At 70.9% G+C, this 57,671-nt stretch carries 44 protein-coding genes, 3 rRNA genes and 3 pseudogenes (2 of these 50 running past the window's edge); 32 read left to right on the top strand and 18 right to left on the bottom strand.

The window, feature by feature from the left end; genetic code table 11:
• Positions 1–835 carry the 3' portion of an NAD-dependent epimerase/dehydratase family protein gene (locus Prum_RS07630; RefSeq protein ID WP_173075151.1) on the top strand. Its footprint begins 191 nt before the window's first position, so 835 of the gene's 1,026 nt are visible here — the last part of the coding sequence; the start codon falls outside the window, past its left edge; it ends in the stop codon at positions 833–835.
• A 9-nt stretch (positions 836–844) separates the two neighbouring features.
• Complete coding sequence (locus Prum_RS07625) at positions 845–3,835, top strand: hypothetical protein (protein ID WP_173075149.1); 2,991 nt, start codon at positions 845–847, stop codon at positions 3,833–3,835.
• Positions 3,836–4,267: 432 nt separating this feature from the next.
• On the opposite strand, the gene Prum_RS07620 is transcribed toward Prum_RS07625, so the two are convergent.
• From Prum_RS07620 to Prum_RS54450, 3 genes are read right to left on the bottom strand one after another with little or no spacing between them, the layout of a single operon-like run.
• Positions 4,268–4,726, bottom strand: coding sequence for an SRPBCC domain-containing protein (locus tag Prum_RS07620; protein WP_173075147.1), 459 nt, complete (start codon positions 4,724–4,726; stop codon positions 4,268–4,270).
• The gene (locus tag Prum_RS54455) at positions 4,723–4,908 is read right to left on the bottom strand and encodes an ArsR/SmtB family transcription factor (RefSeq protein ID WP_308785344.1); all 186 of its coding nucleotides are present in this window, start codon (positions 4,906–4,908) and stop codon (positions 4,723–4,725) included. The genes Prum_RS07620 and Prum_RS54455 overlap by 4 nt, the downstream gene beginning before the upstream one ends.
• Positions 4,905–5,042, bottom strand: coding sequence for a helix-turn-helix domain-containing protein (locus Prum_RS54450; RefSeq protein ID WP_308785343.1), 138 nt, complete (start codon positions 5,040–5,042; stop codon positions 4,905–4,907). Before Prum_RS54450 ends, Prum_RS54455 begins: the two co-directional genes overlap by 4 nt.
• Before the next feature lie 106 nt (positions 5,043–5,148).
• On the opposite strand from Prum_RS54450, the gene argC reads away from it, so the two are divergent.
• The 9 genes and pseudogenes from argC (at position 5,149) to Prum_RS07570 (ending at position 14,080) form a co-directional block, all read left to right on the top strand.
• The gene (gene argC / locus Prum_RS07610; RefSeq protein ID WP_173075145.1) at positions 5,149–6,150 is read left to right on the top strand and encodes an N-acetyl-gamma-glutamyl-phosphate reductase; all 1,002 of its coding nucleotides are present in this window, start codon (positions 5,149–5,151) and stop codon (positions 6,148–6,150) included.
• Positions 6,151–6,238: 88 nt separating this feature from the next.
• A pseudogene (argJ, locus tag Prum_RS07605) lies at positions 6,239–7,389 on the top strand (bifunctional glutamate N-acetyltransferase/amino-acid acetyltransferase ArgJ).
• A gap of 8 nt (positions 7,390–7,397) precedes the next feature.
• The gene (gene argB / locus Prum_RS07600) at positions 7,398–8,267 is read left to right on the top strand and encodes an acetylglutamate kinase (RefSeq protein WP_371871199.1); all 870 of its coding nucleotides are present in this window, start codon (positions 7,398–7,400) and stop codon (positions 8,265–8,267) included.
• Entirely contained in the window at positions 8,261–9,427 is a 1,167-nt protein-coding gene (locus tag Prum_RS07595) for an acetylornithine transaminase (protein WP_173083504.1), read from the top strand. The genes argB and Prum_RS07595 overlap by 7 nt, the downstream gene beginning before the upstream one ends.
• On the top strand, positions 9,424–10,347 hold the full coding sequence (argF, locus tag Prum_RS07590) for an ornithine carbamoyltransferase (protein WP_173075141.1): 924 nt from the start codon (positions 9,424–9,426) through the stop codon (positions 10,345–10,347). The genes Prum_RS07595 and argF overlap by 4 nt, the downstream gene beginning before the upstream one ends.
• Complete coding sequence (locus Prum_RS07585) at positions 10,344–10,856, top strand: arginine repressor (RefSeq protein WP_173075139.1); 513 nt, start codon at positions 10,344–10,346, stop codon at positions 10,854–10,856. Before argF ends, Prum_RS07585 begins: the two co-directional genes overlap by 4 nt.
• Complete coding sequence (locus Prum_RS07580; protein WP_173075137.1) at positions 10,849–12,048, top strand: argininosuccinate synthase; 1,200 nt, start codon at positions 10,849–10,851, stop codon at positions 12,046–12,048. Before Prum_RS07585 ends, Prum_RS07580 begins: the two co-directional genes overlap by 8 nt.
• A gap of 2 nt (positions 12,049–12,050) precedes the next feature.
• Positions 12,051–13,481 carry an argininosuccinate lyase gene (gene argH / locus Prum_RS07575; protein ID WP_173075135.1) on the top strand — a complete coding sequence of 477 codons (1,431 nt, stop codon included), beginning with the start codon at positions 12,051–12,053 and terminating at the stop codon, positions 13,479–13,481.
• Positions 13,451–14,080 carry a DNA-3-methyladenine glycosylase gene (locus Prum_RS07570; protein ID WP_173083502.1) on the top strand — a complete coding sequence of 210 codons (630 nt, stop codon included), beginning with the start codon at positions 13,451–13,453 and terminating at the stop codon, positions 14,078–14,080. The genes argH and Prum_RS07570 overlap by 31 nt, the downstream gene beginning before the upstream one ends.
• On the opposite strand, the gene Prum_RS07565 is transcribed toward Prum_RS07570, so the two are convergent.
• From Prum_RS07565 to Prum_RS07555, 3 genes are all read right to left on the bottom strand, one after another.
• The gene (locus Prum_RS07565; RefSeq protein WP_173075133.1) at positions 14,040–14,621 is read right to left on the bottom strand and encodes a TetR/AcrR family transcriptional regulator; all 582 of its coding nucleotides are present in this window, start codon (positions 14,619–14,621) and stop codon (positions 14,040–14,042) included. The two genes, Prum_RS07570 and Prum_RS07565, sit on opposite strands and share 41 nt — an antisense overlap.
• Positions 14,618–14,941 carry a DMT family transporter gene (locus Prum_RS07560; protein ID WP_173075131.1) on the bottom strand — a complete coding sequence of 108 codons (324 nt, stop codon included), beginning with the start codon at positions 14,939–14,941 and terminating at the stop codon, positions 14,618–14,620. Before Prum_RS07560 ends, Prum_RS07565 begins: the two co-directional genes overlap by 4 nt.
• 89 nt (positions 14,942–15,030) lie before the next feature.
• Complete coding sequence (locus tag Prum_RS07555; protein ID WP_246277726.1) at positions 15,031–15,669, bottom strand: cupin domain-containing protein; 639 nt, start codon at positions 15,667–15,669, stop codon at positions 15,031–15,033.
• A gap of 119 nt (positions 15,670–15,788) precedes the next feature.
• Here Prum_RS07555 and Prum_RS07550 point away from each other — a divergent pair, with 119 nt between their 5' ends.
• Positions 15,789–17,600 carry a carbohydrate-binding module family 20 domain-containing protein gene (locus tag Prum_RS07550; RefSeq protein ID WP_173075129.1) on the top strand — a complete coding sequence of 604 codons (1,812 nt, stop codon included), beginning with the start codon at positions 15,789–15,791 and terminating at the stop codon, positions 17,598–17,600.
• A 69-nt stretch (positions 17,601–17,669) separates the two neighbouring features.
• Here the strand turns inward: Prum_RS07550 and Prum_RS07545 are convergent, their stop codons facing one another.
• From Prum_RS07545 to Prum_RS07520, 6 genes are read right to left on the bottom strand one after another with little or no spacing between them, the layout of a single operon-like run.
• Complete coding sequence (locus tag Prum_RS07545) at positions 17,670–18,431, bottom strand: class I SAM-dependent methyltransferase (RefSeq protein ID WP_246277725.1); 762 nt, start codon at positions 18,429–18,431, stop codon at positions 17,670–17,672.
• Positions 18,403–19,272, bottom strand: a complete 870-nt coding sequence (locus tag Prum_RS07540) for a 2-hydroxy-acid oxidase (RefSeq protein WP_173075126.1) — start codon at positions 19,270–19,272, stop codon at positions 18,403–18,405. The genes Prum_RS07545 and Prum_RS07540 overlap by 29 nt, the downstream gene beginning before the upstream one ends.
• 5 nt (positions 19,273–19,277) lie before the next feature.
• Entirely contained in the window at positions 19,278–19,568 is a 291-nt protein-coding gene (locus Prum_RS07535; RefSeq protein WP_246277724.1) for a phosphopantetheine-binding protein, read from the bottom strand.
• 2 nt (positions 19,569–19,570) lie between these two features.
• The gene (locus tag Prum_RS07530; protein ID WP_173075124.1) at positions 19,571–20,500 is read right to left on the bottom strand and encodes a 3-oxoacyl-[acyl-carrier-protein] synthase III C-terminal domain-containing protein; all 930 of its coding nucleotides are present in this window, start codon (positions 20,498–20,500) and stop codon (positions 19,571–19,573) included.
• Entirely contained in the window at positions 20,497–21,846 is a 1,350-nt protein-coding gene (locus Prum_RS07525) for a condensation domain-containing protein (RefSeq protein ID WP_173075122.1), read from the bottom strand. Before Prum_RS07525 ends, Prum_RS07530 begins: the two co-directional genes overlap by 4 nt.
• On the bottom strand, positions 21,843–23,216 hold the full coding sequence (locus Prum_RS07520; protein WP_173075120.1) for a condensation domain-containing protein: 1,374 nt from the start codon (positions 23,214–23,216) through the stop codon (positions 21,843–21,845). The genes Prum_RS07525 and Prum_RS07520 overlap by 4 nt, the downstream gene beginning before the upstream one ends.
• Positions 23,217–23,332: 116 nt before the next feature.
• Between Prum_RS07520 and Prum_RS07515 the strand changes: the two genes are divergently transcribed.
• From Prum_RS07515 to Prum_RS07465, 11 genes and pseudogenes are all read left to right on the top strand, one after another.
• Complete coding sequence (locus Prum_RS07515; RefSeq protein ID WP_173075118.1) at positions 23,333–24,088, top strand: ABC transporter permease; 756 nt, start codon at positions 23,333–23,335, stop codon at positions 24,086–24,088.
• A gap of 9 nt (positions 24,089–24,097) precedes the next feature.
• Complete coding sequence (locus Prum_RS07510; protein ID WP_173075116.1) at positions 24,098–25,741, top strand: class I adenylate-forming enzyme family protein; 1,644 nt, start codon at positions 24,098–24,100, stop codon at positions 25,739–25,741.
• Positions 25,742–25,926: 185 nt separating this feature from the next.
• On the top strand, positions 25,927–26,892 hold the full coding sequence (locus Prum_RS07505) for an AfsR/SARP family transcriptional regulator (protein ID WP_281368862.1): 966 nt from the start codon (positions 25,927–25,929) through the stop codon (positions 26,890–26,892).
• Positions 26,893–27,142: 250 nt separating this feature from the next.
• Complete coding sequence (locus tag Prum_RS07500; RefSeq protein ID WP_173075114.1) at positions 27,143–28,555, top strand: class I adenylate-forming enzyme family protein; 1,413 nt, start codon at positions 27,143–27,145, stop codon at positions 28,553–28,555.
• Between the two features lie 16 nt (positions 28,556–28,571).
• Entirely contained in the window at positions 28,572–28,838 is a 267-nt protein-coding gene (locus Prum_RS07495; protein ID WP_173075112.1) for an acyl carrier protein, read from the top strand.
• Positions 28,835–30,094, top strand: a complete 1,260-nt coding sequence (locus Prum_RS07490) for a beta-ketoacyl-[acyl-carrier-protein] synthase family protein (RefSeq protein WP_173075110.1) — start codon at positions 28,835–28,837, stop codon at positions 30,092–30,094. The genes Prum_RS07495 and Prum_RS07490 overlap by 4 nt, the downstream gene beginning before the upstream one ends.
• Entirely contained in the window at positions 30,085–31,155 is a 1,071-nt protein-coding gene (gene hppD, locus Prum_RS07485; protein WP_173075108.1) for a 4-hydroxyphenylpyruvate dioxygenase, read from the top strand. The genes Prum_RS07490 and hppD overlap by 10 nt, the downstream gene beginning before the upstream one ends.
• A gap of 11 nt (positions 31,156–31,166) precedes the next feature.
• Positions 31,167–32,060 (top strand): phytanoyl-CoA dioxygenase family protein, encoded by an 894-nt coding sequence (locus Prum_RS07480; RefSeq protein ID WP_173075106.1) that lies wholly within the window; start codon positions 31,167–31,169, stop codon positions 32,058–32,060.
• An 18-nt stretch (positions 32,061–32,078) separates the two neighbouring features.
• Positions 32,079–32,867, top strand: a complete 789-nt coding sequence (locus tag Prum_RS07475; RefSeq protein WP_173075104.1) for a DUF3050 domain-containing protein — start codon at positions 32,079–32,081, stop codon at positions 32,865–32,867.
• A 12-nt stretch (positions 32,868–32,879) separates the two neighbouring features.
• A complete protein-coding gene (locus Prum_RS07470) occupies positions 32,880–33,848 on the top strand; it encodes a thiamine pyrophosphate-dependent dehydrogenase E1 component subunit alpha (RefSeq protein WP_173075102.1) in 969 nt (322 codons plus the stop codon).
• A pseudogene (locus tag Prum_RS07465) lies at positions 33,841–34,814 on the top strand (alpha-ketoacid dehydrogenase subunit beta). Before Prum_RS07470 ends, Prum_RS07465 begins: the two are co-directional and overlap by 8 nt.
• A 50-nt stretch (positions 34,815–34,864) precedes the next feature.
• On the opposite strand, the gene Prum_RS07460 reads toward Prum_RS07465, so the two are convergent.
• Positions 34,865–36,013, bottom strand: coding sequence for a glycosyltransferase (locus tag Prum_RS07460; RefSeq protein WP_173075098.1), 1,149 nt, complete (start codon positions 36,011–36,013; stop codon positions 34,865–34,867).
• Positions 36,010–36,249, bottom strand: a complete 240-nt coding sequence (locus Prum_RS07455; protein WP_173075095.1) for a phosphopantetheine-binding protein — start codon at positions 36,247–36,249, stop codon at positions 36,010–36,012. Before Prum_RS07455 ends, Prum_RS07460 begins: the two co-directional genes overlap by 4 nt.
• A 115-nt stretch (positions 36,250–36,364) precedes the next feature.
• Between Prum_RS07455 and Prum_RS07450 the strand changes: the two genes are divergently transcribed.
• A complete protein-coding gene (locus Prum_RS07450; RefSeq protein WP_173075093.1) occupies positions 36,365–37,318 on the top strand; it encodes an ATP-binding cassette domain-containing protein in 954 nt (317 codons plus the stop codon).
• Between the two features lie 5 nt (positions 37,319–37,323).
• Here the strand turns inward: Prum_RS07450 and Prum_RS07445 are convergent, their stop codons facing one another.
• Together Prum_RS07445 and Prum_RS51130 are read right to left on the bottom strand one after the other, a co-directional pair.
• Positions 37,324–37,767: a 4'-phosphopantetheinyl transferase family protein gene (locus Prum_RS07445; RefSeq protein ID WP_246277722.1), complete on the bottom strand. Its 444-nt coding sequence runs from the start codon at positions 37,765–37,767 to the stop codon at positions 37,324–37,326.
• Positions 37,764–37,982, bottom strand: a complete 219-nt coding sequence (locus Prum_RS51130; protein ID WP_246277721.1) for a hypothetical protein — start codon at positions 37,980–37,982, stop codon at positions 37,764–37,766. Before Prum_RS51130 ends, Prum_RS07445 begins: the two co-directional genes overlap by 4 nt.
• Before the next feature lie 73 nt (positions 37,983–38,055).
• Between Prum_RS51130 and Prum_RS07440 the strand changes: the two are divergent.
• Both Prum_RS07440 and Prum_RS07435 read left to right on the top strand, forming a co-directional pair.
• Positions 38,056–39,128 (top strand): annotated as a pseudogene (locus tag Prum_RS07440) (alpha-hydroxy acid oxidase).
• A 51-nt stretch (positions 39,129–39,179) separates the two neighbouring features.
• A complete protein-coding gene (locus Prum_RS07435; protein ID WP_173075091.1) occupies positions 39,180–44,363 on the top strand; it encodes a tetratricopeptide repeat protein in 5,184 nt (1,727 codons plus the stop codon).
• Here the strand turns inward: Prum_RS07435 and Prum_RS07430 are convergent.
• Both Prum_RS07430 and Prum_RS07425 read right to left on the bottom strand, forming a co-directional pair.
• Positions 44,360–45,517 carry a right-handed parallel beta-helix repeat-containing protein gene (locus Prum_RS07430; protein WP_246277719.1) on the bottom strand — a complete coding sequence of 386 codons (1,158 nt, stop codon included), beginning with the start codon at positions 45,515–45,517 and terminating at the stop codon, positions 44,360–44,362. The genes Prum_RS07435 and Prum_RS07430 overlap by 4 nt on opposite strands.
• A gap of 98 nt (positions 45,518–45,615) precedes the next feature.
• Positions 45,616–46,851 (bottom strand): aminotransferase-like domain-containing protein, encoded by a 1,236-nt coding sequence (locus Prum_RS07425; RefSeq protein WP_173083493.1) that lies wholly within the window; start codon positions 46,849–46,851, stop codon positions 45,616–45,618.
• Between the two features lie 152 nt (positions 46,852–47,003).
• Between Prum_RS07425 and lipP1 the strand changes: the two genes are divergently transcribed.
• From lipP1 to Prum_RS07395, 6 genes are all read left to right on the top strand, one after another.
• Complete coding sequence (gene lipP1 / locus Prum_RS07420) at positions 47,004–47,948, top strand: LipP1 family hormone-sensitive lipase (protein ID WP_173075089.1); 945 nt, start codon at positions 47,004–47,006, stop codon at positions 47,946–47,948.
• Positions 47,945–49,204 carry a tyrosine--tRNA ligase gene (tyrS, locus tag Prum_RS07415; RefSeq protein ID WP_246277718.1) on the top strand — a complete coding sequence of 420 codons (1,260 nt, stop codon included), beginning with the start codon at positions 47,945–47,947 and terminating at the stop codon, positions 49,202–49,204. The genes lipP1 and tyrS overlap by 4 nt, the downstream gene beginning before the upstream one ends.
• Positions 49,205–49,716: 512 nt before the next feature.
• Positions 49,717–51,234, top strand: a 16S ribosomal RNA gene (locus Prum_RS07410).
• A 391-nt stretch (positions 51,235–51,625) separates the two neighbouring features.
• A 23S ribosomal RNA gene (locus Prum_RS07405) occupies positions 51,626–54,743 on the top strand.
• 71 nt (positions 54,744–54,814) lie between these two features.
• Positions 54,815–54,931, top strand: a 5S ribosomal RNA gene (gene rrf, locus Prum_RS07400).
• Together the 16S, 23S and 5S rRNA genes form the textbook arrangement of a ribosomal RNA operon.
• 2,066 nt (positions 54,932–56,997) lie before the next feature.
• Positions 56,998–57,671, top strand: the 5' portion of a protein-coding gene (locus Prum_RS07395) for a tetratricopeptide repeat protein (RefSeq protein WP_246278536.1). The gene runs 79 nt beyond the window's last position; only the first 674 of its 753 coding nucleotides appear in the window; it begins with the start codon at positions 56,998–57,000; its stop codon lies off the right edge, out of view.

Genomic DNA, 57,671 nt, shown 5'->3' with positions numbered 1-57,671 from the left:
CAAGCTGCTGGCCGACTGCGACCACTTCATCGCCGGCGCCGCGATGATCGGTGGCATCTCCTACTTCCACGCCTACGCGTACGACCTGCTGGCCACCAACGAGCGCATCATGGCCGCCTCCTGCGACGCGGCGATCGCCGCGCACCGCGACGGCCGGCTGAGCAAGGTCACCTACATGTCGTCGTCGATGGTGTTCGAGTCGACCGAGCACTGGCCGTCCGCCGAGGGCGACGAGCGCAAGATCCCGCCGCCGCTGTCGTCGTACGGGTTCCAGAAGCTGGCCGTGGAGTACTACGCGCGCGCCGCCTGGGAGCAGTACCAGTTGCCGTACACGATCGTGCGGCCGTTCAACTGCGTCGGCGTCGGCGAGGGCCGCGCGCTCGGCGAGGCCGAGGTGCTGTCCGGCAACGTCAAACTGGCCATGTCGCACGTCGTGCCGGACCTCGTGCAGAAGATCGTCAAGGGGCAGGACCCGCTGCACATCCTCGGCGAGGGCAACCAGGTGCGGCACTACACGTACGGCGGCGACTTGGCCCGCGGCATCGTCGTGGCGATGGAGCACCCCGAGGCGACCAACGACGACTTCAACCTCTCCACCGCCGAGTCCACCTCGGTGCTGGAGCTGGCCGAGGTGATCTGGCACAAGATCAAGGGCCCGGACGTGCCGTTCCGCTACGTCTCGGACGACCCGTTCGAGTACGACGTGCAAAAGCGCGTCCCGGACGTCACCAAGGCCCGCGAGGTGCTCGGCTTCGAGGCCACGACGAGCCTTTCCACCATGCTGGACGAGGTCATCCCGTGGGTCACCCAGGCCGTGCGCGACGGCCGGTTGTGATCTGAACCGATGACGACGACCGTCGAGCAGCCCGCCCTGCCCGCAGAGAGCGAGCCGCCCGGCGGTCAACGTGAACCCACGCTTAAGCGGCGGTTACCAGACGTGGTGACCGCCGCCGTGGTGCTGGCCGTCGCCGCGTTCGCGTTCATCGGGATCGGCTCGCCGCTGTGGGGCGGATCGTCCATGGTGGAGAGTGGGCTGCTGGCCAACATCAGCCCGTACCGCGACGAGCAGCTGCTCGGCGTACGGCAGCAGACCGTCGGGCTCGGCGACACCGTCGACGCCGCCATCCCCAACGAGGCGCTCTTCGGCGAGGGCGTCCGGGACGGCGACTACCCACTGTGGAACCCGTACATCATGGGCGGGGTGCCGCTGGCCTCGACGCCCAACTACGGGTTGGCCTCGCCGGTGGCGCTGCCGTTCTGGTTCCTGCCGGCCTGGCTGGCACCGGCGTACGTGAAGCTGCTGGAGATCGTCGTCGCGGTCGGCGGCTGCTACCTCTTCCTGCGCCGCATCCGGCTCGGCCGGGCCGCGTCCCTGCTCGGCGGCCTGGTGTTCACCACGAGCGCGTTCGTGATCCTGTGGACGAACTGGCCGCAGACCCGGGTGGCCGTCTTCATCCCGGTGCTCTTCTGGGCGATCGAGCGGCTGGTCGCACACGTGCGCCCACGCGAGGTCGCGCTGGTCGCCCTCGTGGTGGCGGCGATGCTGTTCGGCGGCTTCCCCGCGGTGACCGGATACGCGCTGCTGACCGGCGCGTTCTACCTCACCGTGCGGGCGCTGGCCGAGCATCCCGGGCGCTGGAAACCGGTCGCCGGGCGGATGCTCGCCGGTGGCGCGGGCGTGGTGGCCGGCGCCGGCCTGGTCGCCGTGCAACTGCTGCCCTGGGCCGCGTACATGTCCACCGTGCTGGTACGCGGCCGGGCGCAGACCCCCGACCAGCACGTGCCGCCCGAGATGCTGCTCACCACCATCGCTCCGTACGCGTTCGGCACCGCCAACCCGGCCAGCCCGCCGCTGTGGTTCCACATCCGGATCCTCATCGAGGAGATGTCGTACGTCGGCGCCGCCGCGTTGGTCCTCGCCATCGCCGCCGTGGCGCTGGCCCGGGCCGGCCGCCGGCTGCTGCCGCGCGCCACCTGGGCGTTCATGGTGGCCGCCACGCTCGCCTGGGGCGTCGTCGTCTTCCTCGGCGGCCCGCCGCTGGCGCTGCTGCAGAAGCTGCCGTTCCTGTTCTCCGACAACTCCGTCGAGCGGGCCCGCAGCGTGCTCGGCTTCCTCGTCGCGGTGCTCGCCGCGGCCGGCTTCGAGCTGCTGGTCCGCCACCGCCGGGAAACGACCTCGCGCGCCCGCATTGGGTATGGGGCCGCCGTGTGGGCGCTGGTCGGCGTGGCCGGCGTCGTGGTGTACCTGCAGGGCCGGCGCTGGGCGCAGAAGCCGTACGGCACGCGGGAGGGCCCGCAGTACCTGGGCCAGCTCAACCAGGAAGTCGCGGTGGGGCTGGCGTTCGTGGCGCTGTCCCTGGTCTGCGCGGCCTGGCTGTGGTTCGGCAACCCGGGCGCCGACAAGCGCTGGCGGATCGCCCGGATCGGCGCGGCCACGCTCATCCCCGCGCTGATCGCGGTGCAGGCCCTCATGTGGGTACGCCCGTACTACCCGCGCACCAAGCCGGACAACTTCTACCCGGTCAGCGGCGTCGACGCGTACCTGGCCTCGCACCTGGGCCATTCCCGGTTCTTCGGCATGTCCCGCACCGTCTTCGGCGGCGTGCAGGCCATCCACGGGCTGCGTTCGTTGGGTGGGCACGCGTTCGTGGAGAAGCAGTTCGCGGAGCTCGTCGAGACCCTGCCGGGCCAGCAGCTCCCGCTTCCGCCGAAGCCGGCCAGCATCCTGGCGCCCGACGCGCCCACCCGCGGCGTACCGGACAGCCCCGTCCTGGACCGGGTCAGCGTGAGCCACTACCTGACCCCGCCGGAACGCGCCCCGTTCGGCACGCCACACGTGGACGCCGGCGACGGCACGACGCTGTCGCTCCAGCCGGACCAGACGGTGACGGTCCCGGTGCCGGTGAGCGGCCCGATCCGCGGCGTCGGCGTCACCCCCGTGGGCACCGTCGAGCAGACCCTGCGTACCCGGATCTCGGTCGTGCTCCGCGACCCGAGCGGCCGGGAAGTGGCCTCGGCCGAGCGCCTGGACCGCGGCATCGAGGCCGGCACGCCGTTCTACGTCCCGCTCGCCGCCGAGGACGTGCCCGCCGGCACCGCGCTGACCGCGGAGATCACCGTCCGCGAGGGCTCGCTGGCGGTGGCCGGCCGCGGCTCCGCGCCCGCCGTGTCCGCCGTGGCCAGCGCCGACGACGGCGTCAAACTGGTGTACGACGACTCCACAGTGACCATCTGGCAGCGCACGCACGCCCTGCAACGGGTCCGCTGGGCGGCGCGCGCGGTGGTGGAGCCCGACCCGCAGAAGCGGCTGGAGCTGCTGTCCAGCGGCCGGCTCGCCGACGACGAGGTCGTGCTGAACGCCGCGGGGGCACCCGCGGAGGGCGCCCCGGCCACGGTCACCTGGCTCAACGACGGCATGGACGAGGTCTCCGTCTCGGTGCAGGCCCAGGGCGCCGGATACGTGGTCATCGCCGACGCGATCCAACCGACGTGGACGGTCACCGTGGACGGCGAGCGGGCCGCCCTGGTCCCCGCGGACCACGGGCTCGCCGCGGTAGCCGTCCCCGCGGGCAACCATGTGATCCGCTTCGCCTACACCCTGCCGTACCACAACGCGGGTGCCTGGATCAGCGGCGCGACCGTACTTCTCCTGCTCACCGCGATAGGCGCCGAACGCCTCCGCCGCCGCCCGACCACCACATCCCCCTCCCCACCCCCCGCTCCGCTCCTCCCGCCCTTCCGGCCCCTCTCCCCGCGGCCCCGTCGGCCGCTCTCCCCGTCGATCAAGGGCAAACGGTCGTGGATTGATCTCCGATCCGCGACCGTTCGCCCTTGATCGACGCGAAGGTCCTTGATCGGCGCGGGGCTCCCCTGTACACGCCACGACTGGGGCGGCGGGCCGGAGCGGCGCAGCGCCGCGCGCACTCAGAGTGCGGGGCGAGCGCTGGCGCCCGGCCCGTCAGTGGGGCGCCCCAAGGCCGGGTGGTTAAGGGTCCCTGGGCGCTGTCAAGCGGCGGCGGCTGGCCCTGTGCCCCGCCAAGTCGAGCGATCGACGCCGGCCTGCGGTGATCATGAGGTTAGCGATGGGGAGAGCGCTTACCTGGACGCCAACTTCATGATCACCGCAGCGATCGGGCTACCGTCCGTTCGATGTGTGGCGAATGGTTCCCCCTGGGCTGACATGGCCCGGGTGATCATGAAGTTGTCCTCGCGACGCGCCGCAGCCCAGGGGACAACTTCATGATCACCCACACTGGGAGGGTGCGACCTACTCGTGGAGGGATTTGCCGGTTTCTAGGAGGGTCTTGAGGTCGCTGAGGACCTCGGCCCAGCCGCCGCCGGCGCCTTCGATCTGGCCGGCGGTCTGTGCGGCCGTCTGTGGTGCGCCCTCGGTCTCGTGCGTGACGGTCAGCATCGAGACGCCGTCCGGGCCTTCCTTGATCTCGTAGGTCAGCTGGGTCGGGGGCTCGTCGAGCCAGGTGGGGTGCCACGTCTGGACCAGCTTGTACGGCGGGTCCACCTCGATGATCTCGCCCTCCACGGGGTACTCCGGCATGCCCATCGCCTGGTACTCCTCGTTGGCGCGGGCCCGGTAGGCCCCGCCCGGGCGCAGGTCGTACTCGGCGAGGCCGCGGTAGCCGTACCGGTCGGTCCACTCCGGCTTGGTGATCGCGTCCCAGATCGCCTGGGCTGTGGCCTTGATGTAGATCCGATACACCTGCGTCATGACTCTCCCTCCAGTTCGTGCTTGAGATCCAGGAGTGCCGCCGTGCGGTGCTCCGTGTACTTGTCGATCCACCGGTCGTGGATCTGCCGGATGGGCACCGGGTTGAGAAAGTGCAGCTTCTCCCGGCCGCTACGGCGGGTGACGACGAGGCCCGCGTCTTCGAGCACCCGCAGGTGCTTCATGACCCGAAGCGCGTCATCGAAAGCTCCGACTCCAGCTCGGTCAGCGTCCGGCCGTCCCTCGCGAAGAGCAGGTCCAGCAGGAACCGCCGGCTCGGATCGGCGAGCGCCTTGAAGACCAGGTCGTCATCGGTCACCACGAAAAGTTATGTGACTAAACAGTCACATGTCAAGCGTTCTGCATGACCTTGCAGCGGTCCGCATGGCTTGCTAGCCTCGTTGCATAGACATGCGGAGGTAAACATGGGCATCCGGGTCGCGGTGGCCGGAGCGAGCGGGTACGCGGGCGGGGAACTGCTGCGCCTGATCGCCGGGCACCCCGAGCTAGACCTGGTGGCCGCGACGGCACACAGCCAGGCCGGGTCGCCGCTTTCCGTCGTACACCCGCATCTGACCGGGCTGGACCTGGTGCTCGGGGCGACCGGACCGGAGGCCCTGGCCGACGCGGACCTGGTGTTCCTGGCGCTGCCGCATGGGCAGTCGGCCGCGCTCGCGGCGGCGCTGGCCGGCACGGTCAAGGTCGTCGACCTCGGCGCCGATCACCGGCTCCAGGATGCTGGAGCGTGGATCCAGTATTACGGTGGCGGGCACGCGGGGGCGTGGACGTACGGGCTGCCCGAGTTGCCCGGCCAGAAGGCGGCCATCGCGATCTCCACGCGGGTGGCCGCGACGGGCTGCTACGCGGTCGCGACGACGCTGGCGCTGGCGCCGCTGATCACGGCCGGCGCGGTGTCGCCGGACGACGTGGTGGTGGTCGCGGCCTCCGGCACGTCCGGGGCGGGCCGGGCGGCCAAGGCGCACCTGCTGGGCAGCGAGGTGATGGGCGACCTGTCGCCGTACAAGGTGGGCCGGCACCAGCACGTCCCCGAGATCAAGCAGGCGACCGGGGCGCGGAGCCTGTCGTTCACGCCGGTGCTGGCACCGATGCCACGCGGGATCCTCGCCACCGTCACCGCGCTCCCCACGGGCACCGCCGACCCCCGGCAGGTCCTCCAGGAGGCGTACGCGGATGCGCCGTTCGTGCACGTGCTGCCCGAGGGGGCCTGGCCGCACACCGCGGCGACGTACGGGTCGAACGCCTGCCACCTGCAGGCCACAGTGGACATCGACTCGGGCCGGGTGATTGTCACGAGCGCCATCGACAACCTGGGCAAGGGCGCCGCCGGCCAGGCCGTGCAGTGCGCCAATCTCATGCTCGGCCTACCGGAGACAGCGGGCCTGCCGATGTACGGGGTGGCACCGTGATCGGTGCGAGGAGTGAGCTTCAGTGGCGGCTGCCGGCATACGCGGCGCCCGCGCCTGCGAGCCCCGCAGTCCCGATCGGAGGCCAGCAATGAGTGTCACCGCACCGAAGGGGTTCCGGGCGAGCGGCGTCGCGGCCGGGTTGAAGAGCGGCGGGTCGGACGTCGCGCTGGTGGTCAACGACGGGCCGGACGCCACCGCGGCCGGCGTGTTCACGAGCAACCGGGTCAAGGCGGCGCCGGTGCTGTGGAGCCAGCAGGTGCTGCGGGCCGGGGTGGTGCGCGCGGTCGTGCTCAACTCCGGCGGCGCCAACGCCTGCACGGGCCCGGGCGGCTTCCAGGACACCCACGCCACCGCGGAGTACGTCGCCGCGATGCTCGGTGGCATGGGCGCCGCGGACGTGGCGGTCTGCTCCACCGGGCTGATCGGCGAGCGGCTGCCGATGGACAAGCTGCTGCCCGGCGTCGCGGCCGCGGCACGCGCCCTCAACAAGAAGGGCGGCCCGGCCGCGGCCGAGGCCATCATGACCACCGACACCCGGCCGAAGACGACGGCCATTCAACACCAGGGCTGGAGCGTCGGCGGGATGGCCAAGGGCGCCGGCATGCTGGCGCCCGGCATGGCCACGATGCTGTGCGTGCTCACCACCGACGCGGTCGCCGGCCCGGACGCGCTCGACGCGGCGCTGCGGGCGGCGACCCGGGTCTCGTTCGACCGGGTCGACTCGGACGGCTGTATGTCCACCAACGACACCGTGCTGCTGCTGGCCAGCGGCGCGTCGGGCATCGAACCGACCGACGACGAGCTGGCCGAAGCCGTCACCAGAGCCTGCCAGGATCTGGCCCAGCAGCTGCTGTCCGACGCGGAGGGCGCCACCAAGGAGGTCGCCATCGAGGTGACCGGCGCGGCCAGCGAGGACGACGCGGTCGAGGTGGGCCGGTCGGTGGCCCGCAACAATCTGGTCAAGACGGCCCTGTTCGGCAACGATCCCAACTGGGGCCGCATCCTCGCCGCGGTGGGCACGACGGGGCCGCGTTCGAGCCGGACGCGATCGACGTCGCGGTCAACGGGGTGTGGGTGTGCAAGGGTGGTGCCGCGGCCGAGGACCGGTCCAGTGTGGACCTGTCCGGGCGGGGCGTGAAGATCCGGATCGACCTGCACGCCGGCGACGCGGAGGCGACCATTTGGACCAACGACCTGTCCCACGCGTACGTGCACGAGAACTCGGCGTACTCCACATGACGGCTGCGGTGATCACAGCACAGGAAAAGGCGGCCACCCTCATCGAGGCGTTGCCGTGGCTGGCCCGTTTCCACGGCTCGACCGTCGTCGTCAAGTACGGCGGCAACGCGATGATCGATCCCGAGCTGCAGAAGGCGTTCGCCGCCGACATGGTGTTCCTGCGGTACGCCGGGCTCAAGCCGGTCGTCGTGCACGGCGGCGGGCCGCAGATCTCCGCGATGCTGGGGCGGCTGGGCATCGACAGCGAGTTCCGCGGCGGCCTGCGGGTCACCACGCCCGAGGCGATGGACGTCGTCCGGATGGTGCTCGTCGGCCAGGTCGGGCGCGAGCTGGTCGGCCTCATCAACGGGTACGGTCCGTTCGCGGTGGGCCTGTCGGGCGAGGACGCGCGGCTGTTCACCGCCGTACGGCGGCACGCCTATGTGGACGGTGAGGCGGTCGACGTGGGCCTCGTCGGCGACGTGGAAAAGGTCGACGTCTCCGCGGTGGCCGACCTCATCGGCGCCGGCCGCATCCCGGTCATCTCCACGGTGGCGCCGGACGCGGACGGCGTACTGCACAACCTGAACGCCGACACCGCCGCGGCGGCGCTGGCCATCGCGCTGCAGGCCCGCAAGCTCGTCGTGCTCACCGACGTGCCGGGCCTCTACACCGACTGGCCGGACACGAGCAGCCTGGTCTCGCAGATCGGCACGGACGCGCTGGCCGAGCTGCTGCCGAAGCTGGAGTCGGGCATGGTGCCCAAGATGGAGGCGTGCCTGCGGGCGGTCCAGGGCGGCGTGCCGGCGGCACATGTCGTCGACGGCCGGGTCGCGCACTCCACCCTGCTGGAAGTCTTCACCTCGGAAGGGTTCGGAACGATGGTGACTGGATCATGAGCCTCGTTGACCGGTGGACGCAGTCCATGATGGACAACTACGGCACGCCGCCGCTCGGGCTGGTCCGCGGCGAGGGCGCGGTGGTGTACGACGAGTCCGGCAGGTCCTATGTGGATCTACTCGGCGGGATCGCGGTCAACGTGCTCGGCCACGCCCACCCGGCGGTCGTGGCCGCGGTGTCCAAGCAGGTCGCCGCGCTCGGCCACGTGTCCAACCTGTACGTCGCCGAGCCGCCGGTGGCGCTCGCCGAGCTGCTGCTGGCCCTGGCCGGCCGGCAGGGACGCGTGTTCTTCGCCAACTCCGGCTCGGAAGTCAACGAGGCGGCGTTCAAGCTGTCCCGGCTGACCGGGCGCACGCACGCCGTCTCCACCCAGGGCGGCTTCCACGGCCGGACGATGGGCAGCCTCGCGCTCACCGGCCAGCCCAGCAAGGCCGACCCGTTCCGCCCGCTGCCCGGCGAGGTGACCCACGTGCCGTACGGCGATGTGGCCGCCCTCGACGCGGCCGTCACCACCGAGACGGCCATGGTGATCCTGGAGCCCATCCAGGGCGAGAACGGCGTGGTCGTGCCGCCCGCCGGCTACCTGGCCGCGGCCCGGGAGATCACCACGGCCAAGGGCGCCCTGCTGGTGCTGGACGAGGTGCAGACCGGCGTCGGCCGCACCGGGCACTGGTTCGCGCACCAGGCCGACGGCGTCGAGCCGGACATCGTCACGCTGGCCAAGGGCCTGGGCGGCGGGCTGCCGATCGGGGCGTGCCTGGCGTTCGGCGGCGCGGCCGACCTGTTCGGGCCGGGCAGCCACGGCAGCACGTTCGGCGGCAACCCGATCAGCTGCGCGGCCGCGCTCGCGGTCATCTCGACGATCGCCAACGAGGGCCTGCTGGACCACGTGAAGCGGATCGGGGAGCGCATCAAGACCGGCGTCGAGGCGCTCGGCCACCCCCTCGTCCGCGAGGTGCGCGGCGCCGGCCTGCTGCTGGGCGTGGTGCTCAGCGCGCCCGCCTCGGGGGCGGTGGCCGGCGTGCTGCGCGACGCCGGCTTCCTGACCAACCCGGTGCAGCCGGACGTGCTGCGGCTCGCCCCGCCGCTGATCCTGTCCGCCGACCAGGTCGACGCGTTCCTGGCGGCCCTGCCGTCCGCATTGGACGCCGCGTCATGACACGAAACTTCTTGCGGGACGACGACCTCACGCCGGCCGAGCAGTCCACTGTGCTCGATCTGGCCGCCGCGATGAAGGCCGAACGGTACGCGTACACGCCGCTGGCCGGGCCGAGGTCGGTGGCGGTGATCTTCGACAAGGTGAGCCTGCGTACCCGGCTGTCCTTCGACGTGGGCATCGCCGAGCTGGGCGGCAACCCGATCGTCGTGGACGCGCAGGGCACCCACTTCGGCCGCGGCGAGACCCTCGCCGACGCCGCCAAGGTGCTGTCCCGCTACGTTTCCGCGATCGTCATGCGCACCTACGGCGACGACCGGCTGGCCGAGGTGGCCGCCGGCGCCACCGTTCCGGTGGTCAACGCGCTCACCGACGGCTTCCACCCCTGCCAGCTCCTCGCCGACCTGCTCACCGTGCGGGAGCGGTGCGGCGGCACCGCGGGCCGGACCCTCGCGTACGTCGGCGACGCGGCCAACAACATGGCCCACTCGTACCTGATCGCCGGGGTTACCGCGGGCATGCACGTGCGGGTCGCCGGCCCGTCCGGATACGACCCGTCGCCGACCGTCGTGGCCCGCGCCGACGAGATCGCCGCGTGGACCGGCGGCTCCACCCAGGTGCTGCGGGACGCCTTCGAGGCGGTGGACGGGGCGGACGTGCTCGCCACGGACACGTGGACGTCGATGGGTCAGGAGCAGGACGGTCGCGACCGGCGTACCCCCTTCTGGCCGTACCAGATCAACAAGGACCTGCTCGCGGCGGCCGCACCCGGCGCGGTCGTGCTGCACTGCCTGCCCGCGCACCGCGGCGAGGAGATCACCGACGACGTCATGGACGGCGCGCAGAGCGCCGTCTGGGACCAGGCCGAGAACCGCCTACACGCACAGAAGGCGCTGTTGACATGGCTGTTGGACCAACAATGACCGGACCAGGGACACGCACCGCGCGGCACGCGCGGATCGTCGACCTGATCCGCGAGCGCGGCGTGCGCTCCCAGACCGAGCTGGCCGAGCTGCTCGGCGAGGACGGCGTGCAGGTCACCCAGGCCACGCTGTCGCGCGACCTGGAGGAGTTGGGCGCCTACAAGGTACGCGGTGCCGACGGCGGCCCGGCCGTCTACGTGATCCCGGAGGACGGGCTGCCCCGCCCCCGGCCGGCCGAGCACGCGCCCGCGCGCCTGGTCCGGCTGCTGCGCGAGCTGCTGACCGGCACCGACTCCAGCGGCAACCTGGCCGTGCTGCGCACCCCGCCGGGCGCGGCACAGTTCCTGGCCAGCGCCCTCGACCGCGCCGGCCTGCCCGAGATCGTCGGCACCATCGCGGGCGACGACACCATCTTCGTCGTGGCCCGCGAGCCGCTGACCGGGGCGGACCTGGCCGAGAAGCTGGGCGCCTGGGCCGGGCGCGACGAGAACGGCGGCTCCCGTGACTGAGCGCGTCGTGCTGGCGTTCTCCGGCGGCCTGGACACGTCGGTCGCCATCCCGTACCTGGCGGACAGGATGGGCGCCGAGGTGATCGCGGTCGCGGTCGACCTCGGGCAGGGCGGCGAGGACATGAACGCCATCCGCCGGCGCGCCCTGGACTGCGGCGCGGTCGAGGCCGAGGTCATCGACGCGAAGGACGAGTTCGCGGCCGGCTACTGCCTGCCGGCGGTCCGGGCCAACGCGCTCTACATGGACCGCTACCCGCTGCTGTCCGCGCTGAGCCGGCCGCTGATCGTCAAGCACCTGGTCGCGGCGGCCCAGCGGCACGGCGGCACGGTCGTCGCGCATGGCTGCACCGGCAAGGGCAACGACCAGGTCCGCTTCGAGGTGGGCATCGGCGCGCTCGCCCCGCACCTGAAGGTCGTGGCGCCGGCCCGGGACTTCGCGTGGACCCGGGACAAGGCCATCGCCCTGGCCGAGGAGAAGGGCCTGCCGATCGACGTCAGCCACAAGTCGCCGTACTCGATCGACCAGAACCTGTGGGGCCGGGCCGTCGAGACCGGTTTCCTGGAGGACATCTGGAACGCGCCGGTCGAGGACCTCTACACCTACACCGCCAACCCGGCGGAGCCGCGCGACCCGGACGAGATCGTGCTCACCTTCGACGCCGGGGTGCCGGTCGCGATCGACGGCGAGACGCTCACCCCGTACCAGGTGATAGCGGAACTGAACCGGCGGGCCGGAGCCCAGGGAGTCGGACGGCTGGACATGGTCGAGGACCGGCTCGTGGGCATCAAGAGCCGCGAGGTGTACGAGGCGCCGGGCGCGATCGCGCTGATCACCGCCCACCAGGAGCTGGAGGCCGTGACCGTCGAGCGCGACGTGGCCCGCTTCAAGAAGAGCGTCGACCAGCGCTGGGCCGAACTGGTGTACGACGGCCTGTGGTTCTCGCCGCTGAAGGACGCGCTGGACGCGTTCGTCGCCCAGACCCAACGGCACGTGACCGGCGACGTGCGGATGACGCTGCACGGCGGCCGCGCGGTGGTCACCGGCCGGCGCTCCGAGGCCAGCCTGTACGACTTCAACCTGGCCACGTACGACACGGGTGACACGTTCGACCAGTCGCAGGCGGTGGGGTTCGTGCGGCTGTGGGGGCTGCCGAGCCGGATCGCGGCCGCCCGGGACGGACGGTTGGGGTAAGAATGTCAGTCGTGTCTTCTCGTACCAGCCTGTGGGGCGGCCGGTTCGCCGGCGGCCCGGCCGAGGCCCTCGCCCGCCTGTCCGTGAGCGTCCAGTTCGACTGGCGCCTGGCCCCGTACGACCTGGCCGGCTCCCGCGCGCACGCCCGGGTGCTGGCCGGCGCCGGGCTGCTCGACGCCGGCGAGCTCGGCCAGATCCTCGCCGCGCTCGACGACCTGGAGGCCGCCTGCGCCTCCGGGGCGTTCCGGCCGACGGTCGAGGACGAGGACGTGCACACCGCGCTGGAGCGTGGCCTGCTCGAACGCCTCGGCACCCTCGGCGGCAAGCTGCGCGCCGGCCGGTCCCGCAACGACCAGGTCGCCACCGACCTGCGGCTCTACCTGCGCGACCACGCCCGCGGGGTGGCCGCCAGCCTGGTGCAGCTCGCGGATGCGCTGGTCGAGCAGGCCGAGCGGCACGTCGACACGCCGGCCCCCGGGATGACGCACCTGCAGCACGCGCAGCCGGTCACGTTCGGGCACTGGCTGCTCGCGCACGTGCAGCCGCTGCTGCGCGACCTGGAACGCCTGCGCGACTGGGACGCCCGCGCCGCGATCAGCCCGCTCGGTGCCGGCGCGCTCGCCGGCTCGTCGCTGCCGCTGGACCCGGTGCGGGTGGCCAAGGAGCTCGGCTTCGACGCGCCGGCCGCCAACTCGATGGACGCCGTCGCCGACCGGGACTTCGTCGCCGAGTTCCTCTTCATCACCGCGCTGGTCGGGGTGCACCTGTCCCGCCTCGGCGAGGAGGTGGTGCTGTGGACATCGCAGGAGTTCGGCTGGGCGGAGCTGGACGACGGGTTCGCCACCGGCTCGTCGATCATGCCGCAGAAGAAGAACGCGGACATCGCCGAGCTGGCCCGCGGCAAGGCCGGCCGGCTCATCGGCGGCCTGGTCACGGTGCTGACCATGCTCAAGGGCCTGCCGCTGACGTACGACCGGGACATGCAGGAGGACAAGGAGCCGGTCTTCGACGCCGTCGACACCCTGGAGCTGGTGCTGCCGGCTCTCGCCGGCATGATCTCCACCATGACGGTACGCGTCGACCGCCTGGTCGCCGCCGCACCGGTGGGCTACACGCTGGCCACCGAGGTCGCCGACTGGCTGGTCCGCAAGGGCGTGCCGTTCCGCGAGGCGCACGAGGTGACCGGCCGGCTGGTCGCGCTCTGCGTGGCCCGCGAGTGCGCGCTCGACGAGGTCAGCGACGAGGACTTGGCGCTGGTCAGCTCCTATTTGGATCCCACGGTGCGCGACGTGCTGTCGGTGCGGTCGGCGCTGGCCGCCCGGATCACCCCCGGCTCGACCGGCCCGGGTCCGGTCGCCGACCAGCTCGCCGCCGTGGTGGACAAGCTGGACGGGTGGCGGGAATGGGTCACGGCGCGGGTGGTGCCTCGCTGACCGACCTCGCTTCGCTGTTGGCCGGGCCGGTGCTGCCGGCGGCGCGCGGCCTGCTGGGGTGCGAGCTGTCCGCCGGCGGCGTCACGGTCCGCCTGACGGAGGTCGAGGCATACGCGGGTACGGCCGGCGACCCCGCCTCGCACGCACACCGCGGCCGTACGCCCCGCAACGCCATCATGTTCGGGCCGCCGGGTTACCTGTACGTGTACTTCACGTACGGGATGCACTGGTGCGCCAACGTGGTGACGGGCCCGCCCGGCGAGGCTGCCGCCGTGCTGCTGCGCGCGGGTGCGGTCCTGTCCGGCACCGCGGTGGCGTCCTCGCGGCGTCGGTCTGCCGCTTCCGCTCGGGACCTCGCCCGGGGTCCGGCCCGGTTGTGCCAGGCGCTGGGCATCGACGGGACGGCGTACGGGGCGTACCTGCTCGGCGACGGGCCGGTGCGGCTTGCGCCGCCGTCCGCGCCGGTGCCCGAGTCGGCGATCGCCGCGGGCCCCCGGGTCGGCGTGAACGGCGCCCACGACCGGCCGTGGCGTTTCTGGATCGAGGGTGACCCGACGGTCAGCCCGTACCGCCGCCACACCCCGCGCCGCCCCGGGTGAGCCGGCGGATCGCCTCGGCCAGCGCCTTTTCGTCCAGGTCGCCGCCGGTGACGAGCGCCTGCAGCATCGCACCGTCCAGCAGCGCGCAGACGTCACGGGCCGCCGCCGCGCCGACGTGTGGCTCCAGCACGTCGCGCAGCCCGCGCAGCCACTCCCGTGCCAGCGGCCGCAGCACCGGGTCGCGTGCCGCCGCGACGTACAACTCGTACTCGATCTGGGCGCGCCGCCGGTCGGCGAGGTAGGCCGCGCTCATCCGGGCGAGCGCCGCCGGCAGGTCCGGGGCGGTGGCGAGCCGTTCGGCCCAGACCCGCAGGTCGGCGCGGACCGCCTCGGTGGCCCGGCGCAGCCCGGCGGCGATGAGGTCGTCGAGGGTGGGGAAGTAGTAGGTGGTGGCGCCCAGCGGCAGGTCCGCGCGAGCGGCGACGGCCCGGTGCGTGGTACGCCCGATGCCCGCCTCCGCGATGACCTCCAGCGCCGCGGTGGCCAGCGCCTCCTTGCGGGCCTCGGGGTCCCGGCGGCGCTGGGTGCGCGGGCCGGTCAATGCGCCGCCCCGCCCAGGTTGAGCGTCACGACGCCGAGAATGATCAGCGCGGTCCCGGCGACCTTGACGAAGGTGATCGGCTCGCCGAGGAAGGCCGCGCCGATGGCGACGATCGCGGCCGTGCCCAGCCCGGACCACAGGGCGTACGCGAACCCGACCTGGACGCCCTTGACCGCCTGGGACAGTGCCGCGAACGAGACCACGTAGCCGGTCAGGCAGGCCACGGTCGGCCAGAGCCGGCTGAACCCCTCGGTCGACTTGAGCAGGCTGGTGGCGAACACCTCGGCCGCGATGGCACCCAACAAAAACACGTACGGCACAGCACGCTCCCTCTCTTGTACGTCTGTACAAGTACAATCGTACAAGATGTCCCCGGATCGCCCCGCGCGGCGCTTGCGCGCCGCGGCGATCAAGGGCTTTCCCGTCGATCAAGGGCGAACGGCCGTGCTTTGATCTCCGATCCACGACCTTTTGCCCTTGATCGGCGCAGAAGTCCTTGATCGACGCGGCGCCCCCCGCGGCGCGCGCCGCGCGGCCCGCGGAAACGCGGGCCGCGCCGGCCCGGGCGGCTACAGCCAGAACGTGTCGTGCTCCAGGAAGAAGGCGGCCTTTTCCTCGTCGGTCTTGCCGGCCAGGCCCACCAGGCCCTCGAAGTAGCCCTCGCGGGGGCGCCGGGCGCGAAGTGCAGGAGCATCGTCGCCGGTTGGCCGGACTCGTTGCGGAACGCGTGCACGCCGCCCTCCGGTACGTGGACGAAGTCGCCCGGCGTGCAGTCGATCCAGCGGGTGCCGTCGTAGATCCGCACCGTACCCGTGAGGATGTAGAACGACTCGGAGATCGACCGGTGGAAGTGCGGATCCGGGCCGCTGGGCGCCGGGCCCATCTCCCAGCGGTAGAGGCCGAACTGGCCGTTGGTCGTCGTGCCGGTGGCCAGGTAATGGACCGTGTTGCCGGTGCGGTACGTCAGCTCCGGCGCGTGCCCATCGGGCCGGTACGTAGCGCTGATGTCGCCCGAATCGCCCTTATACCGCGCCGGTGGATAAGTCATGAGCAAGTCTCCCCACCTGAAAAGTCTTGCTGCAAGGATCTGGACACAACCTGGAAACTCTTGCGAAACTTGCAAAGCTCGTGCACCCGGAACCCCCCCGTCTTCGTCTGGAGAGCGCGATGTCCCCACGTAGATCGATCGCCGCCACCCTAGCGGCGCTCGTCGGACCCGTCCTGTTCCTCACCGCCACCGCCCCCACGGCACAGGCGGCCGTCCAGAGCAACGGCAGCTCGATCGTCCACCTCTTCCAGTGGCGGTGGTCGTCGATCGCCCAGGAATGCGAGACCACCCTCGGCCCCAACGGCTGGGGCGGCGTACAGGTGTCCCCGCCGCAGGAGCACGTGGTGCTGCCCAGTGCGGAAGGCGCGACGTACCCCTGGTGGCAGGACTACCAGCCGGTGTCGTACCGGATCGACCAGACGCGGCGCGGGACCCGCGCCGAGTTCATCGACATGGTCCAGCGCTGCCGCGCCCGGGGTGTGAAGATCTACGTCGACCTGGTGCTCAACCACATGAGCGGCACCGGCTCGGTCGGCAGCGGCCCCGGCAGCGCCGGGACGGCCTACACCAAGTACGACTATCCGAACCTGTTCAACGACGGCTCCGGCGACAGCTACGGGTACGCGGACTTCGGCACCTGCTACCGCACGATCAGCAACTGGAGCGACAAGAACGAGGTGCAGGACTGCGAGCTGCTCGCCCTGGCCGACCTCGACACCAGCCTCCCCGAGGTACGCCGGAAGATCGCCAAGTACATGAACTCGGTGATCGACCTGGGCGTGGCCGGCTTCCGCGTGGACGCGGCCAAGCACGTGCAGGAGGCGCACCTGGCCGACATCATCTCGCGGCTGCACGACGTGCCGGAGTTCGGCGGCAAGCCGGACCTCTTCCACGAGGTGTACGGCGACGCCACCGTCCCGTACACCGCGTACGCCCCGTACGGCGCGGTCACCAACTTCGACTACCAGCGGTCGGTCGCGTCGGCGTTCAAGGACGGCAACATCGCACAGCTCGGCAGCCTGCCGAACTACGGCGGCCTCACCGGCGCCCAGTCCGTCGTCTTCGTCGACAACCACGACACCCAGCGGTCCACGCCGACACTGACCTATAAGGACGGTGACCGGTACTACCTGGCCGACGCGTTCATGATGGCCCACCCGTACGGGCGGCCGCAGCTCATGTCCAGCTACGCGTTCGGCTCGGTGACCGCGCAAGGCCCGCCCAGCTCGTCGGGCGGCACCACCAACGCCACCGACTGCGCCAACTCCGCCTGGATCTGCGAGCACCGCAACGAGCAGGTCGCCGGCATGCCGAGCTTCCGCAACGCGACCGAAGGCACCGGCATCGGGTCCGTCGTCACCGACGGCAGCGGCCGGCTGGCCTTCGCGCGAGGGGCAAGGGGGTACGCCGCGTTCAACGCGACCGGCAGCGCGTGGACCCGGACGTTCAGCACCGGCCTGCCGGACGGGACGTACTGCAACGTGGCCCGCGGCACGTACAACGCCACCACCGGGGTGTGCACCGGTGGCGCGGTCACGGTGTCCGGCGGCGCCTTCACCACCGCGATCCCGGCCAACCGCGGGGTGGCACTGCACGTCGCCGCTCCGGCGTCGGGCGGCAGCACCCCACCGCCGACGACGCCGAGCACCGTGGCCGTCACCTTCGGCGTCAACGCCACCACCTGGTGGGGCCAGAACGTGTTCGTGGTCGGCAACGTGCCGGCGCTCGGCTCCTGGAACCCGGCCAACGCGGTGGCGATGTCCGCCGCCACCTATCCGGTCTGGCGAGCCACTGTGGACCTGCCGACCGGAGAGCGGTTCGAGTACAAGTACATCAAGAAGGACCCGGACGGCACGGTCACCTGGGAGGCGGGCGAGAACCACTACTACACGCCCACCGCGCCGGTCAGCCTCCTCGACACCTGGCGCTAGCTCGTACCCCCTCTTTTCCGTGATCAGGGCGTCCCTCAAGTCGTTCCAACGACTTGAGGGACGCCCTGATCACGGTAGGGGGGTTGCTTCGATGTACATGGACTCTTCTTTGCGGAGGATGCGGTCTAGGTCGGCTACGTCGGGGCGGGCGCCCTTGCGGAAGGACGCGCGGCGTACGGTGTCGGGGTCGAAGCCGGCCTCGCCCAGGGCGTACCGCAGCTCGTCGAGGTCGTAGAGCCAGCGGTGGCCGTACAGGTAGAAGATCTGGTTGAACATGAACGCCCGGCGGGCCGGCATCGGTGGGCCCAGGCCCGCGGCGTGCAGGCGCTTGCGGTGCCGGTCGAAGAACGCGCTCCCGGTGGTGTAACTGTCCACATAGGTCGCCAGGTCGGGGGTGGTCAGTCGCAGCAGTCCGCCGGGGGCGAGGATCCGCCGCACCTCGGTCAGCCAGGTGATGCCGTCGTCGAGCGTGACGTGCTCGATGAGGTGCTCGGCGTACACCCAGTCGACGGAGCCGTCCGCGAACGGCAGCGGCCGGCAGATGTCCAGCGCTACGAAGTAGCACTCGCCGTCCACCCGCCAGATGTGCCCGGCCTCGGTGGTGGCGTCGTCGGTCCGCAGCGAAACCAGGTCGCTGCCGAGCCCTTCCGGATGGGCGGTCTTCCAGGCGGCGAACTCGATGCCGGTCACGCCCAGGGCGCCCAGCTGGTCGCGGGAGTACGGGGCAGCGGCGGCGACGGGTTCCAGTTTGTCGCACCGGGCCAGGCCCAACCATGCCTCGTCCATCAGTCGCGACAGCTCGTCAGGACGCCCCCAGTTCCACTCGGACACCTGTGCCTCCTTCCTCGACGGTCCCACCAATCTCCACGGTGGACGTACACAGGTAGCCGAGCACGGGGTCGTGGTCGGCCAGCACGATCCGGCGGGCGGTCGGGTCGGCCAGCTCGCCGGCCAGCGTCCACCACACACCGGTGTACGGCTGTCCGGACGGCGCCGAGCGGGCCCCGGGTACCGGTCCCAGGCCGTTGCCCAGGATCAGCGTGTCGGCGTCCAGGTCGGCCGGGAGCGCGGGCGGCGCTGTGCCGGCTTGCCCCGGGGCCATGGGTACCTGGCGCACCGGACCGAGCCACGCCGTGCCTGAGTCGCCGCACAGCAGAGCCACGCCGGTGTGCCGGGTCGGGAGCGCGACCGGGGCGGCCGGGTCGTACGGCAGACCGGCCTGCTCCACCACGAGGAGCAGGGCCCGGCGGCAGCCGCCGGTGCGGGCGTACTCGCGGATCAGCCGGAGCCCGGTGAAGCCGGCGGCGGCGCCCTGGTCGCAGACCGCGAACGCCATGGGGGCGCCGGGGCAGATGTGGCTCAGGTACGTCGCGGTGGCCCGCCCGGGGCGGATGTCCGGCACGGCGAACGCCAGCACGAGCAGGTCGACCGGCTCGTGCGGCGGGACGGTGTCGGCGACCAGCGCGGCGGCCATCTCGCCGTACGAGTGGCCGCCGGCCGGCTGGCGCAGGGCGAGCCCGTACGGCCGGACCAGATCGGACAGGTACGCGGTCAGGTGTGGCGCGTGCTCGGGGTGTGCGGCGCGGGCGGCCGGGCCGGGGAAGGCGCGGCGCGCGGCGCGGACGAGGTGCGGCCCGGGGTAGTCGGTGGCGGGCGGGCCGGCAGTGTACATCCGCGTCACCCGGCCGGCATCAGGTGCTTGACGACGAAGTCGGCGAGCGTGCCGATCGTCGCGAAGTCCTCCCGGTCGATGTCTTCGACGTCGATCTGGATCTCCAGGCTGTCCTCCAGCTCGAGCATCAGCTCCAGCGAGCTGGACGAGCTCATGCCCAGGTCTTCCATGAGGCGGGTCTGCTCCGAGGCGTCCGGCATCTCCCGCCGCAGCACCCGCGGCAGGAGCGCCTGGATGGTGCTCACGACTTGCGGCCGGAGGTCCGTGTCGAGCTGCTCCATGGTGCCCAGTCCCATCACTAGTGTTCGAAAACCATCGCCGAGAACGTGGCGCCGCGCCCGGCTCCCGCGGCGGCGACGAGGTAGCGGTCGCCCGGGTGTAGCAGTCCCCGCGCGTGGGCGGTCGTGTAGTTGACGAACGCGTCGGCGCAGAAGACGTGCGCGGTCAGTGGCACGTTGTCCAGCAGCACCCGGGCCACCGGGTAGCCGATCCGCCGGCACAGCCGTTGCCAGGCCACGAGGTTGACGTTGTGCGGCAGGATCAGCGCGAGGTCGGCGAGGTCGAGGCCGGCCCGGTCGACGGCCGCCAGGATCGCGTCGGCCAGCGACGAGTGGTATTCCTCCTGGAACTTCGCCGTGTCGTCGGACAGTTCGTCGTCGAACTCGCCGCGCTGGTTGGCGGCGTAGGACAGCAGCCGGTCCCGCGGTCCTGAGTGCTGGATCAGGCAGGCGGAGGCGCCCTCGCCGAAGATGGAGGTCTCCGGTACGAGTTGGGCGTCCCGGGTGAACGCCTTCTCGCCGGCCAGCACCAGCGCGTACGCGTCGGGGTCGGGGTCGCTGGCCAGCAGGCGGCCGGCGACGTCGATGGCGAGCAGGCCGGTGGCGCAGGCGTGGTGGGTGACCGTGAACGCCACGGCTTGGTCGAGGCCGAGCAGCCGGCACAGGGCGTGCAGGGGGTTGAGCGGGTACGGCACGACGACCGGGAAGGTGCGCGCGTACAGCACGTACCGCACGCGGTGCTCCTGGCCGCGCAGTGCGTCCAGGTTGGACACGGCGGCCAGGAGCAGGTCGAGCGGGGTGGCGTCGGGGTCGCGGCAGACGTCGGAGAGCATGTGGAAGCGCCGGAACAGGCGTACCTGCATGGGGGTCAGGTCGAGCCCGTCGGCCAGCTCCTCGATCGGCACCCGCCGGTCCGGCAGGTACGTCGCGACGGCGGCCAGCGCGGTCATGTGGTCCGCCGGACGCGGGTCGTGGCCGCCGGGTCGAGGGCGGCCTCGACCGCGACCTGTTCCATGCCGCGCAGGCACGCCTCCAGGTGGGCCGGCGAGACGAAGTGCGTGTCGCCGTTGATGGTGAGGGCCATGGTGTCGGGCACGTCTTCGATGTGGACGAAGAGGCGTTCCCACGGGTCCTCCTGCCGCCGTCCCCAGGCGAACGTGCTGTGCGGCAGCGCGGCCCGGATCTGGTCGGTGGTGGGCAGCGGCCCGGCGGCCCGGTCGCGGACCTCCAGCCGGCGGTCGTTGAAGTAGCAGGCGATGTCGAGGTCCGCGCCGCGCTCCCGGCCGACGCGGGCGACGAGGTCGTCCACTTGGGACGGGTCGTAGTAGGCGTTTTTGTACGTGGCGAGCACCCGGCGCGCGGCGAGCCGGACCGCGTCGTCGACGGTGCTGTCGGCGACGTCGATCGCGCACAGGCTGCTCTGGTTGACCGGGCTGACCGACTCGGCGAGGCCGGGCCGGAAGCGGTTGCCCACCACGACCTGGACGACGACGGGGTTGATGCCGGTGAGCCGGGCGAGGGAGACCGCGAAGAGCGCCAGCAGCAGCGGTGAGGCGTCCACTTTGGTGCGTTCGGCGATGACCTGGAGCGCGAGGTGGGCGGCGGGGGAGCGGAAGTAGCCCTCCCAGTGCCGCGGGCGCTGGTGGTCGGTGGAGCCGGCGAAGCGCTCCGGCGTGACGGTGCGCAGCAGCCCTTCCCAGTGCCGCAGGGCGGCGGCCGTTTGCCGCTGCCCGGCCGGTGACTGCTGCCAGCGGACCTGCTCCAGCGGTGGGGTGCCGATCGGGGGCAGGTCCTTGCCGGCCCGGCGGGCGGCCAGTTCGTCGAGCATTACCAGGCCGCCCATGGCGTCGATGACCAGGTGGCACAGGACGAGGACGAGGTGGGTGGCCGCGCCGCGGTGCCGGACGATGGCCGCCTTGACCGGCCAGTCGGCGACGAAGTCGTGGTCGCCGGCCCAGTAGCGTTGCCGTACCTGCTCGGCGGCCGCGTCGGGGTCGGCTCCGTCGGCCGCGTCGACGATCTCCACGCTCAGCTCTCCGGCGGCCGCGACGACCTGCCGGGTGTGGCCGTCCGGGTCGTGGCGCAGCCGGGTGCGCATGGTCGGGTAGCGGCTGACGCAGAACCGGATGTCGTCGACCGCGTCGTCCACTGTGGTGCCCGGCGGGAGCGGCAGCGCGTACCCGATCGGAAGCCACCAGTTCTGCCGCACCATCGCGGACCAGATCTCGCGCTGGCCCCAGGCGAGGGCGGCGACGCCGCCGCCGTCGCCCTCGAACGGGACGGTGACGTGCGTCATGACACACCCGCCGCGGCCGGGATCCGGGTGGACGCCTTGGGGTTGAAGGCCGCCGCGACGGCCAGCGTCTCCATGCCGCGGACGAGTGCCTCCATGTCGGCCGGCGACACGTGGTGGGTGTCGGCGAACATCTCCAGGTCAAGGGTGTCCGGCTCGTCGTTGATGGTGGCGAAGAGCCGTTCGACGGGCTTGTCCTGGCTGTCCCAACGGATCCGGCTCAGCGATACGGCGGCGGCCAGCTCGTCCGGGGCCGGCGGCGGTGCGGCGGTCAGGTCGCGGGTGAGTAGCCGGCGGTCGTTGAAGAAGCACGACAGGTCCAGCTCCTCGCCGCGCTCGTGGCTGACCCGCTCGACCAGCTCGTCCAGGCGTGCCGGGTCGTAGTAGGCGTACCGGTAGGCGGCGACGGAGCGGCGTTCGACGCGGGCGAGGGCGTCGTCGAAGGTCGTGTCCGGCAGGTCGACCACGCACAGGCCGGTGTGGGTGATGGGGCTGACCGCGTCGCTGAGGCCGCGCCGGAAGCGGTTGTTGGCCACCACCCGGGTCACCACGGGGCTGGCGCCGGTGACCCGGCCGAGCGCGACGACGAATAGCGCGAGCAGGATCGTGGTGGGGTCCACTGTGGTGCGTGCCCGGATCGCGCGGACGGCGAGCAGCGTGGCGGGGGAGTCGAGGTTGACCCGCCAGTAGCGGGGGTTCCGGGGGTCGGCGGAGCCGGGGAAGCGCCGGGCCGGGATCTCCCGCAGCACCGAGTCCCACCGGCGCAGCACCGCGGCGAGCTCGCGCTGGCCGGCCGGGGAGCGCTGCCATCGGGCCTGCTCCATCGGCTGCATCGCGGTGATCGGGGGTGCCGGCTTGCGGCCGTACACGAGGTCGCGGTCGGCGAGCTCGCGCAGGGCGGCCAGGGCGCCGAAGCCGTCGGTGACCAGGTGGCACAGGACGGCGATGTGGTGGGTGAGGACGCCGCGGTGCCGGACGACGGCCACCCGGATGGGCCAGTCGTTGACGAAGTCGTAGTCGCTGTTCCAGTACCGCTGGTGGACCTGGTCGGCCACCTCGGCGGGGTCGGCGTCGTCGTCGGCGTCGACCACCTCCAGCGCGGTCTCGCCGGCGGCGACGACCACCTGACGGGTATGGCCGTCGGGGTCGTGCCGCAGCCGGGTGCGCATCGATTGGTACCGCCCCATCATGAAGCGCAGGTCGGCGACGGCGTCCTCCAGGGTGGTGCCGGGCGCGATGGGCACGGCGTACCCCATCGGCATCCAGGTGAGCTGGCGCCGCATCGCCTGCCACATCTCGCGCTGGCCCCACGACAGCTCTTCGACGCCGCTGCCGTCGCCTTCGAACCGGACGGGAATCCGCTGGCTCTTCATCGGCAGGAGTTTATGTCGACGGCGCTCAATTACCGGTGGAGCCGCGTGCGCAGCAAGGCTTGACTCCCGGTCAAGGCGCTTGTTGCGGGTCCGCGCAGGGCCATAACCTGCCATCCGTGAAACTCGCCCGCGATACGTGGCTGGTCTTCCAGCAACAGATCACGCTGCTGCTGCGCAGCCGTACCTGGCTCATCTTCGGTCTCGCCCAGCCGGTCATCTACCTCGTGCTCTTCGCGCCGATGCTCAAGCCGGCATTGGACGTCGACAGCTACGCCGACGCCTACCGGGTCTACATTCCGGGCCTGCTGGTCGTGATGTCGCTTTACGGCGGGCTGTTCACCGGCTTCGGCCTGCTCGCCGAGCTGCGCGCCGGGGTCATCGAGCGGGCCCGGGTGACGCCGGTGAGCCGCTCGGCCCTGTTGCTGGGGCGGGCGCTGCGCGACGTCGCCTCGCTGCTGGTCCAGTCCGCCATCATCATGGTGATCGCGGCGCCGCTGGGGCTGCGGGTCGGACCCCTGGACCTGGCGCTGGCGTTCCTGCTGCTGTCGCTGATCGCGCTGATGACGACCGCGATCTCGTACACCGTGACGCTGATCGTACGCAACGAGGGTGCGCTCGGCCCGGTGATGAACTCGGTGGCGCAGCCGGTCTCGTTGCTGGCCGGGGTGCTGTTGCCGATCGTCCTGGCGCCGGTGTGGATCCAGAACGTCGCCGAATGGAACCCCTTCTACTGGGCCACGAACGGCATGCGGGCCCTCTTCGACGGCCGCGTCGGCGACGCGTCGGTGTGGCAGGGCCTGATCGGGGTCACCGCGCTGGCCGCCGTCACCATCGCCTGGTCCACCCGCCTTTTTGCCCGCACGGTGCGATAGGAGCAGTCAATGAGCATTCGAGCCACCCTCGCCGCCGACCCCGAGCTGGGCGCGGGCAACGTGCTGCTGAAGCTGGCCGAGCACGGCGCCGACCCGGACGGGCCGGGCGTCACGTTCGACACCGATGTGGACGGTCGCCCCGCGTACGAGCCGCTGTCGTTGGGGGTGCTGGGCGAGCGGGTGGCCGCGCGGGCCGCCTGGCTGTACGAGCACGGCGTGCGCCCGCGCGACCCGGTCGCCGTGTACGTCACCTCGGCGGCCGACGTGTTCCTGAACTTCTTCGCCCTGGTGCGCATCGGCGCGATCCCGGCACTGATGAACGGCAACATGCCCGGCGAGATCGCGGTGGGCTTCGTACGGCGGCTGCGCGCGGTCCGGGTGCTGGTGGACGCGGCGCACCGGCCCGCGCTGGCCGGGGCGGACCTCGACGGCGCGACCCTGGTCGACGTCGCCGAGACCGGCGGCGGGGATCCGGCCGGGGCGCCGGAGCACTACCGGCACCACGCCGACGACCCGGTCGCCATCACGCACTCGTCCGGCACCACCCGGGTGCCGGCGGCGGTGGTGCACTCGCACAGCAGCCTGTTCGCGGCGATCCGCCGGGTACGGCTGACCGAGCCGCGGCCGAGCGGCGCGGTGCGTGAGCTGTCCGTGCTGCCGGCGGCGCACGCGGCCGGCATCATCACGTTCAACCAGGCGCTGTGCAACCGGTACGAGTTGCTGTTCCTGTCCGCACAAGGTGGACAGTTCAGCGGCAGCGGGGAGGCGGTGCTGGACGCGATCGAGCGGTGGCGGCCGACCGGCGTGTTCGGGTTCGCGGTGACCTGGGCCGAGCTGGCCCGCTTCGATCTGAGCACGCGCGACCTCGCCTCGGTCAAGGTGTGGTTCAACACCGGCGACTCGGCGCACGAGTCGCACATCCGGCGGCTGGTCGCGGCCGGCAGCCACCAGCGGTTCACATCGGACGGTCCGGTGACGGTGCCCGGGTCCCGCTTCATCGACGGCATCGGCTCCACCGAGATGGGGCACTCGGCGTTCCACATCACACACACGCTGGACAGCGACCGGTACGGCCGGTGCGTCGGCAAGCCGTACCCCTTTGCGGAGATAGCGCTGCTCGACCTGGACACCGGCGCGGAGGTCCCGGTCGGCGCGGTCGGGCATGTGGGGTTGAAGTCGCCGACGCTGGCGCCGGGGTACTGGAACGACTCGGTCACCACGTACCGCACCCGGTTCCGCGGCTGGTACCTGACGGGGGATCTGATGTACCGGGACGCGGAAGGCTTCTACTACCACGTGGACCGGGCGGTCGACGCGGTCGACCTGGGCGGCGGGCAGTGGCTCTACACCGCGCTGACCGAGGAGCGGATCCTGATGCGCTGCCCGGACGTGCGCGACTGCACCGTCGTCGCCGGCGTGGAGGGCGGCGCGGTGCTGACCGACGTGCTGCTGATGCTGGACGCCGGCGCGGACCCGGACGTGGACCGGACGGACGCCGTGCGGGACGCGCTGGGCGCGCCGGCGGCGGCGACGCTGCGGCGGGTGGTCGCGGTGCCGGAGGCTGACATCGTGGTGGGCCCAACCGGTAAGGTGCGCAAGTTCCTCATGCGCCAGCGGCACCTGGCTGGTACGGGCGCGGCGAATCAGGGGTGATTTTTCACAGGTAAGCGTCAATACTCTGGAAGAGTTCCAGCATGACGACGACCAATGAGGGGACGGGTTAAATCCGGACAAGGTAGCGGATCGCCGTAGAGTCGGGAGCGCTCCCACTGTCCGGGGATCTCCGCTTGTACGGTGGCGTGCCGGGTTGCGCACAAGTTCATCGATCAGCCAAACAAATGACGCCCACCTATCGGGACAGGGGCCTGCCGGCACTGGCAGGAACGTGCCCCATCTCGGGTAGATTGCTGATCATCCCAAGCGTGCGCACCTTTCCCTCGGAGGTCCTAGTCAATGTCATATCTAATGGGGAGGGGCCTGGAAATCAGGGTCCTTGGACCATTGACGCTCACCTGTGGAGTTTCGCCGGCGACCCCACCGCGCCCAAGCCTCGCTCCGTGCTGTCCCTGCTGCTGTTACAGGCCAACCAGACCGTGCCGGTGTCCGCCCTCATCCAGGAGCTCTGGGGCCACGAGCCCCCGGCCAGCGCCCTGACCACGCTGCAGACCTACGTGCTGCACCTGCGCAAGCTGTTCAGCGCGGCGCTGTCCGTCCCGGCGTCCGAGGTCGCCAAGAGCGTCCTCGTCACGACGCCGGGCGGATACCTCTTCCGCAGCGCCTCCGACGAATTCGACCTGGAGCGGTACGAGCGGCTCTCCGCGGAGGGCCGCCACGCGCTCGCGACCGGCCAGAACGCGGCCGCGGCCGAGCGCTTGATGCAGGCCCAGGACCTGTGGCGCGGCCCCGCGCTGACCGACGTGCGGGCCGGGCCGCTGCTGCAGCCGCAGATCAAGCGGCTGGAAGAGTCCCGGCTGACCACCGTCGAGCAGGGCATCGAGGCGCGCCTGCGGCTGGGCCGCCACCAGGAGGTGCTCTCCGACCTGGCCGGGATGATGGCCGAGCACCGGCTGCACGAGAACCTGCACGCCCAGTTCATGGTGGCCCTGCACCGCAGCGGCCGCCGGCAGGAGGCGCTGCGGGTGTTCCAGCAGCTGCGCGCCACGATGACCGAGGAGCTCGGGCTGGAGCCCTCCAAGCGGCTACACCTGCTGCAGCAGGCCATCCTCAGCGACGACCCCGCGCTCGAGGTGGCCCCGCGCACCGACGGCCTGGCGCAGCTGCTCGACCAGCTCACCGTCCGATAGAAATGGCTAACGACCGCGTCGACTATCGCTAGAAATCGCCTCGCAAAAGAGTCACTAACACCTTTAGTAATCCTGCCGCCAACGATGTCAGCCACGTTTCCGCAGCTTGGGAAGGCATGCCGGAGGCCGCTTAGTCGACGACCGTCTTCAGTCGCCGCCGGGGCGGCCTTTTGGCACGGTTGACCGTCCAAAATTGCGCTGTTAGCGTTCCCCCGACTTAGTCGATCACGCGATTTTGTTTGGGGCACGTGTGCATAATTGCGCGCCGGCCGTCGAACCTTTTGACGGGGAATGGGTCGACAGCTATTTGCTCGCCGGGCGGGACGCCGACGTCTGGCTCCGGCTCGACGAGCCCATCACCCGCGCCGCCCTGCGCGCCCAGGTCGCCGCCCGCGCCGCCGCGCTGACCGCCGCCGGACTGCGGCCCGGTGGCGCGGTCGCCCTGCGCCTGCCGCCGAGTCTGGCGTACGTCGTGAGCCTGCTCGCCGCGTGGCGGGTGGGCGCCCAGGTGTCGCTGCTGGACCACCGGCTCACCCAGCACGAGGTGGACACGGCGCTGGCCCGGATCGCCCCGCAGCTGGTGCTGTCCACACCGGATGGTGCGGTCCCGCTGCGCGGCCACACCATCGCCGAGCCGGTGACGTCGCCGTACCCGGGGGTGCCGGCCCGCACCGAGCACGCGCTGCTGCAGCTCAGCTCCGGCTCGACCGGACCGTCCAAGGTGGTCGGCCGTACGGCGGCCAGCCTGGTCGCCGAGGTCGAGCGCTACCAGCTCATCGACGGCGTGCCGCGCACCGGCGAGCGGGTGATCCTGCTGGCCTCGATGGTGCACGTGCTGGGCCTGGTCGGCGGCCTGCTCTACGGGCTGCACAACGGCGTCCAGCTGGTGCTGCCGCGGATGCTGTCCACCGGCGCGATCCTGGACGCGCTCGCCACCGGCCCCGAGCCGGCCACCGTCCTCGGCGTGCCGTTCCACATCGAGTTCCTCGCCGCGGCCGACCGGGCCCGGCGGCTGCCGCAGCTGAAGCGGATGACGGTCGGCGGCGAGCTGGTACGCCCCGCGGTGCGGGAGGCGTTCGCGGCGCGCTGGTCGGCGCCGCTGGGAAACATGTACGGCATGACGGAGGCCGGCGTCATCGCGACCGACCTGTTTGGACACCACCGGCCCGCGCTGGAGCCCGCCCCCGGCATGTCGGTACGGGAGGAGGCCGGCCAGATCCTGCTCGCCACCGCGCGCAGCCCGTACGTCGGCCTGTCCGACGCGAGCCGGTGGGTGGACGGCTGGCTGCGCACCAAGGACGCCGGCACCGTCGACCCGGCGACCGGGCTGGTGACGATCCAGGGCCGGCTCGACTCGCAGGTCTCGGTCGGCGGGCTCAAGGTCGACCTGACCGAGGTCGAGCAGACCATCGCCGGGCTGCCCGGTGTGGTCGAGGTGGTCGTCGCCCACGACGGCGCCATCGAGGCGTTCGTGGTGCTCGACGAGCCGGTCGGCCTGCCCGCCCTCAAGGAGGCGCTGGCCGGGCGGCTCGCCGCGTACAAGCGCCCGCGCCGGATCACCCTCGTGGCCCGGCTGCCCCGCACGTCGAGCGGCAAGCTCGTCCGCAGCATCCCCGCCCTGCGGTCGGCCGCAAGGCCACCACAGGCACAACCAACCGCGTGAAAGGAGGGCGCTGCCGATGTCCGCACAAGTAGTCGCGTTCACCATCGAGGCACTGCGCCAGATGAACTTCGACGTCGATGGCGCCGACGCCGACACCGTGTTCGGCCCGGCCGGAGTCGACCTGGACTCCCTCGCCGTCGCCGAGCTGGCCCTGCGCGTCGAGGACGCGTACGGCGTCAAGTTCGGCGAGGAGGACATGGAGCGGCTGGCCATCATGACCCTCGGCGAGTTGGCCGCCGACGTCGTCGTGCGCTCGCCCGCCCTGGACGGCGCGTCCACGTGAGACCCGGCGCCCGGAGCGCCACGGTCACCGGGATCGGAGTGCTCACCCCGTTCGGCGCGGACGCGGCGGGGTTCTTCGACGCCCTGTGCGCCGGCCGGTCCGGTCTGCGGACGCCGCCCGGCGGCCATCCGGTGGCCGGGATCCTGGACGCGGCGGGCTTGGCACCGGACGTCGACCCGGCGCGCGTGCTGCCCCCGTCGGAGGCGCGCCGGGTCGACCGCTTCGTGGTGCTGGCCATGGCCGCCGCCGACGCGGCCCTCGCCGACGCCGGCATCCAGGTCGGCCGGGACGTCGACCCGGCCCGGACCGCCGTGGTGCTGGCCAACGCGTTCGGCGGGCTGGCCACGTTCGAGGCGGAGGTGCTGGCCCGCCGGGAGCAGGGGCGCACGGCGGTCACCCCGTACCTGCTGGCCGCGATGCTGCCCAACATGGCGACCGCCCGGATCGCCATCAAGCACGGCGTCCGCGGGTACAGCTCGACCATCTCGACCGCGTGCGCGTCCGGCGGGTACGCGGTGGCGGAGGCGCTGCGGCTGATCCGGGAAGGGCTGGCCGACGTGGTGGTGTGCGGCGGTGCCGAGGCGCCGCTGCTGCCGACCGCCGCGACCACGTTCCTGAACTCCCGCGCGCTGGCCGGCGGCTGGGCCGACCCGACCGAGGCGAGCCGGCCGTTCGACCGGCGGCGCAACGGGTTCGTGCTCGGCGAGGGCGCCGGGGTGCTGGTGGTGGAGCGGGTCGAGCACGCCCGCGCGCGGGGCCGCCCCGGCTACGCCGAGGTCGCCGGCTGGGGCGTCGCCACCGACGCGTACCACCCGACGGCGCCGCGAAAGGACGGCACCGGCGCGGCCGACGCGATGCGGCTGGCGCTGGCCGACGCGGGCGTCGGCCCCGAGGACGTCGGCTACGTCAACGCCCACGGCACCGGCACCAAACTCGGCGACGCCGCCGAGGCCCGGGCGATCCGCGCCGTGTTCGGCGACCACGCGCCGGCGGTCAGCTCCATCAAGGGCGGCACCGGGCACCTGCTCGCCGCGGCGGGCGCGGTCGAGGCCGCCGCCACCGCGATGGCGCTGCGCGAGGGTGTGCTGCCGCCGACCGTCAACCTGGACGACCCCGACCCCGAGTGCGAACTGGACCACGTCCGCAAGTCGGCGAGGGAGGCCGACGCCGGTGTCGCGCTGTCCAACTCGTTCGCGTTCGGGGGGCACAACATCAGCCTCGTTTTGAAGGGCACCGGAGGTCCATCATGGACGTGACGACCGTCGACCACGTCGAGTTCTACGTCGGCGACGCGGAGCAGACCGCCCGCTTCCTGTGCGACGCGTTCGGCTTCCGCTGCATCGGCCAGGGTGGGCCGAGCACCGGCCTGGCCGACCAGCGCTCGCTCCTGCTCGGCCAGGGCCACATCCGGCTGCTGGTCACCTCGGGCACCGCCGCCAGCCACCCGGCATCCCGGTACGTGCGGCGGCACGGCGACGGCGTGGCGCGGGTGGCCCTGCGAACGGCCGACGCGGCGGCGGCGTACGCCGAGGCGGTGGGCCGCGGCGCGACCCCGGTGGCCGAGCCGCGGGCCTGGCGGCGCGACGACGCCGTGGTGCTGACCGCCGCGGTGGGCGGTCCGGGAGGGCTGGCGCACACGCTCGTCGAGCGGCGCGGGCCCGAGGGCGCGTTCCTACCCGGCGGGATCGAGCTGCTGCCGCCCGAGCCGGAGTCCGCCGACGACCGGCTGGACATCGTGGACCACGCCGCGCTGTGCGTGCCGGCCGACCAGCTGGTGCCCACGGTGCGCTTCTACGAGCGGGTGTTCGGTTTCCGGGACATCTTCCAGGAGCGGGTCGAGGTCGGCGAGCAGGCGATGGACTCCACCGTCGTGCAGAGCGAGTCGCGGGAGGTCACGTTCACCATCGTCGCCCCCGATCCGGCGTGCCGGCCGGGGCAGCTGGACGACTTCCTGCGCGCCAACGACGGCGGCGGGGTGCAGCACCTCGCGCTCAGCACGGCCGACATCACCGAGGCGGTGGCCGTGTTCGGCGCCCGGGGCGTGCGGTTCCTGAAGACGCCGGACAGCTACTACGACGCCATCGAGGGCCGGCTGGGCCACATCGGACGGTCGGTCGGCGCGCTGCGGGCCGGCAGCGTCCTGGTGGACCGCGACCACTGGGGCGAGATGTTCCAGATCTTCACCGAGTCGCCGTTCGAGCGGCGCACGTTCTTCTTCGAGCTGATCGAGCGGCACGGGGCGCAGACGTTCGGCAGCAACAACATCAAGGCCCTGTACGAGGCGAAGGAGCGCTCGCGCGCCGGCGCGGACGCCTGAAGGGACGTGACATGACCACGGTCGCCGACATCGATCCGGCGCTGCTGCCGTCCGACGACGACGTGCGGGGGTACGAGGAGCACGGCTGGTACCTGTCGCGGAAGCTGCTCACCGACGCGGAGGTGGACGCGCTGGCCACCGCGAGCGAGGGGTTCTACGCCGGTGCGCGCAGCCGCCGGCTGGGCAAGCGGCCGCCGACGCTGGCGTACTGGGAGCCGTCGCACGGCACGGTGCAGCGGCACAACGACTACGTCCACTACGAGAGCGACGCGATCGCCGCCATCCTGCGCAAGCAGATCATCGGTGCGGTCGCGGCGCGGCTGGCCCGGGCGGCCGAGATCCGCCTGTTCCAGTCCACGCTCATCTACAAGCCGCCGCGGCCGGAGGAGCCGACCAACCTGGTGCCGTGGCACTTCGACCGGCACTACTGGCAGACGTGTACGTCCGACCGGATGCTCACCGCGTTCATCCCGTTTCACGACTGCGGCGAGGAGATGGGCACCATCACGATGGTGGACGGCAGTCACGTGTGGACGGAGTTCGGCGGGGACGACAACACCACCCGGCACTTCGCCCACCGCGACGCGGCCGAGCTGGAGCAGTTGGTGCACGACAACGCCAAGCACAACGGCGCCGAGGTGCGCAAGGTGCCGATGGTCATCCCCAAGGGACACATGAGCTTCCACCACTGCCGCACGTACCACGGCAGCGGGGCGAACCGGTCCGGCAGCCCGCGCCGGGCCATCTCGCTGCACCTGCAGGACGGCGACAACCGCTACCGGGTCCGCTCGCTGTCCGACGGTACGCCCGTGACGTACAACCACGACCACCTGGTGCGCCGGACCCCCGCCGGCACACCCGACTACAGCGACCCCGAGTTCTGCCCCGTGCTCTGGCGGTCTTGACAGGAAGGTGAGGTTCGCATGTCCCGGTACGACTGGGGTCAGACGCACCCCGGCATCACCCGGCTGGAGGCCGCCGTCGACGCGGCGCGCAGCCGGGTCGTCACCCACCCGCTGTACGCCAACCTCGACACGCACCAGGCCATCGTCACCTTCATGGAGCACCACGTCTTCGCGGTGTGGGACTTCATGTCGCTGCTCAAGTCGTTGCAGCGCAACCTCACCTGCGTACGGGTGCCGTGGGTGCCGACCGGCCCGGCCGGCAGCCGGCGGCTGATCAACGACATCGTGCTGGTCGAGGAGAGTGACGAGCTGCGCGGCGGGTTCATCAGCCACTTCGAGCTGTACGTCGCCGGGATGGCCGAGGCGGGCGCGGACACGTCGCGGGTCACCACGTTCATCGACCTGGTGCGCTCCGGCGTACACGTCAAGCCGGCCCTGACCGACGCGGCGGTGCCGGGACCGGCGGCCGAGTTCGTGCGGACGACGTGGGGGTTCATCGACACCGCGCCGGTGCACTGCCAGGCGGCCGCGTTCGCGTTCGGCCGGGAGGACCTCATCCCGGACATGTTCACCCAGGTGATCGCGGTCAAGGAGCGCGGCGGCCCGCTGGAGATGTTCGTGGACTATCTGGCCCGGCACATCGAGGTGGACGGCGAGGAGCACACCCCGATGGCGATGCAGATGGTCACCGACCTGTGCGGCGACAGCGAGGTGAAGTGGCAGGAGTGCGCCGACACGGTCAACCTGGCACTGTCCGCGCGGTACGCGTTCTGGGACGGCATCCTGGCCGCCATCAAGGCCAGGTAGGGGGAGTCGCGCATGCGCCCCTCCGCCGAGGGCCTGTACCGGACGATCCGGCTGATCCGCCGCTTCGAGGAGCGCGCGATCGAGCTGGTCAGGTCCGGCGACATCGGCAGCGGCATCCACCCCTGCATCGGCCAGGAGGCCGTCGCCGCCGGGGTGTGCGCCGCGCTGCGCGCCGACGACGTCCTGCTGAGCAACCACCGCGGCCACGGGCACCTGCTGGCCAAGGGCAGCGACCCGGCGCGGTTCATGGCCGAGCTGACCGGGCGGGTGACCGGCATCGACCGCGGCCGGGCCGGCTCGTTCCACCCGTCCGACTTCGCCGCCGGCGTCTACGGCGCCAGCGGCACGGTCGGGCACGGCGCCGCCATCGCGGCCGGGGTGGCCTGGGCGCTGGCGCAGGACGGCGGCGACCGGATCGCGGTCAGCGTCTTCGGCGACGGCGCGGTGACCCAGGGGGCGCTGCTGGAGTCGTTCAACCTGGCGTCGCTGTGGCGGGTGCCGGTGGTGTTCGTGTGCGAGAACAACGGGTACGCCACCACGCTGCCGGCAGCGGCGGGCATCGCTGGCACGGTCGTCGGCCGGGCCGCCGCCTTCGACATCCCCGGGTCCACAGTGGACGGACAGGATCCGGACGTGGTGTACGACGCGATGGCTCGTTGCGTAGCCCGCGCGAGGGCCGGGGACGGACCGTCGCTCGTGGAGTTCCTCACCTACCGGTACGAGGGGCACCACACGTTCGAGCGGAAGGTGCGGCTGCAGTACCGGGATCCGCAGGAGGCGTCGCACTGGCCGGATCCGCTGGCGATCCAGTCCGAGCGGGTCCCCGAGGCGGTACGGGAAACGATCGACGCGGAGGTCGAGGCGGTGCTGGACGAGGCGGTGCGGTTCGCGCTGGACAGCCCGCGGCCGGACCCGCTGGACGCGTTCGACCACCTGTACGCCACCGGAATGCGGGTCAGGGCGGGAGTTTCGCATGCCTAAGCTGTCGTACACGAAGGCGCTCAACAAGGCGCTGACCGACGAGATGGAGCGCGACCCGGCGGTGTTCGTGCTCGGCGAGGACATCAAGTTCGCCCTCAACAACGTCACCACCGGGCTGCTGGACCGCTTCGGCCCGCAGCGGGTGCTGGAGACGCCGCTGTCCGAGCAGGGCTTCACCAACTTCGCCACCGGCGCGGCGATGGCCGGCCGCCGTCCCGTGGTGGAGTACCAGATCCCGTTCCTGCTGCTACTGGTGCTAGAGCAGATCGCCAACCAGGCCAACAAGTTCGCGCTGATGAGCGGCGGGCAGGTCGCGGTGCCCGTGACGTACTTGTTGCCCGGCACGGGCTGGCGGCCGGGCTGGGGCGCGCAGCACTCCGACCAGCCGTACAGCGTCTTCGCGCACCTGGGCGTCAAGACCGTGATCCCGGCGACCCCCACCGACGCGTACGGCCTGTTCACCACCGCGATCCGCGACGACGACCCGGTGGTGGTGTTCTGTCCCATGCCGGCACTCGGCATCCGTGAGGAGGTGTCCTATGTGGATCTGGTGCCGGTGCCGCTGGGCGTGGGGCGGGTGTGCCGCCCCGGCACCGACGTGACCGTGGTGGCGATCGGCCACCTGGTGCACGAGGCCCTCGCCGTGGCCGACGAGCTGTCCGGCGAGCTGTCGGTGGAGGTGTTCGACCCGCGCACGCTCTACCCGTTCGACTGGGCCGGGCTGGCCGCGTCGCTGGAGCGTACCGGCCGGCTCGTGGTCTTCGACGACTCCAACCGCCACTGCGGCATCGGCGCCGAGATCCTGGCCACCGCCGCCGAGGAGATGCCCCTGATCGCGCCGCCCAAGCGGGTGACCCGCCCGGACGGCGCGGTAGTGGTCGGCTGCTCGCCCGAGTTGGACCGCGCCGTCCAACCCACCCGCCCCAACTGCTGGCAGCCATCCAGGCTGTCACCAAGCCCCGGTGATCATGAGGTTGTCGTCGCGGTAGAGATCATCTACGCGGATAACTTCATGATCACCGGTCGGACGTGGCGCCGGACGTGGCCAGGGCGATCAGGTGGGTGGCGGCGGCTGGGGCGCCGCCGGCCTCCGTGAAGGAACTGGCCAGGCCGGTGGCCGCGGTGCGGTAGGCCGGGTCGTCTAGCACGGTGGCGAGCGCGTCGCGCAGTTCCTCTGCGCTGGAGCGGCCGAACCGGACCCGGACGCCGGCGCCGGCCGCGGCGACCCGGTTGGCCACCATCGGCTGGTCGTGCTTGATGGGCGCGATCACCAGGGGCACGCCGTGGGCCAGCATCTCGCTGACCGTGTTCATGCCGCCGTGGCAGACCGCCGCGGACAGGCGCGACATCAAGGCCAGGAACGGCACCCGCGGCGCGACGATGGTCTGCGGCGGCGGGTCGGGCACCGCGTCGGGCGGCGCCGTGACGATCGCCTGGACCCGGTCGCCCAGCATGCGCAGCGCACCGGCCATCCGCGGATAGAACTCGCGGGCCAGGTCGTCGGCGAGCGTGCCCATGGTGACCACGACCTGGTGCTTGGTCCCGTCCAGTGCTTCCCACGGGAAGTCGGGCTCGGGCCGGCCGGTGAGCACCGGTCCGACCAGCACGGTGTGCTCCGGCAACTCCTCGTGGCCGAAGAGTTCCCGGGTGGTGAGCAGGATCTGCAGATACGGCGAGAAGCGCGGGTCGTCAGGCCCGTCGGCGGACAGGCTCGCCGCCGTGGTCCGGATCCACGCGTCCACTTTGGGCAGATGGCGGAACGGGCGGCTCAGCTCCAGCATCTGCGGCGCGAGCGACGCCCAGCGCACCCCGTGCCGGTGGGCGGCCACCGCACCGGCCGGCGCGACCTGGTCGACGACCACCACGTCCGGCTCGAACGCCAGCACCGCCTTTTCCACCGCGGGCAGGGTGAACCGGGCGTACGGCATGAGGAAGCCCTCCCACACCGACTTGATCGCCCGCAGGCCGCGGTCACGCTGCCCCCGGTACGGCCGCATCCCGGTCCCGTAGATCATCACCGTCTCGTCGCCCAGCATCCGCCGCAGCGTCGTCTCCGGCCCCGCCCAGGCCACGTCGTGCCCCTGGTCGGCGAGCGCCCGCGCCACCGCCCCGGCCGGGTTGACGTGCCCCGCCACCGGCGGCACCACGAACAAGAACTTGCTCACGAGGTCACCAGCCCGGCGATGTCGCCGACGGTCAGCTCGATGAGCTCGTCGATGTCGAGCCCGGCCAGATACGCCGGCAGGTCCACGCCGTACCGGGCGCGCAGCGCACCCCCGAGCGCGGCCAGCTCGACGCTCTCCAGCCCCAGATCGTCCTCAAGCCTGGTGGCCCGCGTGACGGCCACGCTCTCGCCGGTGATCTCGCGCAGCAGCGCCGCCACCACAACCAACGAGTCCATAGTGGTATGACGGTAACCCGTTGCGGGGCCTCGTGGCGGCGGCTCCAGCGGCCCTGGACGCATCCTCTATCCGCGCCCAATCGGCACCGGAGCGGCGGCGAATACAGTCAGGTCCGTGATTGTCACCAAAGGGCTGCGCAAGTCCTTCCGGTCCAAGCGGCGCCGCCGCACCGAGGTCGTCGAGGCCGTCCGCGGCGTCGACCTCGACGTGGCCGAGGGCGAGATCTTCGGATTCCTCGGCCCGAACGGCGCCGGAAAAACCACCACGCTGCAGATGCTCGCCACGCTGGTGGAGCCGGACGACGGCGAGGCCACGGTCGCCGGCGCCGACCTGCGTAAGGACCCGGCGGAGGTGCGCCAGCGGGTCGGCTACGTCGCCCAGGGCGGCAGCACCTGGGACGAGTCCACCGCGCGCGAGGAACTGGTGCTGCACGCCCGCATGTACGGGCTGAGCAAGGCCGAGGCGCGCCGCCGGGCCGCCGACGCGCTGGAGGCGTTCGAGCTGACCGAGTACGCCGACCGGCCGTGCAAGACGTACTCGGGCGGCCAGCGGCGCCGGGTCGACATCGCGCTGGGCATCATCCACCGTCCCCGGCTGGTGTTCCTGGACGAGCCGACCACCGGGCTGGACCCGCAAAGCCGCGCCCACATGTGGGAGGAGATCCGCCGGCTGCGCGCGGACGGGATGACGATCTTCCTCACCACGCACTATCTGGACGAGGCCGACGCGCTCTGCGACCGGATCGCCATCATCGACCACGGCGAGATCGTGGCCGGCGGCGCGCCGGACCAGATGAAACGCGAGATCACCGGGGACGTGCTGGTGGTCGGCCTCAACGGAGCCACCCCGCGGGCCGCCGCCCTGCTGGACGGCCAGGCGTACGTGCGCAAGCTGGAGACCATCGAGGACGGCCTGCGCCTGTACGTGGACGACGGCGCCACCGCCATCCCGCAGGTGATGCGGGCACTGGACGGGGCCCGCCTGGACCTGGACTCGATCCAGCTGCACCGACCCAGCCTCGACGACGTCTTCCTGGCCAAGACCGGTCGGTCGCTGCGGGAGTCGTGATCCGCCTACCCGTCCCACCAGCGGGTGGTCAGGCGCATCGCGGCGGCACCGCACAACGCGACGGCGGCCCGGTAGCCGGCCGGCACCGGCACCCGCGCCACCCGGTACGGGCCGCCACCGAGCTTCCCGCTCGGATCCCGCACGAGCCGGCGGCCGTGGACGGCCAGCGGCATCCCCTGCGCCAGCTTGCCGCCGGCCGCCTTCACACACGCCTCCTTGCGGGCCCACAGGTCGACGAAGCGGTCGACCCGCTCGGCCGGGTCGGCGCCGCCGGCGACGTGGGCGACCTCGGCGTCGGGGAAGTACCGTGCGGACATGGCGAGGACGTCGGTGCCGGGCGGGTGCCGCTGCACGTCCACGCCGACCGCGCGGCCGGCGCTCACCGCCACCGCGGCCAGGTCGCCGGAGTGCGACAGATTCACGTGTACGCCGGTCCACGCGCCGGTCAACTCGGGCTTGCCATGCCGGCCGTACGCCCAGCGCAGCTGCTCGGGGGCGCCCCCAGGTGGCCGCCGATGACCACCCGGGCGGCGCCGTGCGCGACGACGAACCGGAGGCGGTCGGGCTGGGCCAGCGCGGCGGCGCGCCGACGCTCGTCCGCGTCCAGCACCGCGTCCAGGCGCGCGAACGCGCCGGACGGCAGGTCCGACCGGATCAACCACACGTGTACGTCGTCGACGGTCCGACGGTACCGGGTCCCGCTGGAAAATCACTGAGGAGCCACTGTGGACACCTTCCTGACGGTCGAGGAGTACGAAGCGGCGGCCCGCGACCGGCTGCCCGCCGACGTGTGGGGCTACGTGTACGGCGGCAGCGGCGCCGAGCTGACCCTGCGCGCCAACCGGGCCGCATTCGAGCGGCTGGCGCTGCGCCCCCGGTTCCTGGTCGACGTGTCCCGCTGCGACCCGGCCACCACGCTGTTCGGCGCCCGGCTCAGCACGCCGATCGGGGTGGCGCCGATGGCGTTCCACCGGCTCGTGCACGCGGACGGGGAAGTGGCGACGGCGCGTGCCGCCGGCGCGGCCGGCCAACTCCTGGTCGTCAGCATCTTCGCCAGCCGCAGCCTGGAGGACATCGCGGCCGCCGCGGCGGGTCCACTGTGGCTGCAGCTGTACTGGCTACGCCGGCGCGCGGTCGTGATCGACCTGGTCCGGCGCGCCGAGGCGGCCGGGTACGGCGCGCTCGTGCTCACCGTCGACACGCCCCGGCTCGGCCGGCGGCTGCGGGACGTGCGCGCCGGGTTCGCCGTGCCGGCGGACGTCACGGCGGTCAACCTCGACGCGGCGGTGACGGCCGGCACGCACCACGCCGCGGACGGCGTCTCCGCCCTGGAGGCGCACTCCCGCGCCGAGTTCGACCAGACACTGAGCTGGGCCGACCTGGCCTGGCTGTGCGGTCAGACAGCCCTGCCGGTGCTGGTCAAGGGGCTGCTGACCGCCGAGGACGCGGAGCGGGCGCTGGCCCACGGCGCCGCCGGGATCGTGGTGTCCAACCACGGCGGCCGGCAGCTGGACGGCGCGGTGGCCAGCGTCGACGCGCTCGCCGAGGTGGTGGCCGCGGCCGCCGGGCGGTGCCCGGTGCTGCTCGACAGCGGGGTCCGCACCGGCGCCGACGTGCTCAAGGCGCTGGCCCTGGGCGCGAGCGCGGTCCTGGTCGGGCGGCCGGTGCTGTGGGGCCTGGCATGCGGCGGGCCGACGGCGCGCGGGACGTGCTGGGGCTGCTGGCCGCCGAGCTGGCGGACGCGATGGTGCTGTCCGGCCGGCCGCGGCTCGCCGACGTGGACGCTACCCTGATCCACAACAGCCACTGACAGATTGTTTACAACGGACACCTCGCGCTCCGTTGTTAGCATGGTCACTCGGTGGAGGGTTGTGGCCAGGCAAAAGCGCAGCATGGGGACGTCTTCCGGCGCCGCCGGGAAGACCTCTTCGTCGGGCGCCAAGCGGAGATCTCGCTGTTTCGCGACAGCCTGCGGCCGCTGGACACCCGCGACGTCATCATCAACATCTGGGGCGTCGGCGGCGTCGGCAAGACCTGGCTGACGCAGCGACTGATGCGCGAGGCCGCCGCGCTGCCGGCCCAGTGCGCGTACACCGACGGTGGCGCCGCGGACCTGCTGCAGGCCATGACGGCGATGGCCAGCCAGCTCGGCAAGGACGCCGCGATGCGGCGCTTCGAGGGCCGGCTGCGCGACTACCACACCCACCGGCAGCGGCTGGAGGCCGATCCGAAGGCGCCGGACGGGTCCGCCGCGTTCTTCACCCGGACGGTGCTGCGGATCGGGCTGGGCGCCGCGCAGACAATTCCGGTGGTCGGCGCGGTGTCGACCGCCGTCGACCCGGCCGCGCTGAGCGACCAGGTGACCCGGTGGGCGTCGTTCGTGGCCGGCATGGTGCGCAACAAGGACGACGCCCGGCTGATCAACTCGCCGATCGACGTGCTCACCCCGCTGTTCCTGGAAGGGCTGGACAACTGCGCCGACCGCGGGCCGGTGGTGCTGTGCTTCGACACGTTCGAGCAGACGCACTACTTCCTGGAGTCGTGGCTGCTGCGCGTGATCGAGGACGTGCCCGACAACCTCACCCTCGTGATCGCCGGCCGCAGCCGCCTGGACCCCAACCGGTGGGGTCCGTACGAGGCCGGCCTGCGCCGGGTGGAGCTGCGCCCGTTCACCGCCGACGAGGTGGGCGACTACCTGCGGCGTACCGGGGTGGCGCAGGACACGGAGCGGGACCGGGTCATGGCGCTGACCGGCGGGCTGCCGCTGCTGCTGCAGATGATCGCCCCCAGCCAGGCCGGCGCCCTGACCAGCGCGGACGACATGACCGGCCGGGCGGTCGACCGGTTCCTGATGTGGGAGGTGGACCCGGAGCGGCAGCAGCTGACCATCGATGCGGCGCTGCCGCGCTACTTCGACATCGACGTGCTCGCCGCGCTGCGCCCGGATCAGCCGGATGCCGCCGCGCAGACGCTGCGGTGGCTGAGCGCGATGCCGTTCGTCAGTGAGCATCCGGTACGCGGCTGGCAGTACCACGACGTGGTCCGTGCCGTGATGGTGCGCCGCAAGCGGCAGCAGTCACCCGAGGGGTGGACGCGGGCGCACACCCAGCTGGCCGACTTCTACGCCCGCCGGCGCGCGATGCTGCACGGGGAGAGTGGCCACACCTGGAGCGACGAGGCGTGGATCCACGACGCCCAGGCCGAGATCTACCACCGGCTGTGCGCCCGGCCCGCCGCCGCCCTGGCGCAGGCGCTGGAGCAGGTGGTGGGCACGCTGGAGCTGCAGCTGGCGCCGCTGGGCTCGTGGGGTGAGACCTTCGACCGGGCCGCCACCGACGCGGAGTCCGAGCTGCTGGCCCGCTGGGCGGGGAGGCTGCGGGCCGCCGGGGAGAGCCCGGAGGCGCTGGTCGAGTTGCTGACCGAGCTGCTGGACAACGCGGCGCTGTCGCCGGTGGGCCGGGCGGTCGTCGCCGCCGAGCGGGGTGTGATCTACTGCCAGCGCGGTGACCACGACCGGGCCTTGGCCGACATCGACCGGGCCTTCCAGCTGGCCCCCGGCGACGTACGGGTGCGGGCCGCGCGCGGGTTCGTCTACCGCGAGATGGGGCGCTACCGGGAGGCGTTGGCCGAGTACGACGAGGTGGTCAAGGTCCGGCCCGGCACCGACATGCGGGTCCGGCGGGCGGAGACTCTGCGGTTGCTGGGTCAGCTCGACGCCGCGATCGAGGACTTCTCCCGCGCGCTGGTGCTGGAGGCCAACCCGCGCACGTACCGGACCCGCGGCGAGACGTACCAGGAGATCGGCGACTACGAGCGGGCGCTGGCCGATTTTTCGCGCGCCGCCGATCTGGAGCCGGAGAACCCGGATCCGCTGGAGAGCATGGCGGATATCTACTACGAGCTGGGCCGGGCCGCCGATTTGCTCGACCTGTGTGCGCGGTTGCTGCCGTTGCTGCCGGATCGGGCTGGGGTGTATGTGGCGCGCGCCGCCGCGTACACCTGGTTGGAACGCGAACCGGAGGCGAGCGCGGACCTGGACCGGGCGGTGGCGCTGGCCCCGGACGATCCGGAGGTGCTCCTGCACCGGGCGCACCTGGTCCGCCAGCTGGGCCGGTACGCGGACGCCGTGATCGAGTACGACGCGGCGTTGGCCGCGGGCGCCGACGAGTTCGAGGTCTGGGCGAACAGGGGCAACGCGCTGCGCATGGCGGACCGGCCGGAGGAGGCCCTCGCGCACCTGGACCGGGCGCTGGAGCTGAGCGCGGGGCACCCCAAGGTGTTGACCGACCGGGCGCACACGCTGCGCTGGCTGGGGCGGTACGAGGAGGCGGTGAGCGAGTACGAGGCGGCGCTGGCCGCCGGCGGGGACGAGTTCGCGGTGGTGGCGAACCGGGCGCTGGCGTTGGAGGAGCTGGGCCGGCTGGAGGAGGCCCTGGCCGACGATACGCGGGCCCTGGAGCTGCTGCCGGAGCACGCCGGCGTGCTGCTGAGTCGGGCGCATGTGCTGCGCATGCTGGAGCGGTACGAGGAGGCGATCGCCGGGTACGAGGTGGCGTTGGCCGCCGGGGCGGATGCGTTCGCGGTGGTGGCCAACCGGGCCAACGCGTACGGGGCCTTGGGGCGGCTGGAGGAGGCCCTGGCCGACGACACGCGGGCGTTGGAGCTGAGTCCGGGGCACGCGGGCGTGCTGCTGAGCCGGGCGCACGTGTTGCGGCTGCTGGAGCGGTACGCGGACGCGGAGGCCGAGTACGACGCGGCGCTGGCCGCCGGCGCGTACGAGTTCGAGGCGGTGGCGAACAGGGCCGACGTCCGCGAAGCCCTGGGCAAGGACGAGCAGGCGCTGGCCGACCACGACCGGGCGCTGGAGCTGCAGCCGGAGCACGCCGGCGTCCTGGTGGACCGGGCCCACCTGCTGCGGCGGCTGGAGCGGTACGAGGAGGCTCTGCCGGCGTACGGCAAGGCGTTGGCGGCCGGTGCGGACGAGTTCGAGGTGGTGGCCAACCGGGCCATGGCGCTGCGCCACCTCGGCCGGTACGACGAGGCGCTGGCCGATGTCGACCGGGCGCTGGAGCGGGAGCCGGACCACGCCGAGATGCTGTTGCTGCGCGCGCACCTGCTGCGCTGGCTGGACCGCTTCGACGAGGCGGTCGAGGCGTACGACCGGACGGGCGCCGCCGGGGGCGGCGAGTTCCGGGTGGTGGCGAACCGGGCGCTGGCCCTGGACGAGCTGGGCCGGCTGGATGAGGCCCTGGCCGACCTGGATCGGGCGCTGGAGCTGGAGCCGGGGCACGCGAAGGTGACGCTGGACCGGGCGCATGTGCTGCGCCAGCTGCCCCGCCTGGAGGAGGCGGTCGCCGGGTACGACGCGGCGCTGGCCGCCGGGGCGAACGAGTTCGAGACGGTGGCGAACCGGGCGCTGGCGCTGGACCGGCTCGGCCGGCTGGACGAGGCCCTGGCCGACCTGGATCGGGCGCTGGAGCTGGAGCCGGGGCACGCGAAGGTGACGCTGGACCGGGCGCACGTGCTGCTGCAGATCCCGCGGCTGGAGGAGGCGGTCGCCGCGTACGACACGGCGCTCGCGGCCGGCGCGAACGAGTTCGAGGTGCTGGCGAACAGGTCGACCGCCCTGGAGGAGCTGGACCGGCTGCCGGAGGCCCTGGCAGACCTGGACCGGGCGGTGCAGCTCGACCCCCAACACGGCGGGAAACGGTTGCGCCGCGCCCACGTGCTGCGCTGGCTGGACCGGCTGGAGGAGTCGGTGGACGAGTACGGCGCCGCGCTCGCGGCCGGGGCCGGCGAGTTCGCGGTGGTCGCCAACCGGGCCAAGGCGCTGATGGACCTGGGCCGGGCGCAGGAGGCCCTCGCCGACCTGGACCGGGCCTTGGAGTTGGAGGCCGACCACGCCGCGGTGCTGCTGGACCGGGCGCACGTGCTGCAGCGGCTGGAGCGGTACGAGGAGTCGGTCGCCGCGTACGACGCCGCGCTCGCGGCCGGGTCCGGCGAGTTCGACGTGCTGGCCAACCGCGCCGACGCGCTGTCCGGCCTGGACCGGCTGGCGGAGTCGCTGGCCGACCACACCCGGGCGCTGGAGATCGTCCCCGACCACATCGGCGTGTTGATGAGCCGCGGATACGTGCTGTACCGGCTGGAGCGCAACGACGAGGCGGTCGCCGACTACGACCGGGCACTGGCGGCGGGCGCCGACGAATACTGGGTCCGCGCCAACCGCGCACACCCGCTGGAGCTGGCCGGCCGGCCGCTGGACGCCCTGGCCGACCACGACCGGGCGGTCGAGCTGGCGCCGGACCAGGACGACCCGCTGCTGTCGCGGGCTCACCTGCTGCGCCGGCTGGAACGCTACGACGAGGCGATCCGCGATTTCGGTCGGGCCGCCGAGGTGTCCGGCGCCCCGTCGTTGGCGCTGTCCTGGCGGGGCATCGTGCACCGGTGGCTGGGCCGGCTGGACGCGGCCCTGGCCGACTTCGTGGCCGCCCAGGAGGCCGACCCGGGCGAGTGGCACCCGGTGGTGTCACGGGTCGACGTGCTGTTGCTGCTCGGCGAGTACGACGCGGCGCTGGCGGTGACCACCGAGGCCGTGGGCCGGTGGCCGGACGACCCGTCGATGCTCGCCGAGCACGGCCGCGCCCTGCTGCTGCTGGGCCGCACCGACGAGGCCCTGGCCGCCATGGGCGACCTGGCCGACCAGGACGGGGAGTACGGCTGGTGGTCGATGTGGCGCGGGCTGGCCCGCCGGGTCGGCGGCGACCCGGCCGGCGCGGCGGAGGACTTCGCGCGGGCGGTCCAGGTGGGCGCACAGTTGGCCGCCGACCCGGACCAGGGCTGGCCGGCGAACCAGAGCTGGTACCACCTGCTGGCCGGCGACCTCCAGACCGCCGAGCAAGAGCTGCGCCGCGTGCTCGGCGCGGACCGGCGGGCGGGCGTTGTCCCGGTGGCGTGCCGCGAACTGGACCAGATCGCGGCGGTGGCCCCGGACATAGCGGGCCTCGCGACGCTGCGAGACCTGCTACGCCCGGACGCCGGTTAACACCAGTAGAGGTTCGAGTTGCTGCGGGTCACGTTCCGCACGACGTTGGTGCTGCCGGTGCACGGGCTCCACCGGATGTTGGTGTTCGACACGGTCAGGTTCTGGAACGTGATGTTCGACGACGGCGGGAACTCCGTGCGGGCCGCGATCCGCATCTCGCCGCCGCCGGTCACCGTGCCGGACTGGCTGGCGATCGTCACGTTGTAGCAGTTCTCGACCAGGACCGAGTTGTTGCCGGTGTTCGCGATGGTCACCCGGTCGATGACCGCGCCGCCGCTCTCGGACACGCAGAAGATGCCGCGTCCGCCGCCGCGGGCGATGACGTTGCCGACCCGGATGTTGGTCGGGTAGCTGCTGCCGATCCGCCCGTTGCGGTTGGCCATCCGGAACGCCGCGTAGCCGGTGCCGGTGCCGGTGTTCTCCGCGTCGACGGTGCCGATGGTGGCGTTGATGGTGTCGTTGAGCAGCAGCCCGGAGTAGCCGACGTTGCGGGTCGTGACGGTGCCGACGGTCAGCCCGTCCACGCCGTACGTCTCCACGCCCTGGTTGGTCGCGCCCTGGATGTAGACGTTGTCGATGCGGATGTTGCGCACCTTCACCGCGCGGTCCCCGCCGTGGTTGTCGATCCGCACGGCCAGCCCGCCGGACAGCCGCATGTCGATCTGCCCGAGCACCAGGTTGTTGACGTTGCGCATGAAGATGCCGTACAGCGGTGCGCCGCGCACCTGCAGGTAGCGCACCTCGATGTCGCGGGTGCCGCGGGAGTAGATCGGCGCCTGGTCGCCCGAGCCGGAGCCGCTGACGGTGATCGCGCCGCAGACGTCCAGGATCGTGTAGCTGGGCACCGAGATCCTGGATCCAGCACTCATTGTCCCGGAGCCGCGTACGACGACGGACTGCTTCGACGTGCGGCCGGCGGTGAGGCTGTCGAGCGCCGCTTGGACGGCCGCGCGCATGTCGCTGCCCGTGTAGAGGGTCCGGGTGCCGTTGCGTGAGGTCCAGGTGCTGCCGCTGAGCACGGCCTCCGCGTTGAAGGAGCCGTCGCCGCACGCGGCGGCCAGCGCGCTGGGGGCGGTGACCACGGCGCCGGTGGCGGCGAGCGCGCCGACGGCAAGGACGACCATTCCGGTACGCCAACGGTGTCGTGTACTCATCGATGCCTCCTACGCCACGGAAAGGGCTTTCCTGGTCGCCGGGAGGCTATCGAAAGGTTTCAATCAAGTCAAGCATGTCGATGGGTAGGGGTCCCTACTCAGGTCGCCCGCGCCGGCTCGGAGGCGATGAAGGAGCTCAACCGGCGGATGCCCTCGTCGATCTCGTCGACCTCCAGGTAGCTGCACGACAGGCGCAGTTGCCGCCGGCCCTCCCCGCCCGGGTAGAAGTAGCTCATCGGGGTCCACAGCACCCGGTGGTCGCGCGCCGAGCGGGTCAGCGCCGCCTCGTCGACCACGAACGGCACGCTCAGCACCAGGAAGAACCCGCCCTCCGGCACGTTCCAGGTCACCCCGGGGTTGGCGCCCAGGTGCCGCCGCAGCGCGTCGAGCAGAGCGTTCAGCCGGTCCCGGTAGCGGCGGATGCGCTCCTCGTTCGCGGTGCGCAGCCGGCAGCCGTACGTCACCAGCATGCCGCCGATCACCGCCTGGGCCAGCGGCGACGTGTTGACCGTGATCATGCTCTTGATCTTGGAGAGCTGGTCGGCGAGCAGGGTCGGTTGGCCGTCCGGCCCGGTGACCGGCTGGTCGGCGATGACGTATCCGACCCGCGCCCCGGGAAAGCACGTCTTGGCGAACGAGCCCAAATACACCACTCGCCGGTCCCGGTCGAGCGCCTTGAGCGTGGGCACCCGTGCCGGCGTACGGGAGAACAGCCCGTACGGGTTGTCCTCGATCACCAGCAGATCTTCTGAAGCGGCGACGGCCAGCAGGTCCCGGCGGGCGGCGACGGGCAGGCGCGTGCCGGACGGGTTGGCGAAGTCCGGCACGACGTACAGCGCCCGCGGTCGCCGGCCGCTGGCCCGGACCCGGGCGGCCGCCGCGCGTACCGCCGCCGGGTCGGTCCCGGCCGGGCCCTCCGGCACGGGCTCGACCGGGACGTCCAGCAGGCGCGCGGCGCCGGTGATGCCGACGTAGCAGGGCGAGGCGACCAGCAGCACATCGGCTGAGTCGCGGATCAGCGCCCGCAGCGCGAGCAGCATCCCCTCTTGCGCGCCGACGGTGACCACCACCGACTCCGGCGACACCTCGATGCCTTCGTCGTTGGCCACCGTAGCGGCGACGAGGTCGTGGATCTGGCCCTTGGTGCGTCCATATTGGAACAACAGGCCACCGACCTGGCGCTGGGACAGGCCGCGATCCCGTTCCAGATGCTTCGCGTACGCGTCGAGGTAGCCGGCGATGACCGTGGTGTCGAAGGGCTCGTCGTACGGCCGGCCGGGCGCGAAGGAGACCGCGTCGGGAAACCGCGCCGTCACCTCGTTGAGGAAGTTCATCGTGTCGAGCAGCGGGTCACTCAGCGAGCCGTGCAGGTCGGTCAGTTGCACGAACAAAACCTCGGATGGAAGGATGTGGATCCGCGAAGGGTGGCTTCCCACACCGTAACGACGACCGCTCCAGGAGTCGTCGAGTCTGGCTGGAGGAGCCGATGCCCCTGCACCCGCAGCTATTGGCCATGCGCGAGCAACGACGCCGCGACGGCACCCGCCCGCTGTACGAGCAGTCGCTCGCCGAGGCGCGCGCGGCCGACCTGGCCGCCATCAAGGCCGACCGTGGCGCCCCATATCCGGTGGGCGAAGTGGTCGACCTGCGCGTCGCGGGCCGCCTCGACGCCCGCCTCTACCGCCCAACTGGTGCGGGGACCAAGCCCGTGCTCGTCTACTTCTTCGGCGGCGGCTGGGTGCTGGGCAGCCTGGAGACCAGCGACGGGATCTGCCGGCGGCTGTGCGCCGACGCGGACTGCGTCGTGCTGTCCGTCGCGTACCGCCTCGCGCCCGAGCATCCGTTTCCGGCGGCCCCACTCGACTGCTACGCCGCGGTGCGCTGGGCAGCGTCCCATGTGGACGGTTTCGGCGGCGACCCGGCGCGCATCTCCGTCGCCGGCGACAGCGCGGGCGGCAACCTCGCCGCCGCGGTCACCCTCCAGGCCCGCGCCGGCGGCCCCGCCCTCGCCAGCCAGGTCCTGGTCTACCCGAACGTCGAGTACGGCGCGGATACCCCGTCGATGCGCGACAACACCGATCCGAGCTTCTTCAACCGCACCTCGGTCGGCTGGTACTGGGGGCACTACCTGGCCCGGCCGGAGGACGGCGCCGATCCGCTCGCCTCGCCGCTGCGGGCCGGGGACCTGAGCGGCCTGCCGCCGGCCCTGATCATCACCGCCGAGTACGACCCGCTGCGCGACGAGGGCGAGCGGTACGCCGACCGGCTGCGCGCCGCGGGCGTACCCGTGGAGTTGGAGCGCTACGACGGCATGACGCATGGTTTCTTCACGATGACCGGCGCGCTGGTCGAGGCTCGGACGGCGACCGCGCGGGTCGCGGAATATCTGCGAAAGTCCTGGGCGAGGGCCGTGAAACAATACCGACCGTGACGGATCTGATCGACGACCTGCAGTGGCGGGGCCTCATCCAGGACTCCACCGACCTCGACGAGCTGCGCGCGCACCTGGCGGCCGGGCCGGCGACGTACTACGTCGGCTTCGACCCCACGGCGGCCAGCCTGCACGTCGGCAACCTGATGCAGGTGGTGACCGCCCGCCGGCTCCAGCTGGCCGGGCACCGCCCGTTGCTGCTGGTCGGCGGGGCGACCGGCCAGATCGGCGACCCCAAGGAGAGCAGCGAGCGGACCCTCAACCCGACCGAGGTCATCGCGGGCTGGGTGGAGCGGATCCGCGCGCAGCTCGCCCCGTTCGTCACCTACACCGGGGAGAACGCCGCGACCCTGGTCAACAACCTGGACTGGACCGGCCCGATGTCGGTCATCGACTTCCTGCGCGACGTCGGCAAGCACTTCCCGGTCAACCGGATGCTCGCCCGCGAGGTGGTCAAGGCCCGCCTGGAGACCGGCATCAGCTACACCGAGTTCAGCTACCAGCTGATGCAGGCGCACGACTACTTCGAGCTGCACCAGCGGCACGGCTGCTCGCTCCAGTTCGGCGGCTCCGACCAGTGGGGCAACATCACCGCGGGGGTCGACTACATCCGCCGGCGCGGTGCCGGGCCGGTGCAGGCGTTCACCACGCCGCTGGTGACCAAGTCGGATGGCACCAAGTTCGGCAAGAGCGAGGGCGGGGCGATCTGGCTCGACCCGGCCATGACCAGCCCGTACGCCTTCTACCAGTTCTGGGTCAACACCGACGACCGGGACATTTCGCGCTACCTGCGGTACTTCAGCTTCCGCACGCACGAAGAGATCCATGCCCTGGAGAAGGAGACCGCCGACCGTCCGGCCGCGCGGGCCGCGCAGCGTGCGCTGGCGGAGGAGCTCACCACTCTGGTGCACGGGGCCGAGGAGACGGCCCAGGTCATCGCCGCGAGCCAGGCGCTGTTCGGGCGGGGTTCGCTGGTCGAGCTGGCGCCGACGACCTTGCGGTCCGCGCTGGTCGAGGCCGGTTTGATCGAGGTACGCGGGGAGTTGCCACCCGTCGCGGCGATGCTGCGCGACACGGGGCTGGTGTCGAGCCTGAACGAGGCACGGCGGGCGATCGCCGAAGGCGGTGCGTACGTCAACAACGAACGGGTGACGGACGGTGAGGCCACGGTGGCGCAGGAGTCGCTTCTGCACGGCCGGTTCCTGGTGCTGCGCCGGGGCAAGCGCACGTTCGCGGGCGTTGAGCAGGTGGAATAGCCCTGCGTTGATCATGTGACGGGGAACAAGTCACGCCGATTTGACGCTGCCCCTCCTGTCCCCGTAACTTTCTCCATGCCCAGGGCGGTGCGGGAAGCCAAATTTGGCAGACGCGAAACCGACCGGGTACATTGAACGGCCGGCAGGGCACCGGGCGCGCGTGCGGGTTCACTCGCAGGCGGCCGGCCTGCCAATCCCTTGATCGAACACGGTGGCTTGCTGCTGTGCGCGTGTAGGGACAATCTGGTCTTTCGACCTACAAACCGGGTCACACCGGTTTGACGGGGACGAAGCGGTCAGGTAGAGTAAAACGAGTGCCCCACGGACCGGGGCCCTCGCGGGGGATCTGGTCGGTGGTGTGTGTTTGTTCTTTGAGAACTCAACAGGGTGCTTTTATAGCCAGTGCCAAGTTTGTTTGATACCCCGTCGGGTGTCCGGGCTTTAGGGTTTGGATGCTCGTGGGATTCCTTTGGCAACACTTTTGTTGCCGGGACATTTTTTTCAACAGGTTTTTGTTGGAGAGTTTGATCCTGGCTCAGGACGAACGCTGGCGGCGTGCTTAACACATGCAAGTCGAGCGGAAAGGCCCTTCGGGGTACTCGAGCGGCGAACGGGTGAGTAACACGTGAGTAACCTGCCCTTCACTTTGGGATAACCCTCGGAAACGGGGGCTAATACCGGATATTTACTTCCTGTCGCATGGCGGGTTGTGGAAAGTTTTTCGGTGGGGGATGGGCTCGCGGCCTATCAGCTTGTTGGTGGGGTGATGGCCTACCAAGGCGACGACGGGTAGCCGGCCTGAGAGGGCGACCGGCCACACTGGGACTGAGACACGGCCCAGACTCCTACGGGAGGCAGCAGTGGGGAATATTGCACAATGGGCGGAAGCCTGATGCAGCGACGCCGCGTGAGGGATGACGGCCTTCGGGTTGTAAACCTCTTTCAGCAGGGACGAAGCGTAAGTGACGGTACCTGCAGAAGAAGCGCCGGCCAACTACGTGCCAGCAGCCGCGGTAAGACGTAGGGCGCGAGCGTTGTCCGGATTTATTGGGCGTAAAGAGCTCGTAGGCGGCTTGTCGCGTCGACTGTGAAATCCCGTGGCTCAACTGCGGGTCTGCAGTCGATACGGGCAGGCTAGAGTTCGGTAGGGGAGACTGGAATTCCTGGTGTAGCGGTGAAATGCGCAGATATCAGGAGGAACACCGGTGGCGAAGGCGGGTCTCTGGGCCGATACTGACGCTGAGGAGCGAAAGCGTGGGGAGCGAACAGGATTAGATACCCTGGTAGTCCACGCTGTAAACGTTGGGCGCTAGGTGTGGGGGGCCTCTCCGGTTCTCTGTGCCGCAGCTAACGCATTAAGCGCCCCGCCTGGGGAGTACGGCCGCAAGGCTAAAACTCAAAGGAATTGACGGGGGCCCGCACAAGCGGCGGAGCATGCGGATTAATTCGATGCAACGCGAAGAACCTTACCTGGGTTTGACATCGCCGGAAATCTCGCAGAGATGCGGGGTCCTTCGGGGCCGGTGACAGGTGGTGCATGGCTGTCGTCAGCTCGTGTCGTGAGATGTTGGGTTAAGTCCCGCAACGAGCGCAACCCTCGTTCGATGTTGCCAGCGGGTTATGCCGGGGACTCATCGAAGACTGCCGGGGTCAACTCGGAGGAAGGTGGGGATGACGTCAAGTCATCATGCCCCTTATGTCCAGGGCTTCACGCATGCTACAATGGCCGGTACAAAGGGCTGCGATACCGTGAGGTGGAGCGAATCCCAAAAAGCCGGTCTCAGTTCGGATCGGGGTCTGCAACTCGACCCCGTGAAGTCGGAGTCGCTAGTAATCGCAGATCAGCAACGCTGCGGTGAATACGTTCCCGGGCCTTGTACACACCGCCCGTCACGTCACGAAAGTCGGCAACACCCGAAGCCGGTGGCCCAACCCCTTGTGGGAGGGAGCCGTCGAAGGTGGGGCTGGCGATTGGGACGAAGTCGTAACAAGGTAGCCGTACCGGAAGGTGCGGCTGGATCACCTCCTTTCTAAGGAGCACCATCCTGCTGTAATGGTGGGTATGGAGCCCGCACTGCCCAGTTGTGTGGTGGTGGGGTGCTCATTGGCGGAGACACTGGTGAAGACTGCGGCCGGCAACGGCCAACCTTCTTAGTACTGCAGCTGGTCTTCGGGCCGGAGGTGTGGAACGGGTTGGGGTTGGTGCGGCTGGTGGTGGTCGGGAAAGCATCCTGTTGGGTCCTGAGGGAACAAGCCGCATGGTTTGGGTTTCTCTAGGGCTAGTTGCCAGGCATGGCCTGCCTTGTCATACCGGATCGCATGTTTCCCCTGGTGGGGGTGTGTGTGGTGGCTGGTGGTGGGGTGTGGGGTTGTGGGTTGGTTGTTTGTTGAGATTTGCATAGTGGACGCGAGCATCTTTGTGGTCAAGTTGTCAAGGGCGAACGGTGGATGCCTTGGCACCAGGAGCCGATGAAGGACGTGGGAGGCCGCGATAGGCCTGGGGGAGCTGTCAACCGAGCTGTGATCCCAGGGTGTCCGAATGGGGTAACCCGGCACCAGTTATGTGGTGTCACCTGCACCTGAATGCATAGGGTGTATGGAGGGAACGCGGGGAAGTGAAACATCTCAGTACCCGCAGGAAGAGAAAACAATTGTGATTCCGTGAGTAGTGGCGAGCGAAAGCGGATTTAGGCTAAACCGGTGGCGTGTGATACCTGTCAGGGGTTGCGTTGCCGGGGTTGTGGGACCCTACGTGTTGATCTGACAGTCAACGAAGAAGTTACAAAAATAGTTGCTAGTCGAATGGTATGGAAAGGCCATCCGTAGACGGTGATAGGCCGGTAGGCGAAAGCAGCTGTTCTTCTGTGGGTGTTCCCGAGTAGCGGCGAACTCGTGGAATTTGCCGTGAATCTGCCAGGACCACCTGGTAAGCCTGAATACTCCCTGGTGACCGATAGCGGACGAGTACCGTGAGGGAATGGTGAAAAGTACCCCGGGAGGGGAGTGAAATAGTACCTGAAACCGTTCGCCTACAATCCGTCGGAGCTGAGGTTCGTAAGAATCAAGGTGACGGCGTGCCTTTTGAAGAATGAGCCTGCGAGTTAGTGGCATGTGGCGAGGTTAACCCGTGTGGGGTAGCCGTAGCGAAAGCGAGTCTGAAGAGGGCGTTGAGTCGCATGTTCTAGACCCGAAGCGGAGTGATCTAGCCATGGGCAGGCTGAAGCGCGGGTAAGACCGTGTGGAGGGCCGAACCCACCAACGTTGAAAAGTTGGGGGATGACCTGTGGTTAGGGGTGAAAGGCCAATCAAACTCCGTGATAGCTGGTTCTCCCCGAAATGCATTTAGGTGCAGCGTTGCGTGTTTCTTGCCGGAGGTAGAGCACTGGATGGTCTAGGGGCCCTACAAGGTTACCGAAATCAGCTAAACTCCGAATGCCGGTAAGTGAGAGCGCGGCAGTGAGACTGCGGGGGATAAGCTTCGTAGTCGAGAGGGAAACAGCCCAGATCACCAGCTAAGGCCCCTAAGCGTGTGCTAAGTGGAAAAGGATGTGGAGTCGCTTAGACAACCAGGAGGTTGGCTTAGAAGCAGCCATCCTTTAAAGAGTGCGTAATAGCTCACTGGTCAAGTGGTTCCGCGCCGACAATGTAGCGGGGCTCAAGTACACCGCCGAAGCTGTGGCATTCACATATTAACCCGGTGTTTCTCCTTGAGAGAGGCATCTAGGTGTGTGGATGGGTAGGGGAGCGTCGTGCAGCGGGTGAAGCAGCGGGGTGACCCAGTTGTGGACGCTGTGCGAGTGAGAATGCAGGCATGAGTAGCGAGAGAAGGGTGAGAAACCCTTCCGCCGGATGACCAAGGGTTCCAGGGCCAGGCTATTCCGCCCTGGGTGAGTCGGGGCCTAAGGCGAGGCCGAGAGGCGTAGTCGATGGACAACGGGTTGATATTCCCGTACCCGCGAAGGAACGCCCATGATGAACCTATCTGTGCTAACTGTCCGCTCAGGGGGATCCTTCGGGTGAACCGGAAAGTGCACAGGAACCTGGGTGGTAGTAGTCAAGCGATGGGGTGACGCAGGAAGGTAGCTGATCCCGGCCGGTGGTTGTGCCGGGGTAAGCGTGTAGGCCGTGCCATAGGTAAATCCGTGGCGCATTGAGGCTGAGACGTGATGCCGAGCCGATTCAGGTGAAGTCAGTGATCCTATGCTGCCGAGAAAAGCCTCTAGCGAGTTCCGAGCGGCCCGTACCCTAAACCGACACAGGTGGTCAGGTAGAGAATACCGAGGCGTTCGGGTGAACTGTGGTTAAGGAACTCGGCAAATTGCCCCCGTAACTTAGGGAGAAGGGGGGCCGGACGCGTGAAGCCCCTTGCGGGTGGAGCGTGGTATGGCCGCAGAGAGCAGGGGGAAGCGACTGTTTACTAAAAACACAGGTCCATGCGAAGTCGTAAGACGCTGTATATGGACTGACGCCTGCCCGGTGCTGGAACGTTAAGGGGACCGGTTAGTCTTTCGGGGCGAAGCTGAGAACTTAAGCGCCAGTAAACGGCGGTGGTAACTATAACCATCCTAAGGTAGCGAAATTCCTTGTCGGGTAAGTTCCGACCTGCACGAATGGCGTAACGACTTCCCCACTGTCTCAACCACAGGCCCGGCGAAATTGCATTACGAGTAAAGATGCTCGTTACGCGCGGCAGGACGGAAAGACCCCGGGACCTTTACTATAGCTTGACATTGGTATCCGAACTGGATTGTGTAGGATAGGTGGGAGACTGTGAAGCTGGCACGCCAGTGTCGGTGGAGTCATTGTTGAAATACCACTCTGTTGAGTTTGGGTATCTAACCTTGGGCCCTGATCGGGTTTAGGGACAGTGTCTGGTGGGTAGTTTAACTGGGGCGGTTGCCTCCCAAAAGGTAACGGAGGCGCCCAAAGGTTCCCTCAGCCTGGTTGGCAATCAGGTGTTGAGTGTAAGTGCACAAGGGAGCTTGACTGTGAGACTGACGGGTCGAGCAGGGACGAAAGTCGGGACTAGTGATCCGGCACTTGCGAGTGGAAGCGGTGTCGCTCAACGGATAAAAGGTACCCCGGGGATAACAGGCTGATCTTCCCCAAGAGTCCATATCGACGGGATGGTTTGGCACCTCGATGTCGGCTCGTCGCATCCTGGGGCTGTAGCAGGTCCCAAGGGTTGGGCTGTTCGCCCATTAAAGCGGTACGCGAGCTGGGTTTAGAACGTCGTGAGACAGTTCGGTCCCTATCCGCCGTGCGCGTAGGATACTTGAGAAGGGCTGTCCCTAGTACGAGAGGACCGGGACGGACGAACCTCTGGTGTGCCAGTTGTCCCGCCAGGGGCATGGCTGGTTGGCTACGTTCGGAAGGGATAACCGCTGAAAGCATCTAAGCGGGAAGCCTGCTTCAAGATGAGGTATCCCACCCCTTTGTGGGTTAAGGCCCCCAATAGACGATTGGGTTGATAGGCCAGATATGTAAGCCTGGTAACAGGTTGAGTTGACTGGTACTAATAGGCCGAGGACTTGACCACAAATAAGCTACGCGTCCACTATGCGATTCTGAACAAGCAACCACCATTGTTGGTTGATAGTTCGATAGTGTTTCGGCGGTCATGGCGGAGGGGAAACGCCCGGTAACATTCCGAACCCGGAAGCTAAGCCCTCCAGCGCCGATGGTACTGCACCCGGGAGGGTGTGGGAGAGTAGGACACCGCCGGACTTCTTTCAGTGAGGGCCACCCCGACGGGGTGGCCCTCACTGCGTACAGGGAGGATGTACCCGTGAGCCCAGAACCGCGCGACGGCGACCCGCGTTACGGTCGCGACCGCGACGAGGAAGGCCGCGGACGTCGCTCCGGCGACCGGGACGACCGCGGCCAAGGCGGCGGCCGTCCCAGCGAGCGCGGCTACCAGCGCGGCGGCGACGACCGCGGCGGCTTCCGGCGAGACGGCGACCGCGCCCCCCGGCGGGACGGTGACGACCGCGGCTCTCGCGGCGGTGCTCCGCGCGACGGTGGCGGCGGTTTCCGTGGCGGCGCGCCCCGGGAGGGCGGCTACCGCGGCGGCGACTCGCGGGAGGGCGGCTACCGCGGCGGTCCGCGCGACAGCGGATCCCGCGACCGGGCTCCGCGCGAAGGCGGCTACCGCGGCGGCGGGTACGGCGACCGGGACAACCGGGGCTACGGCGACCGGGACAGCGGGCGCGGCTACCAGCGCGGCGGCGACGACCGCGGTGGCTTCCGCAGCGGCGGCGCGCCCCGCGAAGGCGGCTACCGCAGCGGTCCGCGTGACGGCGGCGCCCCCCGAGAGGGCGGCTACCGCGGCGGCGCTCCGCGTGACGGCGGCTCCCGCGAAGGTGGTTTCCGTAGCGGTCCGCGCGATGGCGGCGGTTCCCGCGAGGGTGGCTTCCGTAGCGGTCCGCGCGATGGCGGCGGTTCCCGCGAAGGCGGCTACCGCAGTGGCCCGCGCGAGGGTGGCTTCCGTAGCGGTCCGCGCGATGGCGGCGGTTCCCGCGAAGGCGGCTACCGCAGTGGCCCGCGCGAGGGTGGCTTCCGTAGCGGTCCGCGCGATGGCGGCGGTTCCCGCGAAGGCGGCTACCGCAGTGGCCCGCGCGAGGGTGGCTTCCGTAGCGGTCCGCGCGATGGCGGCGGTTCCCGCGAGGGTGGCTTCCGTAGCGGCCCGCGTGACGGCGGCGGTTCCCGCGAAGGCGGCTACCGCAGTGGCCCGCGCGATGGCGGCGGTTCCCGCGAGGGTGGTTACCGTAGTGGCCCGCGCGATGGCGGCGCCCCCGAGAGGGCGGCTACCGCGGCGGCGCTCCGCGTGAGGGTGGTTTCCGCGAGGGCGGTTACCGTAGCGGTCCGCGGGACGGCGGCGGTTCCCGCGAGGGCGGTTACCGCAGTGGTCCGCGGGACGGCGGCGGTTCCCGCGAAGGTGGCTACCGTAGCGGTCCGCGGGACGCCGGCGGCTCGCGTGAGGGCGGTTACCGCAGTGGTCCGCGGGACGGCGGCTTCCGGGGCAGCGGCCCGCGCGAGGGTGGCGGTTTCCGGGGCGGTCCGCGTGACAGCGGTCCGCGTGACGGCGGGTTCCGTGGCGGCCCACGGGACGGCGGTTCCCGCGAAGGCGGCGGCTTCCGTGGCGGCGCCCCCCGTGAGGGTGGCTACCGTGGCGGTCCCCGGGACGGTGCACCGCGCGAGGGTGGCTACCGCGAGGGAGGCTTCCGCAGCGGCGCTCCCCGTGAGGGTGGCTACCGTGGCGGCGGTTCCCGCGACGGTGGTGGCTCGCGCGGGTTCGGGCGGGACCGGGACGACCGCGGTCCGCGCCGGGACGACCGTGACGGCGGCTACCGCGACGCGGGGCCACGCAGCGACCGGGACCGGGACACCCGGCCGGCGTCGGGTGACCGGGGCGGTCGGGACTTCCGCGGTCGCCCGCGCGACGACGACCGTACCCCCGTGAGCGCTGGGCGGATCGCGACCGCGGCCCGCGCCGCGACCGGGACGAGTGGGTGGACGACCGGACCGGGCCGGGCGAGCTCGCCGGCCAGGCCGAGCCGCAGGACGGCGAGGAGTCGACGGCGTACGACCGCGGGGACGGGGTCGACGCCGGCGAGATGGTGGAGCGCGGCGAGCGGCGTACGGCGCCTGAGCTGCCGGACGACATCGTCGCGACCGACCTGGACGGCGACGTGCGGGCCGAGCTGCTCTCGCTCGCCCGGCCGGTGGCCGACACGGTTGCCCGGCACCTGGTGGCCGCCGGTCAGCTGATCGACGACGACCCGGAAGAGGCCATGGCACACGCGCTGGCCGCGCGCCGGCTCGCCTCGCGGATCTCCGCGGTGCGCGAGGCGGTCGGGCTGGCGGCGTACGCCGTCGGGGAGTGGCAGACCGCGATCGCCGAGCTGCGTACGTACCACCGGATGAGCGGCAAGCAGACGCACCTCGCGGTGCTGGCCGACTGCGAGCGAGCGCTGGGACGGCCGGAGCGGGCGATCGACATCTACCGGGCCGCGGACAAGGCCGCGCTGGAGCCGGCCGAGGCGATCGAGCTGCTCATCGTGGCCGCGGGTGCGCGTAGCGACCTGGGCCAGCGCGACGCCGCCGTGGCGATGCTGCAGGTGCGCGAGCTGGCCGGCGAGGCCACCGAGCCGTGGGCCGCGCGCCTGCGGTACGCGTACGCCGACTCGCTGCTCAGCGTCGGGCGGCGTGAGGAGGCCCGGGAGTGGTTCGCCCGGGCGGCGGAGGCCGATCCGGAGCAGGACACCGACGCGGCCGAGCGGATGCTGGAGCTTGACGGCGTCGTCATCGAGGGCGACGAGGAGAAGGACGACCTCGTGGAGGACGTCGCCGCGCAGGTGGACGCTTCCGAGCAGGAGGACGACGCACCCGAGGAGGACGCCGTCGCGGACGAGGGCGTCATCGAGGCGAAGGACGTCGAGGAAGACGACGACGTCGAGGACGACGA

The sequence above is a fragment of the Phytohabitans rumicis genome (assembly GCF_011764445.1).
Classification (GTDB): domain Bacteria; phylum Actinomycetota; class Actinomycetes; order Mycobacteriales; family Micromonosporaceae; genus Phytohabitans; species Phytohabitans rumicis.
Note: the sequence above shows the minus strand (reverse complement) of the source record. Positions and strands in the feature narration are given on the sequence as shown.

What these genes read in the sequence shown, in the direction of transcription:
- Prum_RS07555 (WP_246277726.1), bottom strand. Translation starts at nt 15,669, where the DNA reads ATGACTTATCCACCGGCGCGGTATAAGGGCGATTCGGGCGACATCAGC.
- argF (WP_173075141.1), top strand. Translation starts at nt 9,424, where the DNA reads ATGACACGAAACTTCTTGCGGGACGACGACCTCACGCCGGCCGAGCAG.
- Prum_RS07475 (WP_173075104.1), top strand. Translation starts at nt 32,079, where the DNA reads ATGTCCCGGTACGACTGGGGTCAGACGCACCCCGGCATCACCCGGCTG.
- Prum_RS07620 (WP_173075147.1), bottom strand. Translation starts at nt 4,726, where the DNA reads ATGACGCAGGTGTATCGGATCTACATCAAGGCCACAGCCCAGGCGATC.
- Prum_RS07540 (WP_173075126.1), bottom strand. Translation starts at nt 19,272, where the DNA reads ATGTACACTGCCGGCCCGCCCGCCACCGACTACCCCGGGCCGCACCTC.
- Prum_RS07510 (WP_173075116.1), top strand. Translation starts at nt 24,098, where the DNA reads ATGAGCATTCGAGCCACCCTCGCCGCCGACCCCGAGCTGGGCGCGGGC.
- Prum_RS07525 (WP_173075122.1), bottom strand. Translation starts at nt 21,846, where the DNA reads ATGACGCACGTCACCGTCCCGTTCGAGGGCGACGGCGGCGGCGTCGCC.
- Prum_RS07455 (WP_173075095.1), bottom strand. Translation starts at nt 36,249, where the DNA reads ATGGACTCGTTGGTTGTGGTGGCGGCGCTGCTGCGCGAGATCACCGGC.
- Prum_RS07495 (WP_173075112.1), top strand. Translation starts at nt 28,572, where the DNA reads ATGTCCGCACAAGTAGTCGCGTTCACCATCGAGGCACTGCGCCAGATG.
- Prum_RS07430 (WP_246277719.1), bottom strand. Translation starts at nt 45,517, where the DNA reads ATGAGTACACGACACCGTTGGCGTACCGGAATGGTCGTCCTTGCCGTC.
- Prum_RS07425 (WP_173083493.1), bottom strand. Translation starts at nt 46,851, where the DNA reads ATGAACTTCCTCAACGAGGTGACGGCGCGGTTTCCCGACGCGGTCTCC.
- Prum_RS07625 (WP_173075149.1), top strand. Translation starts at nt 845, where the DNA reads ATGACGACGACCGTCGAGCAGCCCGCCCTGCCCGCAGAGAGCGAGCCG.
- Prum_RS54455 (WP_308785344.1), bottom strand. Translation starts at nt 4,908, where the DNA reads ATGAAGCACCTGCGGGTGCTCGAAGACGCGGGCCTCGTCGTCACCCGC.
- Prum_RS07520 (WP_173075120.1), bottom strand. Translation starts at nt 23,216, where the DNA reads ATGAAGAGCCAGCGGATTCCCGTCCGGTTCGAAGGCGACGGCAGCGGC.
- hppD (WP_173075108.1), top strand. Translation starts at nt 30,085, where the DNA reads ATGGACGTGACGACCGTCGACCACGTCGAGTTCTACGTCGGCGACGCG.
- Prum_RS07585 (WP_173075139.1), top strand. Translation starts at nt 10,344, where the DNA reads ATGACCGGACCAGGGACACGCACCGCGCGGCACGCGCGGATCGTCGAC.
- Prum_RS07530 (WP_173075124.1), bottom strand. Translation starts at nt 20,500, where the DNA reads ATGACCGCGCTGGCCGCCGTCGCGACGTACCTGCCGGACCGGCGGGTG.
- Prum_RS07480 (WP_173075106.1), top strand. Translation starts at nt 31,167, where the DNA reads ATGACCACGGTCGCCGACATCGATCCGGCGCTGCTGCCGTCCGACGAC.
- argC (WP_173075145.1), top strand. Translation starts at nt 5,149, where the DNA reads ATGGGCATCCGGGTCGCGGTGGCCGGAGCGAGCGGGTACGCGGGCGGG.
- Prum_RS07505 (WP_281368862.1), top strand. Translation starts at nt 25,927, where the DNA reads ATGACGCCCACCTATCGGGACAGGGGCCTGCCGGCACTGGCAGGAACG.
- Prum_RS07550 (WP_173075129.1), top strand. Translation starts at nt 15,789, where the DNA reads ATGTCCCCACGTAGATCGATCGCCGCCACCCTAGCGGCGCTCGTCGGA.
- Prum_RS07470 (WP_173075102.1), top strand. Translation starts at nt 32,880, where the DNA reads ATGCGCCCCTCCGCCGAGGGCCTGTACCGGACGATCCGGCTGATCCGC.
- Prum_RS07535 (WP_246277724.1), bottom strand. Translation starts at nt 19,568, where the DNA reads ATGGGACTGGGCACCATGGAGCAGCTCGACACGGACCTCCGGCCGCAA.
- lipP1 (WP_173075089.1), top strand. Translation starts at nt 47,004, where the DNA reads ATGCCCCTGCACCCGCAGCTATTGGCCATGCGCGAGCAACGACGCCGC.
- argH (WP_173075135.1), top strand. Translation starts at nt 12,051, where the DNA reads ATGTCAGTCGTGTCTTCTCGTACCAGCCTGTGGGGCGGCCGGTTCGCC.
- Prum_RS07570 (WP_173083502.1), top strand. Translation starts at nt 13,451, where the DNA reads ATGGGTCACGGCGCGGGTGGTGCCTCGCTGACCGACCTCGCTTCGCTG.